Raw genomic sequence first — 43,594 nt, 5'->3', positions numbered from 1 at the left:
CACCCCTTATTTTTGCAAAAAACATACTAAAATTCAATATCTTAGTTTTTAGACAGTCTCTAAGGCCATTAGCAAGCTGATCCTGTCGCCTGAATCGGCTATCAATGAAGAGAAATCTATCAGCTTTCTTCACGGTATTTTGGCGCTGTAGCATTGTAGGTTAACAGTTCACGCTGTCTTGATTTATAAGGATTTTTCGTCTAATCAGGGCTGCATTTCGAAAAAATATCCTTAAAAATCATGGTAACAAAAATAAGAGAGCGGGAACCGCTGCTAGACCGGCCTGTCGTGAAATCCAGAAAGCCAGCGAGCAACTTCGCTGGCGTCTTCAACAGCAATTCCCGCTCCGGTCGCTTAGCCCAACATACTCCGCAGCATCCACGCCGTTTTCTCATGAATCTGCATCCGCTGAGTCAGCAGGTCGGCAGTCGGTTCATCGCTGGCCTTTTCCACCGCCGGGAAGATCGAGCGAGCGGTGCGCACCACCGCTTCCTGATCCTTGACCAGTTGCCGAAGCATTTCTTCAGCCGCTGGAACCCGGGTTTCCTCCTGAAGGCTGGTCAGCTTGGCAAACTGGGCATAGCTACCCGGCGCTGGCAAACCCAATGCCCGGATGCGTTCGGCGATTAAATCCACTGCCAGCGCCAATTCGGTGTACTGGGCCTCGAACATCAGGTGCAGGGTGTTGAACATCGGTCCAGTGACGTTCCAGTGGAAGTTGTGGGTCTTTAGGTACAGGGTATAAGTATCGGCCAGCAACCGGGACAAGCCTTCGCCGATCTCATGGCGTAACTCATCGCTGATGCCGATATCAATTTGCATACTCATGGGCGTTCTCCCGCAGGTTTGAGTGGAGTGAATGAATGAGATGGCCTCAAGATTAGCGGTGAATTTTTAATAGCGCCAATTGATTATTGAAAACCAATTCATAGCTCTTGGCTATTTGACGCGGATTCGGCGGCGAAGAAGGGCGCCAGCAACCGAGCGCACGGTTCGGGATCTTCCAAATGCGGATGATGCCCGCCGGGCAGAATGTTCACGCTCAGATTGGCAATGCGGGCGTAGCGTTCCTGCATATAGGCCCGTTTCACCAGATAACCGTCCGCGCCGCAAATCAGCAACGCGGGCGCTGCAATCCGCTCCATGTAGGCCAGGATTTGCGGCTCGTTCAGATACAACGGCGAGGCGAACCGTAAACGCGGATCGGTGCGCCAGCCATAGCCCTCGCCAATGGGTTGGACGCCCCGACTCACTAAAGTTGCCGCAGCCCGCCATGACAAGTCGCTGGCCTCGCAACGCGCCTGAATCGCCGCGTCCATACTCGGATAAACCGGCGGGCGCTTGTCCGGCAACCCGTTCATCTGCTCGATGGTTTTACGCAGGTGAATCGGACCGTCAGCGGGATGGCTGGTCGGCGGACCCAGACCTTCAATCATCGCCACTCGAGTGACCCGCTCCGGCAGAATGGCCGCGACAAAACTGGCGATGCCGCCGCCCAGGGAATGACCGAGCAGAGCAAAGTATTCCCAGCCCAGCACATCGGCGGCGGCGACCACATCGGGAATGAAATCCACGAAGTGGTAATGCATCCCCGGCGGTCGCTGTTCGGATTGCCCGTGCCCCGGCAAATCCAGGGCGACCAGCCGTATATCGGGCAACAGCGGCGCCAAAGCGTCGAAACTGGCGGCGTTATCCAGCCAGCCGTGCAGCGCCAGCACCGGAATGCCCTTCGGCGGCCCCCAGGCTCGCGCCGCCAGCCGCAGATAAGGGGTGCGCAGTTCCAGTTCTTCGACCATCGGCGTGGTATCTCAAATCTCTGGCGGATAATCCCAGCCCGGATCGGTCGGAAACAGATTGGCATATTTCACGCTACTGCGCGGTTCCGCCATCAGGTCGGCTACGGCATCGCGCCATTCCGCATAGTGCGCCGTTTCCTTGTGACGAGCGGCATCCTCGACCGCACGGTAGACCTCAACCAGCACAAAGCGGGTGGGATCATCGGCCTGCTGGATTACGTCAAAACGGGCGATACCCGGTTCCTGGATGCTGTGACGCGCATTATCCAGCGAAGCGCTCTTAAAGACCTCGACGCAATCAGGTTTGACGTGAACGAAAACATGGACAATCAGCATCGGTTTTCCTCCCTTGACAAAAACTCCCTCGCCTGCTGGCAGAACAAGGGAGTGCAAACATTCAGGGCGAACCCGCCGGTAGATAATCCAGCAGCAACCCGCAGAAGATGACCAGGCCGAAGCCGTTGTTATTGAGAAACGCTTTGAAGCATTCATCCGGCTTGCGGTCGCGAATCAGGTACTGCTGGTACAGCGCAAAGCACGCCGCCACGACCAGGCCAAGGTAATAAATCCAGCCTCGCCCGGTGAGCAACCCGACCAGAATCAGCAGTCCCAGCAGCGTTAGTTGCAAATAGCCGACTATGCGCTTGTCCCGTTCACCGAACAGGATCGCGGTGGATTTTACGCCGATCTTCCGGTCGTCTTCCCGGTCCACCATCGCGTACTGAGTATCGTAAATCACCGACCACAGCACATTGCCCAAGAACAGCAGCCAAGCGATTGGCGGCACTGCATTAGTCACTGCGGCGTAAGCCATCGGAATCGTCCAGCCAAAGGCGGCCCCCAAATTGACCTGAGGCAATGAGTGAAACCGCTTCATGAACGGATAGCTGATAGCCAGCGCCAAACCGATAAAAGACAGCTCAAGGGTCAGGGTGTTCTGGGTCAACACTAAGGCGAATGCCAGTAGACAGAGCGCCGCAGTAAGCGCCACCGCTTCGCCCAGACTGACACGGCCCGCAGCCAGCGGTCGGTCGCGAGTACGGGCGACCTGTGGATCAAACTTACGGTCGGCAATATCGTTGATGACACAGCCGGCTGAGCGCATCAGCACCACGCCCAGTACGAAAACCAGTGCCACACCGCGTGGCGGCTGGCCGTTCCCCGCCCACCACAACGCCCACAAGGTCGGCCACAGCAACAGGTAAATTCCAATCGGGCGATGCAGACGCATCAAGTGCGCGTATTCGCGCAGACGATCTTCAAAGTGTTTGATAGTCATAGTGAACATCAGTCCGGTCGGTAACAGGCAGGTGCTACCGGCAAGTCAGGTAGGAAAATCTCGCAGACCAGCAGCGGGCGCTTCGCGATCCAGAACATCGAGCGGCGCCCCCAGATGGCGTCTGGCGGTTCGGTACAGCCGGCGAGCGCTCGCTGGTGCAAGCACTGGCCGGCCACAATGCGGGCGATTTCGACCGGACCGCGCCGGACGCCGGGATCGGTAAACAACACTTCACCCAAGGGTCGGGTTCCGAGCCGGGTCAACCGGCAGCCCCGCCCCCGCAAAGTCCGTGCCGGGATCAGGGTTCGAGCGAAGACCCAAGGCTGATCATCACATAGCAATTGCACCTCGCGGGTCCACACCCAAGCATCCAGGCGCAACCCCAGAACGCGGGCTTCGTCGACGCTGGGGCGGTTCCAACCCTGCCAGAGTACCCGCACCCGGAATTGGCTTGGGCAGAGTTGGCGCAATCGCCGGGTCAGCGACCCGCTGTCCAGCAGCCAGTCGGTCAGGGTTACGGGCAAATCGCGCCGGGATAGACGCGGGTAGGAGTGCCAACGCGGCGGGACAGGGCGAGGCACAAAACGATGGGTGTGCAAGGTGATTATTTCGTGAGATGAGCGATTTGAAACAGTGGGTAATTATGCCACGGTTACTGACTATCGGGTGAATAGGGCCAGCGCGATCCAAATCTTGCTCGCCGGGGGGTGGCGCTGAATCCTGATATAGTGTCTTTCCTATCATCAGCGGATATTGAAAAATGCCGCTGTGATGATGCGGCCCGGAATAAATCCACGATGCACGACGCCCAAAACACTCTCGTCTTTTCCCTGTTTCTGATCTTTAGCGGCGCAGCGGTATTCGCCACGCTGGCGCTGTACGCCCGCCAGGCGCTCCCGATTGCCTATATCGCGCTGGGTATTTTCATCGGCCCCTACGGCTTCAAGTGGATTGATAATGCCTCGGCCATCGAGCAGATGGCCCAAATTGGCATCATGTTCCTGCTGTTTCTATTGGGGCTGGATTTGTCGCCGCAGCGGCTGTTGCAGATGCTGCGCAAGGCGACCCTTATTACCTTCGGCACTTCGCTGGTGTTCGCGGGGCTGGGCGGAGGGGTCGCATGGCTGTTTGGCTACACTTTCAGCGAGTGCCTGCTGGTCGGCGCGGCGATGACCTTTTCCAGCACGATCATCGGGTTGAAGCTGCTGCCAACCCGCACTCTGCATCACCAGCACACTGGCGAGATCATCATTAGTATCCTGTTGTTGCAGGACATGCTGGCCATCGCGGTGCTGCTGTTGCTGGAGGGACTGAGCGGACGGGGATCCTCGCTACAGGGATTGGGTCTGGTGATCATCACCCTGCCGCTGCTGCTGGGTTTTGCCTATCTGAGTTCGCGCTATGTACTGATCCCACTGATCCGCCGGTTCGATAAAATTCGCGAGTACATCTTTCTGATTGCTATCGGCTGGTGTCTGTGCATTTCGCAGGTGGCAGCGCTGCTCGGCCTGTCCTACGCCATCGGCGCGTTCATCGGTGGAGTAGCGCTGGCGACCAGTCCGATCTCGCTGTATATCGCCGATAGCCTCAAACCGTTACGCGATTTTTTCCTGGTGCTGTTTTTCTTTTCACTGGGGGCCGGCTTCGATCTGGGGATGCTGGGCGCGGTGTTTCTGCCCACCCTGCTGCTCGGTTCCCTGCTGATGGTGGTCAAGCCGTGGGTATTTCGTGGTTTCCTGCAATGGACCGGAGAGCGACCGCGCATTGCCATGGAAGTCGGGGTGCGGCTGGGACAAGTCAGCGAGTTCGCTCTGCTGATTGCGGTGTTTGCCGAACAGAGCCAGTTGATCGGTCGAGAGGCGTCTTACCTCATACAGGCGACCACCCTGCTGACGTTCATCGCCTCGACCTACTACCTGGTGCTCACCTATCCAACCCCGGTCGCTATTTCTGATAGCCTGCGCCGGGATTGAATAACGCCAAAGATATAAATTGGCGCTTACCGCTATTTTTCCTATAATCGCCGCCATTTTTCGGCCAAGCCGATCCCCAAAGGGGCTTTTGGCGCGACTGGATATCCCTTGTGATCTTTCCGGTAAAACGTCCCAGCAAGAGCGACGTGCGCAGCCAGGGCGCGGCGCGCCTCACCATTGAGGTGCGCTTTTCCCGGTATTTCCCCGTTTTTGTACTGTAGGAGAGAAACTGAATGCCCTCGCGTAGCGAACTGGCCGCCCGTCGGGTGGACGAAACCCTCGATCAAGCGGTCGTTTCCGACCCCACCAGCCGGGAATCCCTAACCCTCTCGCGCCGGGAACTGGCGAATGCCATCCGCGCCCTCAGCATGGACGCCGTACAACGGGCGGAATCCGGCCATCCTGGCGCGCCGATGGGCATGGCGGACTTTGGCGAAGTCCTGTGGAATGACTTTCTGCGCCACAATCCCGCTAATCCCAAATGGTTCAACCGCGACCGCGTAATTTTATCCAACGGTCACGGTTCGATGTTGCAGTACTCGTTGCTGCACTTGAGCGGCTACGATCTGAGCATTGAAGATCTGCGCAACTTCCGGCGGTTGGGTTCCAGAACTCCGGGGCATCCCGAATATGGACGTACTCCAGGAGTAGAAACCAGTACCGGCCCGCTAGGCCAAGGGCTGGCGAACGGCGTCGGTATGGCGCTCGCCGAGCGTGCGCTGGCGACCCGGTTCAACCGTCCCGGTTTTCCTATCGTCGATCATTACACCTACGTCATTCTCGGTGATGGTTGCCTGATGGAAGGCGTTTCCTACGAAGCCTGTTCCCTGGCTGGCACCTGGGGACTGGGCAAGTTGATCTGCCTGTATGATGACAATGGCATTTCCATCGATGGACCGGTGCGGGGCTGGTTCAGCGACAACGTGGCCCAACGCTTCGAGGCCAGCGGCTGGCACGTCATTCCCGGCGTGGACGGCCACGACGCAGCAGCGATCCACCAAGCCATCGCCCAAGCACGAGCTTTTACCGACCGCCCAACCCTGATCTGCTGTAAGACGACTATCGCCTGGGGTTCGCCCGGCAAGGGTGGCAGCGAGAAATCGCATGGCGCCCCGCTTGGAGCCGCTGAAGTCGCAGCCACCCGCGAGGCCATCGGCTGGCGCCATGAACCGTTCGTGATTCCGCCAGAGATTTATCGCGCCTTTGATGCCCGCGCCAAGGGTGCTGACTGGGAAGAGGAGTGGAGCGATTTATTCACCCGCTATCGGGCGGAGTACCCGGAACCGGCAGCAGAATTCGAGCGGCGGCTGGCTTGCGGCTTTCCCCCCGACTGGGAAAACCTGGCCTGGAGCTTCATTCACGCGACTCAGGAGCGGCGCGAGGATATTGCGACCCGCGTTGCATCGCAACGTGCGCTGCAAGCGTATGGCCCCCACTTCCCCAGCCTGGTCGGGGGCTCGGCGGATCTCACCGAATCCACCGGCATTCCGTGGAGCGGCTGTCGGCCGGTTGACTTCGAGCATCCCGACGGCAACCTGATTTTCTACGGCGCCCGCGAATTTTCAATGTACGCCATTATGAACGGGCTGGCGCTGCACGGCGGTTACGTTCCCTTCGGCGGCACCTTCCTGATGTTCGCTGACTATGGCCGCAACGCCATTCGCATGGCGGCGCTGATTAAACTGCGTTGCATGTTTGTTCTCACCCATGACTCCATCGGGGTGGGTGGCGATGGCCCAACCCACCAGCCGGTCGAACATGTCGCCAGCCTGCGGCTGATTCCCGACTTGTCGGTCTGGCGCACCTGTGATACGGCGGAAACCGCTGTGGCCTGGAAAGTGGCGCTGGAGCGGACCAACGGTCCGACCGCCCTGATTTTCACCCGCCAACCACTGCCACATCAGGATCGTACTCCTGAACAGGTGCGAGCCATTGCCCGAGGCGGCTATGTGTTGCTGGATGGGGGGAACGAGCCGGAAGCGATCATTATTGCCACCGGTTCCGAGGTGCAACTGGCGGTAGCGGCGGCCCGGCAACTGAACAGCCAGGGTCGGCGGATTCGGGTCGTGTCCATGCCCTCGGTGGATGTGTTCGACGCCCAGGACGCTGCCTGGCGCGAGTCGGTACTGCCGGCGGCAGTGACCCGGCGAGTGGTAGTGGAGGCCGGGGTAACCGCGCCTTGGTATAAATATGCCGGTCCGCAGGGTATGGTGATCGGGATCGACTGCTTTGGCGAGTGCGGCCCGCCAGAGATCATTTTCCAGCATTTCGGCTTCACCGCTGAACGGGTGGCCGCCACCGTAGCAGCGCTGCTCTAAGTGTTCTAAGCTTTGAATGTTCTATGCTGATCGTTGGACTTAACGGTTTTGGGGTTCGGCGGTAAGCCGCTAGATTTTAATGGGCGGGTGCCCGCATCCGTCTTTCTTTCAGTGACACTACACCAGTTGGAGATGAAGTATGACCATCAAAGTGGGCATCAATGGGTTTGGCCGTATTGGGCGGATGGTATTTCGCGCCGCAGTGAAGGATTTTTCTGACATCGAAATCGTGGGCATCAATGATCTGCTTGAGCCTGACTACCTGGCCTATATGCTGAGCTACGACTCGGTGCATGGCCGCTTCAAGGGCACGGTCTCTGTCGACGGCAGCACCTTGATTGTCAATGGCAAGAAAATCCGCCTGACCGCCGTTAAGGATCCCGCCGAGCTGAAGTGGAACGAAGTGGGCGCCGACATCGTCGTCGAATCTACCGGACTGTTCCTGACCAAGGAAACCTGCCAGAAGCACATCACCGCCGGCGCTAAAAAAGTCATCCAGAGCGCCCCCAGCAAGGATGACACCCCGATGTTCGTCTACGGCGTGAACGACAAGACCTACGCCGGTCAGACCATCATTTCCAATGCGTCCTGCACCACCAACTGCCTGGCTCCCATTGCCAAGGTGCTGAATGACACCTGGGGGATCAAGCGTGGTCTGATGACTACGGTTCACGCCGCCACCGCGACCCAAAAGACCGTGGATGGTCCCTCCAACAAGGACTGGCGCGGTGGTCGCGGCATCCTGGAAAACATCATTCCGTCGTCGACCGGCGCGGCCAAAGCCGTGGGCGTCGTGATCCCTGAGCTTAACAAGAAGATCACCGGCATGGCGTTCCGCGTCCCCACCTCCGACGTGTCGGTGGTCGACCTGACCGTAGAGCTGAGCAAGGAAGCCAGCTACAAGGACATCTGCGCGGCCATGAAGGCGGCTTCTGAAGGCCCGATGAAAGGCGTGCTGGGCTATACCGATGAAAAAGTGGTCGCCACTGATTTCCGTGGGGAGAGCTGCACTTCCACCTTCGATGCCGACGCCGGTATCGCTCTGGATAGCACCTTCGTCAAGGTCGTGGCCTGGTACGACAATGAGTGGGGCTACTCCTGCAAGGTGCTGGAAATGGTCCGCGTGATGGCCAAGTAAGGCGAGATCCGCCATCCAACCGCTGCCAGCATTGAGCCGGTAGCGGTTTAGTGGCTATTTTCAGCCGGAATTCCAACCACCCCATTCATCGCGATTTCAAGGGAGAACTGTATGGCTGCTGTCAAACGCATGGTCGATCTCGATCTCAAAGGCAAGCGCGTCTTCATTCGCGCTGACCTTAATGTTCCGGTTAAGGATGGCAAGGTCACTTCCGACGCCCGCATTACCGCTTCAATGCCTACTATCGAGTATGCGATGAAGGCCGGTGCCAAGGTGATGGTCACTTCCCATCTGGGCCGCCCTACTGAAGGCGAATTCTCCGAGGAAAACTCGCTCCAGCCGGTGGCCGACGTGATGTCGGTCAAGCTCGGCCAGCCGGTGCGCGTGATTCGCGATTGGGTTGATGGTGGCTTTGGTGTGGCCGAAGGCGAGGTGGTGCTGCTCGAAAACTGCCGCATCAATAAGGGTGAAAAGAAAAATGTCGAGGCGACTGCGAAGAAATACGCCGCTCTGTGCGACATCTTCGTCATGGACGCTTTCGGCACCGCCCATCGCGCTGAAGCTTCAACTCATGGCGTCGCTAAATACGCGCCGGTGGCCTGCGCCGGCATTCTGCTGACCGAAGAGCTCGACGCCCTGACCAAGGCTCTGGCCACGCCGGCCCGTCCCATGGTTGCCATCGTCGGCGGATCCAAGGTCTCAACCAAGTTGACCGTCCTCGAAAGTCTGTCGGATAAGGTGGACCAGATGGTGGTCGGCGGCGGTATCGCCAACACCTTTCTCAAAGCGACAGGTAAGAACGTCGGCAAGTCGCTGTGCGAAAATGATCTGGTGCCCACCGCCCAGGCGCTGATCGCGAAGATGACTGCACGCGGCGCGACCATTCCGATTGCAGTTGATGTCGTCTGCGGCAAGAAATTCGATGCCGCCGAACCGGCGGTGCTGAAAGACGCTGGCGCGGTGAGCGATGACGACATGATCTTCGACATCGGTCCGAAAAGCGCCCAAGAGATCGCCGACATCATTATGAAAGCCGGTACGGTGGTGTGGAACGGCCCGGTCGGTGTGTTCGAGTTTGATCAGTTCGGTGAAGGTACCAAGACGGTCGCCATGGCGATTGCGAATACCAAGGCGTTCACCCTGGCGGGCGGCGGCGACACCATCGCCGCCATTCAGAAGTACGACATCTACGATAAGGTGTCCTACATCTCCACCGCCGGCGGCGCCTTCCTGGAGTTCCTTGAGGGCAAGGTGCTGCCCGCCGTTGAAATTCTGGAGTCGCGGGCGAACGGTTAACCACTGTAAGCTGCGGTAAAGATTAGACGGGCGACCCTTGGGTCGCCCGCTTTTATTAGTGAACCTTTAGCGCGCAGCAACTCATCCAATACATCCTCGTAGCTGCAGTGGGATACGGCACCTCCCACGAATACATCGCTGATTATCCCGTCGGCAACGTCGGTACAATAGGGTGGAATAATTCCATCGGAGGTTTACCCGGTATGCAACAACTCTCGGTCATGATTCTTGCCGCTGGCAAGGGCAAACGGATGGTTTCGGATCTACCCAAGGTCTTACATCCGGTGGGCGGCAAACCCCTGCTGGCGCATGTGCTGACGACGGCCAGCGGCCTCGAAGCAGCCACCCGGCTGGTGGTGTATGGTCACGGTGGCGAGGTGGTTAAAACGGCCTTTTCCGGTGAGGAAGGCGTGCTCTGGGTCGAGCAGGCCGAACAACTGGGTACCGGACATGCGGTGGCGCAAGCATTACCGTTGATCGATGATACCGGCGTGGTGCTGGTACTCTACGGCGATGTGCCGCTCACTCGCGTCGAGACCCTGCAACCATTGGTAGATACTGCCTCCCAAGGCAAGCTGGCGCTGCTCACGGTCCAACTGGCCAACCCGTCCGGTTATGGTCGCATCGTTCGCGATGGGCAGGATCGGGTCTGCCGCATCGTTGAGGAGAAGGACGCCACAGCGGCGGAGCGGCAACTATGCGAGGTTAATACCGGGATTCTGGCGACGACAACCGCGAGGCTACGCGGCTGGGTCGCTGAACTCAGGAACGATAATGCCCAGGGTGAATATTACTTGACCGACATCGTAGCGCTGGCGGTACGTGACAGCGTTCCAGTTGAGGCGTTCACGGTGACGCAACCGGAGGAAGTGCGGGGCGTCAACGACCGTTTGCAACTGGCGGAACTGGAGCGTTTTTATCAATTGCGGCAAGCCGAGCAGTTGATGCGCAACGGGGCAACCTTGCTCGATCCCGCACGGTTAGAGGTGCGCGGCGCGGTGACAACCGGCAAGGATGTGGTGATCGATGTCAACGTGGTCTTTGAGGGCGTGGTGCGATTGGGCGACCGGGTGCGGATCGGCCCCTTCTGCGTACTGCGCGATGCCGTCATTGGCGATGATGTCGAAATTTTCTCGCACTCGCGGATCGAAAACGCGGAAGTCGGGGTTGGCGCGCAGATTGGCCCCTATGCCCGGTTGCGGCCAGGCGCTCAACTGGCGGCGGGCGTCCATATTGGTAACTTCGTCGAAATCAAGAAGACGAGCATTGGGCCGGGTTCCAAGGTCAATCATTTGACCTACATTGGCGATGCCGAGATCGGGGCCGGCGTCAACGTCGGTGCTGGCACCATCACCTGCAACTACGATGGCGTCAACAAGCACCTGACCGTGATTGACGACGGCGCATTTATCGGCTCCAACAGCTCGCTGGTGGCTCCAGTGCGAATCGGCAAAGGTGCTACCGTGGGCGCCGGTTCATCGGTCAGCCGCGACGTGCCAGACGGCGGCCTGTGCCTGACTCGTGCGCCACGCAAGGATGTGTTCAATTGGCAGCGGCCTATCAAGCCAAAAAAAGACTAACATCGCGCCCTTCCCTCTATCGCACCCTGAACGAGTTCACATGGCCAAGACCCGCTTTGCCCCCAGCCCCACCGGTTATCTGCACATTGGCGGTGCTCGCACCGCGCTATTTTCCTGGCTGTACGCCCGGCGGCACGGTGGCCCCTTCGTGCTGCGGATCGAAGACACCGATCTGGAGCGTTCCACCCCGGAATCGGTGAACGCCATTCTGGAGGGCATGAACTGGCTGGGCCTGGATTACGACGAAGGCCCGTTCTACCAGACCCAGCGTTTTGATCGCTATAACGAGGTGCTGCGCCAGTTGGTGCAAGAGGGCAAAGCCTATTATTGCTATTGCACCAAGGAAGAATTGGAGGCGTTGCGCACCGAGCAGATGGCGCGCAAGGACAAGCCGCGCTATGACGGTCGCTACCGTGATTATCAGGGTCCGCCGCGCCCGGATGTCGAGCCGGTGGTGCGCTTCAAGAATCCGCAGGAGGGCGAGGTGGTGGTGGATGATCTGATTCGTGGCCGGATTGTGATCCGCAACAGCGAACTGGATGATCTGATCATCGCCCGTGCCGACGGCAGCCCCACTTATAACTTCTGCGTGGTAGTGGATGATCTGGATATGGGCATCACTCATGTCATTCGCGGTGATGACCACATTAATAATACCCCGCGCCAGATCAATATCTTCCAGGCATTGGGCGCGACCCCGCCGCAGTTTGCCCATGTGCCGATGATCCTGGGCGCGGACGGCAAGCGGCTCTCCAAACGGCACGGCGCAGTCAGCGTGATGCAGTACCGCGATGACGGTTTTCTGCCGGAGGCGGTGCTGAATTATCTGGTACGGCTGGGCTGGTCGCACGGTGATCAGGAAATCTTCAGTCTGGAGGAGTTGATCCAGTTATTCGATCTGACGGCGGTCAATAAGGCACCGTCGGCCTTCAATCCCGACAAACTGCTGTGGTTGAATCAACACTATTTTAAGACCAGCGATCCGGCGCATGTGGCCCGGCATCTGAGCTGGCACATCGGCCAGTTGGGCATCGATCCCAGCGAAGGCCCGGAATTGACCGAAGTGGTCAAAGCGTTCCGGGAACGAGCCAAGACGCTCAAGGAGATGGCCGAGAACAGCGCTTTCCTGTACTGCGAATTCGAGGCTTACGAGGAAAAGGCGGCCAGCAAGAATCTGACCGTCGCTGCCGAAGCGCCGCTGCAACAATTGCACGAGGCACTGGCTGCCGTATCGGAATGGCAGGGGGAGTCGATCCATGCGGCGGTGAGTCGGGTAGCTGAGCAAAGTGGACTGGCGCTGGGCAAGGTGGCGCAGCCATTGCGGGTAGCAGTGTCCGGTACAGCGGTGTCACCGCCGATTGATACGACACTGGAATTACTGGGCCGGTGCAAGACGCTGGCACGGATCAAACGAGCGCTGGACTATATCCAACAGCGGGATAGCGAATCATTGGTTTTGAAATAAAGTTGACAGCGATGCGCGAGTTCATTAAATTGCGCGTCTCCGAATTAACGGGGCCATAGCTCAGCTGGGAGAGCACCTGCATGGCATGCAGGGGGTCGGCGGTTCGATCCCGCCTGGCTCCACCATTGTTAACCGTCATTCCGCTTGGCGGTTTATTTTTTCCCGCTTCATTGTCCCCATCGTCTAGAGGCCAAGGACACCGCCCTTTCACGGCGGTAACAGGGGTTCGAATCCCCTTGGGGACGCCAGATTATCCCGTACTGTGGACAGGTCGATCTTTTGTTCGATTTCACAGTGCAGGGTTTCCGGATCGAGACTGACTCGCTCGACCAATGCCTGTAGAACATCCTTGATCTGCTCGCGGTCTTTGGCTCCGGCTTGTTCGATGCCATCCGCCATCCCCGCCGGTGCTGAATCTGCCAGCTTGCCGGCGATTGATCACTTAAATGGCTTGGCCTCTCCCATCAGCAACCGTCAGCACCCCGGTAATTTTTCTGCGAATATCGATCCAGCGTCAAAAGCGCGGTTGACCCCGCTGATTGATTGGCTGAAGGAATCGGTGAGCTACATCAGCAGTATTCCGCAATTGTGGTAAGGGACTTTTCCCGCTCATTGCCAAATCGCGCCCTGTTTCTGGAAAAAACAGCAGGAGCGCGGGTTGGCGATCTGTTTAAGCGGGTTGGCTCAATCGAGCGAAAATTCTGCGCGGCAGCCGCGATCCACCCAGACGCCGCGCCGGTCATAACCCCAGCTCTCATTTTGCCGGCAACTGGCTCTACTTAACTGGCGACTGAGGCGAACGCCATTGCGGATCTCGGCGCGGCAGTGACGGTAATCGCCATCAGATTCACACCGCACCGTCCGGCGCGGGCGATCTGAGTTGTTATTGTTGCCGTTGTTATTATTGCCGTTGTCATTTTCCGACAACACCGCTCCCAACACCCCCAGCGCGACTGCGCCACCGACAATCGCGGCGGTATTGTCCCTGCCCTGCTGCTGGCCATTGCCGCCGCTGCGACCGGTATGAAGCTGGAAATCGCCCCGGCAACCCTGTTTTACCCAGACACCCCGACGGTCATACCCCCAGCTATCGTTAAAGCGACAGGCGTTCCTGCTCAACTGACGGTACAATTGCACCCCGTCGCTGGTGTCTGCCCGGCAATGTTGGTAATCCTGACCAGTGGATTCGCAGCGCACTATGGCGCCGCCACCGCCCCGACGGCTGCCAGAATCGCGATCATTGCGACCACGCCCCTCATCAGAACGCGGCTGGTCGGCATCGCGGTTATTGTCGTAGCGCTGGGCATTGCCTGGAGATGACCCCACCAGTACCAGCAATACCACTGCGGCCAGCCGCCAGCAATAGGAAGGCGCGGCTTTACTGACAGGATCGTTCACTGGGTCACATCGTGCGATAGTCATGAGAAGTTCCGATTTGGTGATGAAGCAGGGGATTATAGTACCGTCCAAGAGTAGGTAGCGGGCCGACCATCTTTAACAGAACGAGGCTAGGGTCGTGCCAGGAGTGGGCGGCTTTGAAACGTGAGTATGCGGGGAGATTGGAGCCATGACCAGAATTGTCATCGTAAACGCCATCGGGTTGCCGGAAAAAGACTGTCGAATGATTCGCAACATTTTGTCGTTGGCCGGCAGCAAGGATCAAAGCTATCGGCTGGCAGTGAATAGCGTTGAACAAGCCGATATTGTGATCATCAATGCGGATGATTCAATGGCGATGGTGTGCTGGAACGAGTACCGGCAAATGGTTCCCGATGCCAATGTGGTATTGGCCTCCGCTACGCCGCTGGTCGAATCGGATTACGTCAGCATCAAGCGACCGCTGATTGCCAGCCAGTTGCACGGAATCCTGGCGCTGGGAGGGCAGCCAAAGACCCAGGCACCTCAGCAGCACAAATACGAAGCGCTCAAAAAAAGCTTTCTGTTTCGTAGCTTATCTCCAATTCATCTGCAAAAGATCATCGGTTTGGCGCGGGTGTTGACCCTGCCTATCCACCATGTCGTGTTCGAACTGGCTGACGCCGGCGAAGAGATGCTGGTGGTGCTGAGCGGGCGATTGAAGATCAGCGTCGCCAACCGGGACGGGCGGGAAATCGTACTCGGCGTACTGGGGCCGGGCGAGATTTTCGGTGAAATCGCCATGCTCGATGGACAGGGGCGTTCGGCCACTGCAACCACGCTGACCCCCTGCGAATTGCTGGGGATTCACCGTAAGGACTTCATGCCGTTCCTGGAGCAGAACCCCAAAGCAGCGGTTGATTTGGTTACGGTACTGGCTTTGCGGTTGCGGCTCAATACTGAACAGTTGGTTGAACTGATTAGCGAACACGAAGCACCACGCTGAACGCGATGACCGGATCAGTCGCCGGTATGGTAGCTATTGCGGTCATGGCGGCAAACCGGTTAGCGTTACCCTCTGCTCTCACCCATTCACTTTTTTCGACCGCACCGACTCCATCACGGCGGTGCGGATGACAGCCAACAGGGGCACTCTCATGGAACTCGCTTGTCTGGACCTGGAAGGGGTACTGGTTCCGGAAATCTGGATCAACGTCGCCGAACGCACCGGCATCGAAGCGCTGCGGCTGACCACCCGCGACATTCCCGATTACGATCAACTGATGCGACGGCGGCTGGCGTTGCTGGATCAGCATGGACTGAAGCTGTCGGACATCCAGCGGGTAATTGCCAGTATGGGGCCACTGGACGGGGCGCACCAGTTTCTGGACTGGCTGCGCGAGCGGTTCCAGGTGGTGATCCTGTCGGATACCTATTATGAGTTTGCCATGCCGCTGATGCGGCAACTCGGCTGGCCGGCGCTGTTCTGTCACCGGCTGGAGGTCGTAGCGGATCGGGTCGTCAACTACACCTTGCGGCAGTCCGATTCCAAGCGCCAGGCAGTGCGGGCGTTTCACGGTCTCAATTTTCGAGTGATCGCCGCTGGGGATTCCTACAACGATACCGCGATGCTGGCCGAGGCCGAGGCCGGTATTTTGTTCCGGCCACCGCAGAATGTGATTGACGAATTCCCGCAATTCCCGGTCACCCGGACTTTTGCAGAGATGGGCGAGGCGTTCCGCAAAGCCAGCATCCGTGCACTTTAGGACACGCCTTTTTCCCCCGCCCGATCACTCACGCTGCCGACGTTCGCTGGCGCCTAAGTTTCAGTGATGCGCACATCGCTGATAAACCACCAGCGAGAGCATCTGAATTCAGTTGGCAATTGCTACGGGCCTTAATTTGGGTAGAGATGGAGGAAGCCATGCCTGAACAACAACCTCGATTCGCGCTAAAAATTTTCCACAAGACCTTATTGGCTATGGTGTTAGTGGCGTTGATTCCGATTGCTGGCCTGGTTTACACCAGCGGCTACCAGCTCGAAAAAGATTGGCGTCAACACGCCAACCTGAATTTGGCTTTGATCGCCAGCGGACTGGCCGGCAAAGTGGATGGCTGGGTCAATATGAACTTGCGAGTTCTGCGCGAACATGCGGCGCTGCCGGACATAATCTCGATGGATGCTGCCCGCCAGCAGCCGATCCTCAAGGCGATCCAGGGCGCTTACGAATGGGTGTACTTGGCGTTTACCGTTAACCGCGATGGACAGAGTGTTGGGCGTAGCGACAATAATCCCTCCCAGTACTACGGCGACCGCAACTATTTCAAACAGGTGATGGAGGGCAAACCGGTCGGACAGGAGGTCGTAATCGGCAAGACCAGCCAAAAACCGGCGCTGATTCTGGCGGGGCCGATCCGAACCGCCAATCAATCAGGTGCCGACGTTATAGCGATGGCCATGCAGTTGGTGGATGTGTCGCAAGTGGTGGCGGGAGTGAAAATCGGCGCCACCGGCTTTGCGATTCTGGTGGACGATAAGAATAAGGTGATCGCTCATGGCAAGCCGGAAAAAATCGCCGAAACCTTGCAGGATTTGAGCGCCCATCCGGCCCTGCATCGGGCGGAGGCAATGCAGGATCTGACTGTTTACGAGGAAGAGGGCCGGCGCATTGTGGCCTACGCTCAGAAAATCAGCCTGGGTTGGACCCTGATCGTTCAACAGGACTATGACGACGCCTTCGCGCCGTTGCTGGAAGCGCGGCGCAACGCGCTGATTTTGATTGTGCTTACGCTGATATTAGTGGTGGCGGTGGCTTATGGATTATCCCGGCAGTTAGCGAGGCCGATTTGTGAACTGACCGCCATCGCCGAAAACATCAGCCGAGGGCATGTCGAGTTGAAGATCGCCGGAATCGAGCGGCGTGACGAGATTGGCGCTTTGGCACGCGCCATCGAGCGTATGGCGGTCAGTATCAAAATGGCTTTCGAGCGGTTGCGCAAAAAGCCGTGACCTGTTGTGATCGGAGGCATCGTCCACACCAGGGTTGACGCAACCCGGAGACATGGGACATGGCCCAGCCACAAATTTCCCCCTTTGCGAAATTTTTAAGTGACAAACTACTGAATCTGTGTCGGGAAAAGCGCACCGGCGCCTTTTCTGTTGTCACCTCCACCAGCGTTCTGGCTCAGTTTGGCCTGAACGATGGCGAAATTGTGTTTTTGTCGGTTCAGAACAAGCAAGGTATGGAAGGGTTGGAAGCGCTGGAAGCGCTGGGGAAACAGGAGATCAAGGTCAGCACCGCCCGTTTCGTAGATGGACGCTTGATGATATCCCGGCTGGCTTTGCCGCCCACCCACCACATCCTGGAACGGCTTGGGGGTCAATCGGCGCACCCACCCACCGCCACTGATCCGAAAAGCGTGCGGTTGACGGATCAAATCCGGGTGGTTGTAGAGCAGGAGTTGATGGAGTTCGTTGGACCCATGGCGGTGATTCTGTGCGAGGAAGTCTGGGATTCGGTCGCCAGCCTGGATATGGCGTTGGACGCGCTGAGTCGGGAATTGCCCGATCCCGGACAGATGACGCGCTTCCGCCAGAATGTGCTCAAACGAATCGGATAGGGTGGGTCAATCTTGATCATGAACGATAGCGCTACCCATTCACTCGCAGCGACCTTGCTCGGTCACGCCGATCCGCCGCCTTTCACCCTGTTCAATCCGAACGGCCGGACTCCCGTGGTGCTGGTCTGCGACCACGCCAGCAACACGATTCCCGCCCAGTTGCAGCAGCTTGGGCTGGGTCCGGTGGAACTGGCCCAACACATCGCCTGGGATATTGGCGCCGCTGCGGTGGCCCGCCGGCTGGCGGTGCGGCTGGATGCTCCGGCGGTGCTGGCGGGCTATTCGCGGCTGGTGATTGATGGCAACCGTCCCCCCGGCGATCCCACTTCCATTGCTGAGATCAGCGATGGCATCGTCATTCCCGGCAATCGCGATCTCGACGACGCCCATGCCGACGCCCGACTCAACGAAGTGTTCTGGCCTTACCATCACGCCATTACCCAAACGCTGGCGCATCACTGGCGACACGATCAAGGCCATGCGCCGGCACTGATCGCTATTCACAGCTTTACGCCGGTGATGAACGGTTTTCAGCGACCTTGGCATCTTGGGGTGCTATGGAACCGCGATCCCCGTTTGGCCGCACCGTTGCTGGCGCACTTGCGGGCCGATCTCAAATTATGCGTCGGCGACAATGAGCCGTATTCCGGGCGAGAAGTTGGTTTCACCATGGATACCCACGGCGCGGCGGCTGGTTTGCCGCATGTGGAACTCGAAATTCGGCAGGATTTGATCGCCGATGAAGCCGGCGGCGAACGCTGGGCGGGCGTGGTCGGCGATGCGTTGGAGGCGGTGCTGCGGGATGAATCGCTGTTCCAGATGCGGCATTACTGAATCAGGATTTATTGCGTAGACCCTAGGCGCTCATGTTCGAACAAGCCTTCAAAAACATCGACGACGTTCTCTGGAAAGAGGCCGGTTGCACCACGGAACTTGACTACACCGAGCAGACCTCCTGGCTGTTGTTCCTGAAATATCTGGACGGTCTGGAGCAGGACAAGGCGGTTGAGGCCGAGCTGGAAGGAAGGACGTACCGCTATATCCTCGACTCGCCCTATCGCTGGGAACGCTGGGCCGCGCCCAAAGACCGGTACGGCAAGCTCGACCATAACCAGGCGCTAACTGGCGATGATCTGCGCGATTTCGTTGACCGCAAGCTCTTCCCCTATCTGCACGGCTTTAAGCAGAAGGCCAGCGGCCCGAATACCCTCGAATACAAGATCGGGGAGATTTTCGGCGAGATCAAAAACAGGATTCACAGCGGCTACAACTTGCGTGGGATCATCGATCACATCGACGAACTGCGTTTCCGCTCGCAGACCGAAAAGCATGAGTTGTCGCATCTGTACGAAGCCAAGATCAGGAACATGGGCAACGCCGGGCGCAACGGCGGCGAGTATTACACCCCACGCCCGCTGATTCGCGCCCTGGTGCGGGTGGTCAAGCCCCGGATCGGCGAGAGTATCTACGACGGCGCTTGCGGCTCGGCGGGCTTTTTGTGCGAAGCGTTCGACTATCTCAAGGCCCAGCCGAATCTGACCACCGCCGACCTGAAGACCTTGCAGGAGCACACGTTCTACGGCAAGGAGAAGAAGTCGCTGGCCTATGTCATCGCGATCATGAACCTGATCCTGCATGGCATCGAAGCGCCCAACATCCTTCACACCAACACCCTCGCCGAAAACCTCGCCGACATTCAGGACAAGGATCGCTTTGACATTGTGCTGGCTAATCCGCCTTTCGGCGGTAAGGAGCGTAAAGAAGTCCAGCAGAATTTTCCCATTCGCACCGGTGAAACGGCCTTTCTATTCCTCCAACATTTTATCAAGATACTCAAGGCGGGTGGCCGGGCCGGTGTAGTCATTAAGAATACCTTCCTCTCCAATACCGATAACGCTTCAGTGAGTTTGCGGAAACTGCTATTGGAAAGCTGCAACCTGCACACGGTTCTCGATTGCCCCGGCGGCACCTTTCAGGGCGCGGGGGTCAAAACAGTGGTGCTGTTTTTCGAGAAGGGTGCGCCGACTCACAAGGTCTGGTATTACTCACTTGATCTGGGTCGCAATCTGGGTAAGACCAACCCGCTGAATGATGCCGATCTCGCTGAGTTTATCGAACTGCAACCGACTTTTACTGATTCGCCCAAGAGTTGGAGCGTGGATGCCAAAAGCATTGACCCGGCGACTTTTGACTTGTCAGTGAAGAACCCCAACGGCGGCGAGACCGTCATTCATCGCAGCCCACAGGACATCATGGACGAGATTGCGGCGCTGGATGGGGAGAGCGCGGAGGTGTTGGGAACTATTCAAAAGCTGCTTTCTGGAGCCGCCGATGACTGAAGATATTCGTTGGAAACAACGATTCGATAATTTTAACCGTGCGCTCCATCAGCTTACTCTTGCCGTAGAGTTGTCACGGCAGCGTCCACTTTCCGACCTGGAAAAGCAGGGGGTGATTCAGGCTTTTGAATTTGTCCATGAATTGGCATGGAATGTATTGAAGGATTTTTTGGAGTACGAGGGGATACAAGGCATCGTCGGTTCGCGAAGCACGGTGCGCGAAGCCTTCAAACGAGGTTTGGTCGAGGATGGAGCGATTTGGATGGATATGATCGAAAAACGTAATCTTTCCAGTCATACCTATAATCTGGAGATTGCAGTGGCTTTGGTCAGCGCCATCATTGAAATCTATCACCCCGCTTTTCTGGTGCTGCAAGAAGACATGCGGCGAAGAAATTGACTATGCCTGCCTTCGGGCTTTCCGACAAAACACTCACGACTATTCGTCAGATTTTGGCGGATTACCCTGCGGTCAAAAAAGCGATCCTGTATGGTTCGCGGGCTAAAGGAAATTATAAAAAAGGCTCCGACATTGATCTGGCCCTGATTGGCGATGCGCTGGATCAACGCATTTTGGGCGAAATCGCTGGCCGACTGGAAGAATCGCCCATCCCTTATCAGGTAGATTTGTCGCTATGGAAACAAATTGATAACCAAAACTTGCTCGAACATATCGAGTGCGTGGGGGTGGTATTTTATGAGCGGGCGGATCGGGGTAGTGCCATTAAAAGTAGGTGGAAAACAAAGACGCTGGGCGATATTTTCCAAACTGGTTCTGGTGGAACACCTCTAAAATCAAGGAAAGAGTATTACGAAAATGGATCGATTCCGTGGCTTATGAGCGGTGAAGTAAGCCAAGGAGAAGTTCTAAAAGCAACAAACTTTATTACTCAGAAGGGATTAGAAAATTCCTCAGCAAAGATATTTCCAAAAAACACCGTCTTGGTCGCGATGTATGGGGCAACTGCTGGTCAGGTAGGTATTTTACGGTTCGAGGCTGCTACCAATCAGGCAGTCTGCGGAATTTTTCCGAACGAGTATTTCGTTCCGGAATTCCTCTTTTATTTCTTATTATCGCGAAAGGACGAGTTGATAGCGCAAGCAGCCGGAAACGCCCAGCCCAACATCTCACAACTAAAAGTTCGGAACACTGAGATTCCAATCGTGCTACTCCCCGAACAGCAGCGCATCGTCGGCATCCTTGATGAAGCATTTGATGGCATCGCCACCGCCAAAGCAAACGCCGGAAAGAACCTTAAAAACGCCCGCACCCTCTTTGAAAGTTATCTGCAATCTGTTTTTACTCAGCGCGGGGAGAGATGGGTGGACGCAACCATCGGTCAGCATATTCGGTTCATCGATTATCGTGGAAAGACGCCAGAGAAGACAGAGGACGGGTTGCGGTTGATTACGGCAAAAAACGTAAAGATGGGTTACCTTCAAGAAACACCCAAAGAATTTGTCACACCTGAGTCCTATGATGGATGGATGACTCGGGGTATTCCTAAACTCGGTGATGTACTGTTCACAACGGAGGCACCGCTTGCTAATGTTGCGCAGCTTGATACTGGTGAAAAAGTTGTCTTCGCGCAACGCATTATCATCATGCAGCCAGTCGCCACAAAGCTCGACAGCACCTTCCTGAAATACCTTCTGCTCTCTCAGCCCATCCAGCAACGCATTCATGATAAAGGAACTGGTGCAACTGTAAAAGGAATTAAAGCAAGTCTACTAAAGAAGATTGAAATTTCTTTTCCGAAGTCAGTTGCTGAACAACAAAGGATTGTTGCCAAGCTCGACATCCTTCAGGAACAAACCCAACGCCTTGAATCCATTTACCGGCGCAAGCTCGCCGCATTGGACGAGTTAAAAAAGTCGTTGCTGCATCAGGCTTTTGCGGGTGAATTGTGAGATTGCCTGGCATCCTTCATCGCACTAGACTAAACTCTGACTAACCTTGGAGGGCCGCGATGCAAACCGTCAACATTCACGAAGCTAAAACCCACCTTTCGCGTCTGCTGGAAGCCGTTGAGCGCGGCGAGGAGGTCGTCATCGCCCGCGCTGGTCAGCCGATTGCCACCCTCACCGCCTACAAACCGCCGCGCCGCCGGATCGCGCCGCCGGGCAGCATGGAAGGGCAGGGGTGGTGGATGGCCGACGACTTCAACGAACCGCTGGATGATCTGTTCGACTGCCTCAAGGACGATGCCCCTGATCCGTTAACCGACAACTCAACGGATAGCACCCCTGATCCAGCCGACAACTCAACGGATAGCGCCTCACGCCGATGAGATTCCTGATCGATACGCAATTGGCATTCTGGTGGCAAACGGGCGACCGCAAGATTCCCATCGAAGCCCGAACCCTGGTTAAACAAAGCGTTGAACCTGTCCTTGTTAGCCGGGTTTCGCTATGGGAACTCGCTATCAAGGCCAATGTAGGAAAGCTAAAGATTGACTTGGCCCTATTCGCGGAACAAGTGAGCGTCATCGGTTTTTCATGGCTGCCCATTGAAAACGAGCATGTGCTGCAAGTTGCCACCCTCCCTCTGTTCGATGACCACAAAGACCCTTTTGACCGCCTGCTGGTGGCACAATCGCTCAGTGAACCGCTGATCCTGTTGACCACTGACGCCAAACTGGCCCGCTACGGCAGCACGATACGGGTGGTGTGATAAAAATCACTGCTGCATTTAAATTTCCACGACCGGAATAATGCCCATGCCCACCCAAGTCCAAGACAACAGAGAAACTATGTGGCAACAACGGATCATGAGTGAGTTACGGAATATCCCGGAACCCAAACTGGCCGAACTCTATGATCTGATCCACTACTTCCGGCTGGGGCTGACACAGCCATCGGCCCAACCGCGCCAACCGGGTCTACTTCACGGACAGTTGGGCGCGGCCTTTTTTGAGCCATTGCCCGACGAGGAGCTGAGGGCTTGGGAGTGAGCTACCTGATCGACACCCACATTCTGTTGTGGTGGCTGTTTGATGATCCAAAGCTGGACGAGTCGGTACGCGCCCTCCTTCGGGAGCCTACCTACAACATTTTGGTCAGCGCGGCCTCGGCATGGGAAATTGCAACCAAGTACCGGATCGGCAAACTTCCTGAGGCACGGCAACTTGTCGAACGCTATCCGACGATCTTGGCCGAAGCGCGCTTTATCGAACTCCCCATCACCGTAGCCCATGCGCTCAAGGCCGGAAGCCTGCCTATCATCCACCGCGATCCCTTTGACCGGATGTTGTTGGCGCAAGCGACACTGGAATCTCTGCCTCTGATCAGCTACGACAGCGTGTTTCAAGGGCAGGGCATTCCAGTTATCCCCATTCGGACTTGAGCCAGATAGACTAAGCCCTGACTAACCTGGGAGGGCCGCGATGCAAACCGTCAGCATTCACGAAGCCAAAACCCACCTTTCCCGTCTGCTGGAAGCCGTTGAACGCGGCGAGGAAGTCGTCATTGCCCGCGCCGGTCAGCCGATTGCCACCCTCACCGCCTACAAGCCGCGCCGCAAAATTGCTCCGCCGGGCAGCATGGAAGGGCAGGGCTGGTGGATGGCCGACGACTTCAACGAACCACTGGATGATCTGTTCGACTGCCTCAAGGACGATGCCCCTGATCCGTTAACCGACAACTCAACGGATAGCACCCCTGATCCAGCCGACAACTCAACGGATAGCGCCTCACGCCGATGAGATTCCTGATCGATACGCAATTGGCATTCTGGTGGCAAACGGGCGACCGCAAGATTCCCATCGAAGCCCGAACCCTGGTTAAACAAAGCGTTGAACCTGTCCTTGTTAGCCGAGTTTCGTTATGGGAACTCGCTATCAAGGCCAATGTAGGAAAGCTAAAGATTGACTTGGCCCTATTCGCGGAACAAGTGAGCGTCATCGGTTTTTCATGGCTGCCCATTGAAAACGAGCATGTGCTGCAAGTTGCCACCCTTCCTCTGTTCGATGACCACAAAGACCCTTTCGACCGCCTGCTGGTGGCGCAATCCCTGAGCGAACCGCTGATCCTGTTGACCACCGACGCCAAACTGGCCTGCTACGGCAGCACGATACGGGTGGTGTGACCAATGAACGAAGCCGAAACCCGCGCCGAACACATTGACCCTGCCCTGAAAGCCGCAGGCTGGGGTGTAGCGGAAGGCAGTCGTATCCGGCGCGAGTATCCGATCACGTTGGGCCGCATCGAGAGACACGGCAAGCGGGGCAAGGCGCTGACGGCAGACTATGTGCTGGAATACCGCAACACCAAGCTGGCAGTAGTCGAGGCCAAGGCGTGGGACAAAGCGTTGACCGAGGGCGTGGCTCAGGCCAAGAATTACGCGGGCCGGCTCGCTGTTCGTTTCACCTACGCCAGCAACGGGCAGGGCATCTACGGCATCGACATGCAAACCGGCGTCGAGGCTGAACTGGGGCAGTTCCCGACCCCGGAACAACTCTGGAGCCGCACCTTCTCGGCGCAGAACGCTTGGCGCGACCGCTTCGCCGCCGTGCCGTTCGAGGACAAGGGCGGCTATTTTCAGGGGCGCTACTATCAGGACATCGCCGTCGAACGGGCGCTGGCCGCCATCGCCGATCAGCAACCGCGTATCCTGCTGACGCTGGCAACCGGCACCGGCAAGACCTTCATTGCTTTCCAGATTGCGTGGAAGCTGTTTCACAGCCGCTGGAATCTTTCAGACTGGAAGAGCGGGGGCGAACCAACCCGGCGCCCGCGCATCCTGTTCCTGGCAGATCGCAACATTCTGGCGAATCAGGCGTACAGCGCATTTATGGCGTTCCCGGAAGATGCGCTGGTACGCATTGAACCTGACGAAATCCGCAAAAAAGGCAAGGTGCCGAAGAACGGCAGCCTGTTCTTCACCATCTTCCAGACCTTCATGAGCGGGCCAGCCAAAGACGGCCAGCCTTCACCCTGTTTCGGCGAGTATCCGCCGGATTTCTTCGATTTCATCGTCATTGACGAATGCCACCGGGGCGGCGCCAACGATGAAAGCAACTGGCGCGGCATCCTTGATTACTTCGCCCCTGCGGTGCAGCTTGGCCTGACCGCCACCCCCAAACGCAAGGACAATGTGGACACCTACGCCTACTTTGGCGATCCGGTGTTCACCTACTCGCTCAAGGACGGCATCAACGACGGCTTCCTGACCCCGTTCCGGGTGAAGCAGATTGCCACGACGCTCGATGACTATGTCTACACGCCCGATGACACGGTGGTCGAAGGCGAGATCGAAGCGGGCAAGCGTTATGAAGAAGCCGACTTCAACCGGATCATCGAGATCAAGGAACGGGAAAAGAAGCGGGTCGAAATCTTCATGTCGCAGATCGACCCGCAGGAGAAAACACTGGTGTTCTGCGCCACTCAGGAGCACGCACTGGCGGTGCGCGACCTGATCAATCAAATGAAGATCAGCACCGACCCGAATTACTGCCAGCGGGTCACCGCCAACGACGGCGCGTTGGGCGAGCAACACCTGCGCGATTTTCAGGACAACGAAAAGACCATCCCCACCATCCTGACCACCTCGCAGAAGCTCTCCACCGGTATAGATGCCCGCAACATCCGCAACATCGTCCTGCTGCGGCCCATCCATTCAATGATCGAGTTCAAGCAGATCATTGGGCGCGGCACCCGGCTTTATGACGGCAAGGACTACTTCACCATCTACGACTTCGTCAAGGCGCACCATCATTTCAGCGACCCGGAGTGGGATGGCGAGCCGATTGAGCCAAAACCGAAGGAGGCCCGGCCCAAGCCACCGCCGCTGCCGGAGTCCGCTGACGTGCGCGATCCACCGGCGGAGTACGACAAGCGCCAGAAGATCAAGGTCAAGCTGGCGGACGGTAAGGCGCGCACGATCCAGCACATGATGATGACCCGCTTCTGGCATCCCGATGGTAACCCGATGTCGGCGCAGCAGTTTATGGAAGCGCTGTTTGGCAAACTGCCTGAGTTCTTCAACGACGAAGAGGAACTTCGCACGTTGTGGAGCGCACCGGATACGCGCAAAAAGCTGCTGGAAGGACTCGCTGAAAAAGGCTTCGGCAAGGATCAACTGGCCGAAATGCAGAAAATCATCGACGCGGAAAAGAGCGACTTGTTCGACGTGCTGGCTCATGTCGCTTATGCGCTGGAACCGCTGACTCGTGAAGAACGCGCGGCGCGGGCAATGGCGATCATCAGCACAATCTTCAATAGCCGGCAGCAGGTCTTCCTCGACTTCGTGCTTTCCCACTACGTCTGTGTCGGGGTGGAAGAACTCGACTCGGCAAAACTGACGCCGCTGTTGCGCCTGAAATATCACGACTCGATTGCCGATGCCGTGGCCGACCTGGGCAAACCGGAGGAGATTGGCAAAGTGTTCGCGGGTTTTCAGCAATACTTGTATCAGCAACCGGCCGTGGCATGACCCGCATCAACACAAATGCTCAAACCGCCGGTTCCAGATGCGCAACCATCAACTGTAACCGCCGCTCGCCGCGCCACTCGTTAACGTCCAGTTTGTAGGCGACGCGCAACCGCGCCGTACCGGGAGTGAAATCGCCGACCTGGTTGAAGGCCACCGCTTCCAGCGCTGGTTTTGCTCCCGGCGAACGCAACGATAGTTTTAGATGCTGCTCCTTCATGACTCGGTGCGAAATCACCTCGAACACGCCATCGAACAACGGCTCGAGGAAACCCTGACCCCAAGGACCGGCCTCCCGCAGTTCATCCGCAGTCTCCAATGAGATCTCCGCTGATTCCAACGCGCCATCGCTCCACAGATTACCGTTGAGGTCTTCCGCTCGTAGTTGACTGCGCACCTCGGCATCGAAGGCGGCCTGGAAGGCCGGCAAGTGGGCGGGCAGCAGGCTCAGACCAGCGGCGGCGGCGTGACCGCCGAAGCGTGCAATCAAGTCCGGCTGACGAACGTCCATCGCCGCCAGCACATCGCGGATATGCAAACCCGGCACCGAGCGCGCCGAACCGCGTAACAGTCCATCGCTGTTATCAGGCGCGAACGCGATCACCGGACGATGCACCCGCTCCCGAATCCGCCCCGCCAAAATCCCGACCACGCCTTGATGCCAGCCCGGATCGAACAGGCACAGTCCAAACGGCAATTCGTGGTCATCCAATGGCAACCGATCCAGAGACTCCAAGGCTTGCACCTTCATATCGGTTTCGATGACTCGCCGCTCGCCGTTCAGCCGGTTCAACTCCTGAGCCAGTTGCAGCGCCCGCGCCGGATCGTCGCACAGCAGGCACTCAATGCTCAGGCTCATATCGGCCAGCCGACCAGCGGCGTTCAGCCGCGGTCCCAACTGGAAACCGACATCGCCCGCCGTGGCCCGCGCCATTGAACGACCGGCAACGGTGAACAGAGCAGCAATGCCGGGTACGCAACGGCCTTCGCGAATCCGCCGCAACCCTTGATCGACCAGAACGCGGTTGATCTGCGCCAGCGGCACCACATCGGCCACCGTCCCTACCGCCACCAAATCAAGGAATTGCGCCATGTTGGGATCGGGAAGGCCGCGCTCCGCAAACCAGCCGCTTTCTCGTAACCGACTCCGCAACGCCGACAGCACATAGAAGATGACCCCGACTCCCGCCAATTGCTTGCCGGGGAAGGTGTCGCCCGGCTGATTGGGATTCACCAGGGCATCGGCCTCCGGCAAGGTAGCACCGGGCAGATGATGGTCAGTAATCAGCACCCGGATGCCCAGCGCGTGGGCGGTTTTAACGCCTTCGGTGCTGGACATGCCATTGTCCACGGTAATCAATAGATTCGGCTGCTCACCGGCGGCCACCGCAACAATCTCCGGGGTCAGACCGTAGCCGTGAACAAAACGGTTGGGTACGACATAGTTCACCTCCGCCGCGCCCAGCGCCCGTAATGCCCGCGTCGCCAGCGCGCAACTAGTGGCGCCGTCGGCATCGAGATCGGCCACAATCGTGATTCGCCACCGCTGCCGCAGCGCGGTTTCCAGCAGGCTAACCGCTTCGGTGATGCCCTTCAGCGTCGCCGGCGACGGTAACAGCGCCAGCCGCAAATCCAATTCTTCGGCAGAACGAATGCCGCGACCGGCATAAATCCGCTGGAGCAGTGGCGAACCGGGCAAATCGGCGAAATCAGGAAGGGAACGGCGAACGATGACGGTAGAGGTGGACATGGTGAACAGTGAGCCGTTGGCGTTAGCGCAAGTAGTGGGAGAGTGGCCGAGGCCGTTGCCAGAAGCGCCAGCGGGCCGCGCTAACCACTGTGTAACTGCTCCCGTTAGCGGGATGCAGGTGTAGCGCCGCCAGTTTTCCCGCCCGCAACAGTCGCTGACAGGGTGCGAACCAGGCGCGTTCCAAGGTGGCGATGTGTTCCAGCCAATCGCCCGGTTCACTATCGGCGGGGTCGTAGCGGGTGGTTTCCAATACCACCAGGCTGTCCGGTTCGCCATCGGCAGCGTCCAGCCAGTCATCCACCTGTTCAGGAACTGGCCCGACCGCCGCGTTCGCCAATCGCGCCAGACCACGAGTGAGCGGATCGCTGGCGTACAGCCCGGCTACTGGAGAACGGGCACCCGACGGGCAGCAACCACCACCCCAGAACCAGACGCTATTGATCGGTGGCAGATTGCGCTCCTCGCGTACCCGGTTAACCGGATGGTGGTGAAACAGCATCTGAATTTCGGTCAACAGCCCATTCCAGCGCCGTGCGGCGGAACCGTAGGGCATCGAGGTATTGAGGTTGCGCCCGATAACCTGGGTCAGCGGGTGAGTGCGCAAACCGGGATCGGCAGGCAGTCGTAAATACCAGCGGTTGGAACGCAGGGCTTCCAGGTGCAGCCCGTCCTCGGCGAAGGTCTGGTTGAACACCGCTACCAGCGCTTCAACCTCGGCAGGTTCGAGCGCCAGCACCCGCGCATCCGCCAGCAGGACGCCGTGCAAATCAGGGCGTAAATGCACCGGATCGGCTCGTAGCCACCAGCCGTCGTCTCCGATCTCGCCACCGTCAGCCAGCCGGGTGAGCGCCGCGACCGGCAGATCAGCATCATTGGGGATCGGCAGGCCGAAGCGTTGAAACAGGACTTCATCGGCGGAGAGCGGGGCGGGATGGACGCTGGCACGGGCCAGCAGCCATTGCAACGCCGGCACAGCGGGTTGGAGGTACTCAATTTGAGCCATCTGGCTGGCCGGCCACGGACCCAACAGACCGGGAATGACGAGATGCAAAGTCGGTGACATGATAGTTTCGGTTTTACGAATTAAGCGCATGGATAAATTCGTTGCTCGAAACACCACCCTGCTTGAGTAAGCCGGCTAGAGTACCGACTTTAAGTTCACGGTGATTGGGAACAACGCAACCTTGAGAGCCTCTGCGGAGAACAATGTGACTGCCCTGTTGACGCACGACAACAAAGCCCAATCGCTGTAAGGCGCGAATGGCCTCGGCGCCAGAAACAACAGGCAAGCTAGGCATGGGCGGCAACTTGGAATGTCGTAAGTAATGCGCGACCAGCAACAGTCAGTGGAAATTCTTCCAAATAAAGTTCAGTGGCTTCCCGTAGATTTGCAAGAGCCTCTTCAATCGTTTCACCCTGGGTAGTTGTGCCGGTTTCAGGGTTCAAGGCGATGTATCCCCCTTCAATAGCGGGAATCAATACAGCGGAAAGTTCCATGATTTTTCCTCTTGATAAAAAAAGCCTAATTTTTTCGTTCACCTGTCACGCACAGCACGGTCAGGCGCAATACTCAGTCAGATATGGCTTAAAGCCGATTTTGTCTTACCGGCTTGATATTCTGCTAATGCTTCATCGGCAAGTTGGCTCAGTAAATCTTGAGAATCATTAAATGCTTTTTCCCAACGCTGTTCAGATACGAGTTCTTCAAGCAACCAGTGTGCGAATGAATCCTGCTATGATTCATCTAGTTTGGAAACTTCACTAAATGCTTTTTCAAGGAGTTCTGTCATCTTGGGTTCCTCATGTTTATCTGGTTACTTTAGCCTACTCTATGCAGTATGGTCAGGTATAATGCCTAGTTGGGTTGGTTGTTAATGTTAGGTTGCCAAAAGGACGGCAAGCTAAATTTACGCGACTGGATACAGCTAGGGTTAAGCGCTTTTCTTCCATTGCACAAAGGAATGGGTGACACCCAGCAAACCATCAATAGAGATATCTTCATCAATCAGTGGCCAGTAAATTCCATATCCTGAAGGAGAAATTTTGTAGCAGCTTATTTCTTTTTCACTGGCTTTGGCTAAAGTAGCGGATATTTCAATCAGATTTTTTCTGATCAATTCACCATCTATTCTCAATGATAGAACTCCGCTTTCTATCCTGATTTCATCGATCTTGTGATAGACATTCATGGTTGTCGCCTCTTTTGGAATTCCTGCCACTGATCTACGATGTACTCAAAATGTTGGAATATAATCTTTCGTATCTGTCTCTTATCTTTCGGGGATAGGTTGAATGCAAAAGCTTCTTGAATGTCAAAATTTTCAATATCTATCCAGAAGTTGCATTCCATACCTCCATTTTTGCAATGGATGTGTATGGGTTCATTTCCTTCATTTGCGTAGAAAAACAACCTCCATCCGAGAAGAACCAGTACGGTTGGCATGTGCTGAATTTCTCCATTTGTAAACATTCCACATGAGCGGGTGGCAATCATTATGTCTCTCCGCTCCGGTGCAATGCTCAGCCAGGCTATGAATTCAATCCCAATTTTTAAGCCACTTCCTGCATGGGACGAGTGCGAGGATTCGGTAATGAACGTCCTTCAACTTCAAAATGTCGAACGACATTCTCAACGACTTCGCACAACTCACCGTATCAATGAAGGGTTTAGGCTGCTGCAACTTCCAGATAGTTAACGATGCTTTCTGGTTGTGGGATGGGCAGCCCGTCCTCAATCATCCCCTGAATATGAAATGCGATTGCCTCGCTCATTTCATGTTGAGTTTCTTCAATGGTATCTCCAGTAGCAACGCAACCTGGTAGATCGGGCACATAAGCGGAATAATTGTTTTCAGCTTTTTCGACAACTATTGCGTAACGCATGGATTTACTCCTTTAGACCTGCCTGTTTGATTATGCTGTTCAAGGTACCCGGGGCAAGATCATTGCTCGGTTTCCCAGCCACCGTGACGCGGCCACTTTTGATTGGGTGTTTGAACTGACGATGACTACCACGGGTTTCAACGAGACACCAGCCATCCGTTTTTAGTAAGGCCAAAATTTCATTTACTTTCATGTGTCTAAAATAACAGATTGAAGTGAATTGCCAAAACAGGCTCAACGACTTTGTTCACCTGTCATGCACAGTATGGTACTGCTTGCACTATTTACACCATTGTTTCTCGCAAGGGATGCCATCATTGTTTCCATCCATTTTGACACCGGGGCAATTTCTCAAAAAGAAAGTGGCTTCCTCACAGGATGTCATCTGGGAACAATGTGTTCTACCATCACATTTGAAACTTGAAACTCTGCTATTTTCTTTGCTAGAACTATTTCCACTTTCTCTTTGAGTAAGTTTTTCAGTAGAAACTACTGTTAATGAACCTTCAATCAGTTCCAGTTTTTCGCATATAATTCCATGTGGTACAGTTCCATATATAACGCTGCCTGTTTTAGTAATGCACTTTACCTTTTTCTCGTTCGCTAAATCAATTGACGAATTTTGCATAAAATTCGTGTTATACCCACGCTGTTTATATAGATAGTTTCCATACCAACCAATAGCTACAACAATGGAAATTACGATAATTTTTTTCATAGTTGAGATGATTCTTTCTTTAGCGTTGTGCCCAACATTCAGTAGCCTCCTATCAAGTGCAATTGATCACACCCGATAGGGGCGCAAACCCCGGCTATTACAGATCGCGCCACTCGATCTCAATCCGAATCCAGCGGCTCCAGCCGAATCCGCATCACCGGCGCACGGATGCTATCCAGCGCCTCAATCGTCGCAATCGCTTCATTCATCCGCTGCTCTCGCACCGGGTGAGTCAACAGGATAATCGGCACGTCGCTGGCGCTGGCATTGGGTTTAGGCCGCTTTTGCAGGATAGCCTCAATGCTGATGTCGCGGTCGGCAAGGATGCGGGTCACATCGGCTAATACCCCAGGTCGGTCGTTCGCCTGCAACCGCAGGTAACAGGCGGTTTCAACCGACTCCATCGGTAACACCGGCAGATCCGACAACGCATCCGGCTGAAACGCCAGATGCGGCACCCGGTTTTCCGGGTCAGCGGTCAGGGTGCGCACCACATCCACCAGGTCAGCCACCACCGCTGAGGCGGTCGGTTCAGCGCCGGCCCCGGCTCCGTAGAACAGGCTCTGGCCGACCGCATCGCCCTTCACTAACACGGCGTTCATCACCCCGTTGACGCTGGCTAACAGGTGTTGCTGCGGGATCAACGTGGGATGGACCCGCAACTGCGCGCCCTGCTCATCGCAACGGGCGATGCCCAGATGCTTGATCCGATAGCCGAACTGTCTGGCGTAGGCCACGTCTTCGCGGGTGATGCGGCTGATGCCCTCGATATAAACCTTGTCGAATTGCAGCGGAATCCCGAAAGCGATAGAAGCCAAAATGGTCAGCTTGTGGGCGGCGTCAATGCCCTCAATATCGAAAGTTGGATCGGCCTCGGCGTAACCCAGCGCCTGGGCCTCGGCCAGCGCTTTGGCGAAATCGCGGCCCTTGTCGCGCATCTCGCTCAGGATGAAATTAGCCGTGCCGTTGATGATGCCCGCGACCCATTCGATCCGGTTGCCGGCCAGTCCTTCCCGAATGGCCTTGATGATCGGGATGCCGCCGGCCACTGCCGCCTCGAAACCAACCATCCTCCCGGCAGCCTGGGCAGCGGCAAAAATTTCATTGCCATGCCGCGCAATCATCGCCTTGTTCGCAGTCACGACGTGCTTGCCATTCGCCAACGCCCGCAGCACCAGCCCACGCGCTGGTTCGTAGCCGCCCATCAGTTCGACAATGACCGCCACTTCAGGATCGTCCACCACCTCCAGCGCCTCGCCGGTCAATTTCATCCCGGCAGTATTCGCAGTGGTGGTGTCCAGATTGCGGGCCGCAGCATGGGTAATGATGATCTCGCGGCCCGCCCGGCGGCTGATTTCCCCGGCGTTTCGGGCCAAGACGCGAGTCACGCCGCCGCCAACCGTGCCCAGGCCGATCAAACCGACTTTGACTGGGGGATAGTCATTCCGGCTCATAGGTTGACCGCCTGCGCCAGCGGCGCCGCGTAGCTGTCCCGATGGTCCTTGCGGAACATCTCGCGGATGCCGCGCAACGCCTGCCGAGTGCGATGCTCGTTTTCGATCAGGCCGAAGCGGATGTGATCGTCACCGTAGTCGCCAAAGCCGATGCCGGGCGAAACCGCCACTTTGGCCTCGGCCAGCAGCTTCTTGCAGAACTCCAGCGAGCCGAGATGGCGATACGGTTCCGGGATCGGCACCCAAACGAACATGGTGGCTTTGGGCTTTTCAACCGGCCAGCCGATGGCGTTTAGCCCGTCGCACAGCACATCACGGCGTTTGCGGTACATGTCGCGGATTTCACCAACGCATTCCTGCGGCCCTTCCAAGGCAGCAATAGCGGCAACCTGAATCGGGGTGAACATCCCGTAATCGAGATAGGACTTCATCCGCGCCAACGCCCCGATCAGCGTGGGGTTGCCGCACATGAAACCCACCCGCCAGCCCGGCATGTTGTAGCTCTTGGACAGGGTGAAGGATTCGACCGCAATCTCCTTGGCTCCCGGCACTTGCAGGATCGACGGCGCGGTGTAGCCGTCAAACACCAGATCGGCATAAGCCAAATCCTGAATCACCCAGATCTCATACTCACGGGCCATCGCCACCACTTTCTCAAAAAAATCCAGCTCGACGCACTGCGTGGTCGGATTAGCCGGGAAATTCAGCACCAGCATTTTGGGGCGCGGCCAGGAATCCTTGATCGCCTTTTCCAGTTCGGCGAAGAAATCCACCCCCGGCACCAGCGGGACATGGCGGATGTCGGCGCCGGCAATGACGAAGCCGTAGGGATGAATCGGATAAGCCGGACTGGGCACCAGCACCGCGTCGCCTGGCCCCACCGTCGCCAGCGCCAAGTGCGCCAGCCCTTCCTTGGAGCCGATGGTGACAATCGCTTCAGCATCGTAATCGAGGTCTACCGCGTAGCGGGTTTGATACCAGTTGCAGATCGCCCGGCGCAGGCGCGGGATGCCGCGTGACACCGAATAGCGATGGGTGTCTTCCCGCTGGGCAGCTTCAACCAGCTTATTGACGATATGTTTCGGAGTCGGCTGGTCGGGGTTACCCATGCCGAAATCAATAATGTCCTCGCCACGGGCACGAGCCTTGGCCTTCAGGTCATTGACAATATTGAAGACGTAGGGCGGCAGGCGTTTGATGCGTTGGAAGTCGGCGTTCAAGGTGGCGTTCCCAAAGGCTAAGTCACGGGGGGATACCATCGGGCGATCCGTGCCAAATTCGGGGACCGATGGGCACGACGGGGGTTGTCGGGCGAATGGTCAAGTCTACCGGCGGGGGCGGAGCGGTTCAACCGCCAGCCGGCGGGGTTTGGCAAGTGGCACTGGCCGATCCATCACATCCCGCTCATTTCAACAACTTAATCTCGCTGTATTGCCCAATATGTTCCTTTTCCCAAGTGATCAGCTCCTGGAGCGACAGTTCAACAGTGGTGGTTTGGAGGCGGTTCCACCGTACCACGCCATCATCGCAGCCACTCGCCAGCCAGCGTCCATCCGGGCTGAACGTCACCGCATTCACGCTTTCAGTGTGCCCCGGCAGGATCGCGACACACTGCCGGTTCTCCAACCGCCACAGCCGCACGCTGCGATCTCCGCTGCCACTGGCCAACAGCCGCCCGTCCGGGCTGAACGCGACGGCATTCACACTCTCGCTATGCCCCGGCAGGGTCGCGATGCATTGCCGGTTCTCCAACCGCCACAGCCGCACTGCGTCATCCTCTTTATGGCGGTCGGAAAAGCGGCCGCTGCCACTGGCCAGCCAGCGCCCATCTGGACTAAAGGCCACTGCATTCACCCGTCCAGTACGCCCTAAAATTGCGACGCATTGACCCAGATCCACCCGCCACAACCGCACCGTTCGATCTACCCCCGCGCTGGCCAGCCAGTGCCCGTCCGGGCTGAAGGCCACCGCGTTAATGATTCCGGTGTGTCCAGTCCAAGTCGCCATGCACTGTCCAGTGGCGACCCGCCACAACCGCACCGTTCGATCGGCCCCCGCGCTGGCCAGCCAGTGCCCGTCCGGGCTGAACGCCACCGCGTTGACGTTGCCGACGTGCCCCGACCAGATCGCCGCGCACTGTCCAGAGTCTACCCGCCACATCCTGATGCTGCGATCCAGCCCCGCGCTGGCCAGCCAGCGCCCGTCTGGACTAAAGGCCAAGGCGTTGATGCTTCCGCCATGTCCGGTCCAGGTTGCCGCGCACTGTCCAGAATCCACCCGCCATAACCGCACGATTCGCTGGCCGCCACCGCTGGCCAACCAGCACCCATCCGGACTGAACGCCACCGCATTCTTTCCTCGAGGCGTTCCTGATAACAAGGTTGTGTTTTGGTGATTCCAGCTTAGTGCAGAGGTAACGGGCCTCTCCCAACTGTCAACGCCGATCTGCCAACGCAAAGGTTGGGTCAAGTCTTTTTGGAAGGACTGCGCGTCAGCATAGCGTGGCGCGGCAACGCGAGGTTGCCATTGCCGTAATACCGGGCACGCGGCGCTATTGATAGCGGTCTGTTCCCACAGCGCCAAGTAGTACCGCAAAGCATCCACCAGGGCTTGCGCCCCGCGTTGTAGTATGCTTAATGCCTGTTCCACTTCCTGAAGACTGCCATAACCACCCTCCCTTATATTCTGGTCTAATTGATCGAGGGCATGATGAAAATCAGGGCTGCGATGCAAAATAGCGAATTCTCTTAATACAGTCTTCAACCGTGGCGTAACGTATTGTTCGATGGCAATGGAGACCGGCAACCACTGTAGGAGGGTCCGCAATACCAGTGCGCCGCCGTTATGCAAGGGAGACTTTAATAATCCGTCCAGCCATGCCGGGCGATCCGTCAGGCGTGGCGCCAGCGTTTTTATTTCCTTACGGAGTTCATTCTGAAAGGTAGGCGATATCGCCGCCAGCAACAAGTCGGGTAATGCGACGGCCCAATCCGGTCGCAATTTTGCCGGGATGCCATACGTCAGTACGGTTTGCCATGTCTTCTCGTATTCAGCCACCGCTACCCACCAAGTGGTTTTCACCTGCTGGCATTGTGTATTACCGGCAGATGCATAAATACCCAGAATATCCAATGGACCGTGATGCAGTTCAACTAAGAATGCCTGATTCTCAGCATCATTTTCTTTTTTTGCCATCCATGCTGCTGCAATCAAGCTCTCTATTGACAAGCTCCATTGTTTCCATACCGGCGAAACATTCGGCGCCAGCCGTGCGATCAATCGCAATAGTCGTTCATCAGCACCCATATCATCAACATTTAGCACTTCCAATACCGGCTGCGTCCAATCCTCTTGATCACTCAGTATCTGACGCAACCAGTCGCTAATCGAACCCTGCGTTAACTCTTTGATGGCAATGTGCCAATGCTTGGCCATTTGCACCGCCAGTTGTGAAGCCGTCTGGCATTCAACTCCGCCGAGACGATAAAATGGGCGAGGGCGAAAGGTCATTGCTTCCGGGGCAATGACTTCCACCGGCACCCGCAAATGAGTATCTCCCGCCAACCAGCGCTGCACTTCGCCCTGCCCCCAGCGCTGTTTTGGATCGCGCAGTAACAATCCTCGACACAGCATCAGCCACGGTTCCTCGACTCCTACCACTGGCACCGCCCGCGCCATCAACTGATACAAAATGACCATTCCTGACAATCCCGCAAAGGGATGCTTCCCGGTCAGCGCTTCCAGCAGAATCATGCCCAGCGCCCAATAATCCGCCGCCGCACTGATCACTCCAGTCGCTATTTCCGGCGCCCGGTATTGCGCCGCCCGGTCGGCGGTTGTAAAGCGCAGGGTTGCTGCGGTCGCTGTGTCCATCCCAAAATCGGTCAGAGCAATCTGTAGCGGTTGCCATTGCCTAATCAGCACGTTATCCGGCCTGATGTCGCCGTGCAGAATGTCGCGCTGATGCAAAAAGGTCAGTGCGGCATTGATTTCTTCCACCAGCGCCCGCACCTGTCCCGCCGTCAGATGCCCCCGCACCAACCGCTGCTGCAACGAGCCTTCCGGCAGGTATTCCAGCAGTTCGTAGCACTGTCCGTTCACCTCTCCCTGTTCCAGCAACCGCACGACATAGCAGGGCGCCGCCGCGCTCATCTGCTGCACCACCTCATCCCTGGGCCGAATTCCATAGGGGTAGACTCTGGCGACCGCGCGTTGTCCGTCCGCTGTTTCCACCAGCAGCACATCCACGCCCTCGCCTGCGGTCGGCAATGGCTGCACGATGTGATAGCGTCCGGCCAATGCGGCGGGCAACAGCGCCGGGGTCTGCGACGGTACGGTAGAATCGCTGAAAATGGAGAGTGGCGACATTGGGATAAACTCCAAAAATCAGAAGGATGGCTTCTGACTTTGTGCTAATAGACAGGATGCCCGGTACAGGTTCAATGGCCCTTCAACAAGCCTAGGGCGAACGGATGGAGCGAACATCCTGATCTTCCTGCATGGTCAATCCAGGGTCTTGCGAAACCGCTTTAATCCGACCGCCATCACCACTGCCGTAAACAGCAGCAACGGCCAGAAACTGACCCACAATTCAGCCGCACCATTTCCTTTCAGCATCACCCCGCGAATCAGCCGCAGAAAGTGGGTCAGCGGCAGCAATTCGCCAAGCACCTGCGCCCAGCCTGGCATCCCTCGAAACGGGAACATGAAGCCAGACAGCAACATGGACGGCAAAAAAAAGAAGAAGGTCATTTGCATCGCCTGGGTTTGATTGCGCGCCGCGCTGGAAATGGTGATACCGACGGTGAGATTGGCTGCAATGAAGGCCATGACGCACACCAGCAGCAGCGCCAGGCTGCCTGCAAACGGCACGCTGAATACATAGCGCGCTGCGAGCAGAATGATCGCGACCTGGACATAGCCGATCAGGATATAAGGCGTGATCTTGCCCACCATCACTTCCAACGGCAGCGCTGGCGTGGCGAGCAGGTTTTCCATCGTGCCGCGCTCGACTTCGCGAGTGACTCCCAGCGCCGTCATCATGATCAGGGTCATGGTCAGAATCACGCCCATCAAGCCGGGAACAATGTTGTATTGGGTAACGCCTTCCGGGTTGTAGCGGCGGTGGATGCGGATCTCGAACGGCGCGGGAGAGGATTGCAGCGACGCCAATACCCCAGTCAGATCCTGTTGCAAGGCCAGCGGCGCCAATTGCTGAACGGCGGCGATGGCATTGCCAGTCGCTGAGGGGTCGGTGGCGTCGGCTTCCAGCAGCAACGCCGGACGTTCGCCGCGGATCAGGCGATGCGAGAAATCCGCCGGAATCGTGATTGCAAACTGGGCCTCGCCTTGCGCCAGCATCCGGTCAGCCTCGCGCTCACTGGCGTCGGCGTTCACCACTGCGAAATAACCGGAGTTGGTGAACGCGGCGACCAAGCTGCGGGTGAACAGCCCTTGCTCGTGCGCTACCACCACGGTAGGTAGCCGCTTCGGATCGCCGTTGATCGCAAATCCGAACAGCGTCATCTGAATGATCGGGATGCCGATCATCATCGCGAACGTCAGCCGATCCCGGCGGAGTTGGATGAACTCCTTGATGATGATCGCCAGCAGGCGGCCAAAGTTGAAACGGGTGCCGGCCATCGCTAACGCATCGATCCGGAAGCCAGCAGATCGACCGTATGGCCGCGCGCACGCTGGGTTTGGCCGATAGCGATGAAGGGGTGGACATTGCCAGCGCTGCCAACTGCGGAAATCAGAATGGGCATGGCGTGTTGGGCCTCACGGGTAATTGTCGGCGGCCTGCCGCATCAGGGAGATAAAGATGTCTTCCAGTGCCGGACGGGTTTTCTCCCAGGCAACACCGCTCACGGCACGATACGGTGCCAGCGCGTTATCGAGGGCAGTGGCGTCCTGGCCACTCACATGCAGCGCGTTGCCAAACCGGGTTACCAGCGCCACGGCGCTCAATGCTTCCAGTTCGGCGGCCAGCGCGCTGGCTCCGGATCCGGAAGCGGTCCAGGTAGTGAATCCACTCCGCGCAGTCAATTCCTCCGGCGTACCGCAGGCCAGCAACCGCCCATAGGCGATATAACCCAGCCGGTGGCAACGCTCCGCTTCATCCATGTAATGAGTCGAGACCAGGACGGTAATGCCCTCATGGGCGAGGGCGTGAATTTCATCCCAGAAATCGCGCCGCGCCGACGGATCGACGCCCGCCGTCGGTTCGTCGAGCAAGAGCAGTTGCGGTTGGTGCAGCAGGCAGCCGGCCAGCGCCAATCGCTGTTTCCAGCCCCCGGACAGGCTGCCGGCGAGTTGCTTCTGACGCGCGGTCAGACCAAGCCGATCCAGCGCAGCGTCCACTCGCTCCCGGCGCTGGATCATGCCGTAGATGCGGGCGATGAAATCCAGGTTTTCGCGAATCGTCAGGTCGTCATAGAGGCCGAAGCGCTGGGTCATGTAGCCCACTTCGCGCTTGATGGCGGCGGCTTCCTTCACCACATCGAAGCCGAGGGTATGACCGGAGCCGGCGTCGGGCGTGAGCAGGCCGCACATCATGCGGATCGATGTGGTCTTGCCCGAACCGTTGGGACCGAGAAAACCGTAGATTTCACCGCGCTGCACCTGCATATCGAGCTGATTCACGACCGTTTTGTCGCCGTAGCGCTTGGTCAGGCCGACGACATCGATCACGAATGCGCTCACTTGGGATCTCCCAGCAGCACATCGACTGGCTGGCCGGGCCGCAGTCGCGCCGCATCGGCGGCTGATGGCCACGCTTCAACCCGATAAACCAGTCGAGCGCGATTTTCCTTGCTGTAGATGACGGGCGGAGTGAATTCGGCTTCCTGCGCCACGAACCGCACCGTCGCTGCAACCGGAGGGCCGCACTGATCGCAAGCCAGAGTCACCGTACTGCCCAAGCGCACCTGCGACAAGCGAGGTTCGGGCACATAGAAGCGGGCCTTGATCGCCTGGTCAGAGAGCAGGCTCAACACGGGGCTGCCGGCGGGCACCCATTCCCCCACTTGGTAATAGCGGTCTTCCACCCGCGCCGCCACCGTCGCGGAAATGGTTTTCTGGGCCAGCGCCCATTGTTTCTGCGCCAGCTGGGCCTCTGCCGCTTCGGTTCCGGCCCGGGCCGCGATCCGGCTGTCGTCCCGCGCCGCTCCGGCTGTCGTCCCGCGCCGCCAGTTTCGCCGCACGCAATTGCGCAGCCATTTCTGCCACCTTGGCCGCGTCGGCATCGCGCTTGGCTTTCAGGGCATCCAGATTAGCACCAGAGACGAAGCCCGACCGGGCCAGAGCCGTCTGGCGGGAGAGATCGCTTCCCGACTGGTTAAGAACGGCTTCAGCGGCCCGCAGGCTGGCATCGATCACCGCCAGTTCTTCGGGGCGCTTGCCGCTGTCCAGATCGGACGCCTGAGCGCGGGCCTGGGCAACCTTGGCGGCGGCTTCGTTGACGGCGGCGCGCTCGTTATCCTGCTCCAGATTAAAGAGGGGTTGACCCACTTGCACCGCATCGCCGCGATCTACCATCAGCGTGGTCAGGCGACCGGCTATCGGCGCGGCGACGCGCACCGGCTCCGCTTCCAGGTAGCCGTTAAGCGCCGGCGGTGCGGTATCGCCGCAACCCGCGAGCAGCAGCACGGGCAGCAGCCCGGCCCAGCGGCTAGGATTCATGCCGGCTCGCTTCCACCTGCAACAGTGCGTACAGCCCAGCCCAAGAAAAGATCGCGACCTGTTCGGCCAATTCATCCAAGCCATCGGTACGTGTGTAAAAGTCGGGCCGCAGCTTCAACACCAGGGGTTTCAGAGCGACGTACACCATAATCTGTCCTACGACGCTGAGCGACGCCCGCGCCAGCAGATCATAACTGGCATCGGGGCCGAAGTGTTCCCGCATCAGTCCAAACAGGGCCTCGGACTGCGGGCGGCTGAATCGCTCGAACATGACCTCAAGGGCCGGGGTGGGATTGATCGCCTCACGCACCATCAAACTGCCAATCCGGGATGGATTGGCCGGGTCAACCATCCTGAACACCATCGTCCGAACGAACGCCCGGAAACGGGTCTCCAACGGCTGGCCGGCGTCGAATTCCGGCAGCGGGGTGCGAGTAACGGCGATTTCGGCGTGGTGTTGCAGCACAGCGAGATACAGACCCTCCTTGCCGCCGAAGTGGTAGTTGATCGCCGACAGCCGGGCACCCGCCCGATCAGTGATGTCTTTCACCCGCGCCGCCCGGAACCCTTGAGCCAGAAACACCTCGGTCGCAGCCGCAATCAGGGCTTGGCGGGTTTCGATGCCGACCGAATGCGGGTGGGGTGCCGGGCGCACTGGAAACATGGTTTCTGCCTGAAGAAGCAATGAATGAAAAAATTATATGGAAAAATTTTTCCATCTGCAATCGAAGGGACAGGGTAGACCGCTTTCCAGGCGACGATCAACGCAGTGATGCGGGATTTTAGCGGCGTGCAGGGTCATGCTCACCCTACCAGACTTCAACATACTCATTTTAATTGATTTTTCAATCTTCATTTCCAAAGCAAAGCCCCGCATCCACTGCTGGACGCGGGGCTTTTTTCAGCCGCTTACCACTTCCTGGCGACCGGCAAATCTCCTTTCTGGCCGAAACTACCAAAGTAGCAGCGATCCACGCCGCAGCCGTCCCATTTTCCGTTGCCGTTGTAGTCCAGATACCAGGTCCCGTTGCGGAACACACCAACCTTGGCTTTACCATCGCCGTTCCAGTCGCCCGCCGCTGGTAAATCACCGGCTTGACCGAAGCTGCCGTAGAGGCAGAGATCCTGCCCGCCGTCCTGCTGGCAACCGTCCCATCTTCCGTTGCCGTTGTAGTCGAGATACCAGGTGCCGGCGCGGAACACGCCCACCCCGGCTTTACTTCCCCCATTCCAGTTGCCCGCCACCGGCAGATCGCCGGTCTGGCCGAAGCTTAGGCAGAGTTCCGTGCCGCAGCCGTCCCATTTGCCATTGCCATTGGCGTCCAAAAACCACTGCCCGTTGCGGAACACCCCGATTTTGGCGAAGCCGGTGCCGCTCCAGTCGCCGGCCACCGGCAGATCGCCCGGTGCGCCAAAACCGCTGTAGCAGCCATCGACCGCGCAGCCGTCCCATTGCCGATTGCCGTTGCGGTCGATGAACCATTGACCGGTGCCGGAGCGCAATACCCCGATGTAGCTCTTGCTGCCGCCGTCCCAGTTGCCGGACGCGGGCATGTCGCCGGCCTGACCAAAGCCGGTGAAGCAGAACTCGGTACCGCAACCATCCCACGCGCCGTTGCCGTTGGCGTCGAGGAACCACTGACCGTTGCGGAAGACACCAACAGAGGAACCGCCGGTGACAGGCGCAGTATCATCAAACAACACAGTACTAATAATTGCCGTGAGAACACTTGGTGAAATAGAAATAGAATGACGAGAACCTGTACGAATCACTTTTGAACTTGGCAGAGATTCATTAAAGTATATTATAGTCTTGCCAATAAATATCTATACATTGTGAATAAACTAACTTCTGAATTAAGTGTCTATATACTCCAAAGTATGCATATAGAGTATATCCTGCTTAGGAGAGTGCCCCCATGAAAGCGAACGGGCTGTCCGATGCGCGTAAAATCCCGGATGAAGTCATGAATTATCTCCTCCTGTAAATTTTCCTGTGATGGCGATGATTTGTGGCTTGGGCTAGAACATCGGCTTCATCTAACTCTTTATCTTGCTGAGAGGTGTGCGTTGTACTCACCCAACCCGTCGTGCGAATCACAGGAAAATTTCTCTGTACATGACAAAAATTAACTTGAAGAGTTAAAATGATTAAAATCAAGGAAGTGAAATAAAGCAGCGAGATTAAATAAGGAGGTAGGATTAAATATAGCATTACGAATAAAATCCAAACCAGTTTTAAAGATACTTTTAGAAAAACGTAGATGTTTTTTTACTTTAATCGGTTTAACTGAATCATGCTGCCACTCACCGATGCGATGCGCCCAACAAAAAGTAATCACCGGAATGATTAAAAGTCGTTTAATCCGCTCAGGGTCCGTCACATGAGTCTCTTCCAGATTAAACCCTCGACTTTTTAAGCAACTAAATAACGTTTCTATCTGCCATCTTTCTTTATATAGCAATCATTTACAGGTTGTGGAATTTTTCAACACACCCTTCTGAAAAATTTATA

47 protein-coding genes, 2 tRNA genes and 2 pseudogenes are annotated in these 43,594 nt (G+C 57.2%); 24 read left to right on the top strand and 27 right to left on the bottom strand.

Annotated elements, in window-relative coordinates; genetic code table 11:
* Window positions 1-354: 354 nt before the first annotated feature.
* The 5 genes from BN874_RS02820 to BN874_RS02800 form a co-directional block, all read right to left on the bottom strand.
* Complete coding sequence (locus tag BN874_RS02820) at window positions 355-822, bottom strand: Dps family protein (RefSeq protein ID WP_034430718.1); 468 nt, start codon at window positions 820-822, stop codon at window positions 355-357.
* Between the two features lie 104 nt (window positions 823-926).
* A complete protein-coding gene (locus BN874_RS02815; protein WP_034430703.1) occupies window positions 927-1,796 on the bottom strand; it encodes an alpha/beta fold hydrolase in 870 nt (289 codons plus the stop codon).
* Between the two features lie 12 nt (window positions 1,797-1,808).
* Window positions 1,809-2,132, bottom strand: coding sequence for a putative quinol monooxygenase (locus BN874_RS02810; protein WP_034430702.1), 324 nt, complete (start codon window positions 2,130-2,132; stop codon window positions 1,809-1,811).
* Window positions 2,133-2,193: 61 nt separating this feature from the next.
* A complete protein-coding gene (ubiA, locus tag BN874_RS02805) occupies window positions 2,194-3,075 on the bottom strand; it encodes a 4-hydroxybenzoate octaprenyltransferase (protein ID WP_034430701.1) in 882 nt (293 codons plus the stop codon).
* An 8-nt stretch (window positions 3,076-3,083) separates the two neighbouring features.
* Window positions 3,084-3,674: a chorismate--pyruvate lyase family protein gene (locus tag BN874_RS02800; RefSeq protein WP_051497339.1), complete on the bottom strand. Its 591-nt coding sequence runs from the start codon at window positions 3,672-3,674 to the stop codon at window positions 3,084-3,086.
* 198 nt (window positions 3,675-3,872) lie between these two features.
* Here BN874_RS02800 and BN874_RS02795 point away from each other — a divergent pair, with 198 nt between their 5' ends.
* The 9 genes from BN874_RS02795 (at window position 3,873) to BN874_RS02755 (ending at window position 13,440) form a co-directional block, all read left to right on the top strand.
* A complete protein-coding gene (locus BN874_RS02795; RefSeq protein WP_034430700.1) occupies window positions 3,873-5,048 on the top strand; it encodes a cation:proton antiporter domain-containing protein in 1,176 nt (391 codons plus the stop codon).
* 233 nt (window positions 5,049-5,281) lie between these two features.
* The gene (tkt, locus tag BN874_RS02790) at window positions 5,282-7,366 is read left to right on the top strand and encodes a transketolase (RefSeq protein ID WP_081756096.1); all 2,085 of its coding nucleotides are present in this window, start codon (window positions 5,282-5,284) and stop codon (window positions 7,364-7,366) included.
* 139 nt (window positions 7,367-7,505) lie between these two features.
* Window positions 7,506-8,504, top strand: coding sequence for a type I glyceraldehyde-3-phosphate dehydrogenase (gene gap / locus BN874_RS02785; protein ID WP_034430699.1), 999 nt, complete (start codon window positions 7,506-7,508; stop codon window positions 8,502-8,504).
* Between the two features lie 111 nt (window positions 8,505-8,615).
* Window positions 8,616-9,800 (top strand): phosphoglycerate kinase, encoded by a 1,185-nt coding sequence (locus tag BN874_RS02780; RefSeq protein WP_034430698.1) that lies wholly within the window; start codon window positions 8,616-8,618, stop codon window positions 9,798-9,800.
* 203 nt (window positions 9,801-10,003) lie between these two features.
* Window positions 10,004-11,380 (top strand): bifunctional UDP-N-acetylglucosamine diphosphorylase/glucosamine-1-phosphate N-acetyltransferase GlmU, encoded by a 1,377-nt coding sequence (gene glmU / locus BN874_RS02775; RefSeq protein ID WP_034430697.1) that lies wholly within the window; start codon window positions 10,004-10,006, stop codon window positions 11,378-11,380.
* Between the two features lie 40 nt (window positions 11,381-11,420).
* On the top strand, window positions 11,421-12,845 hold the full coding sequence (gene gltX / locus BN874_RS02770) for a glutamate--tRNA ligase (RefSeq protein ID WP_034430696.1): 1,425 nt from the start codon (window positions 11,421-11,423) through the stop codon (window positions 12,843-12,845).
* A gap of 49 nt (window positions 12,846-12,894) precedes the next feature.
* Window positions 12,895-12,970, top strand: a tRNA-Ala gene (locus BN874_RS02765).
* A gap of 47 nt (window positions 12,971-13,017) precedes the next feature.
* Window positions 13,018-13,093: transfer RNA gene (locus tag BN874_RS02760), tRNA-Glu, on the top strand.
* Between the two features lie 137 nt (window positions 13,094-13,230).
* Window positions 13,231-13,440, top strand: coding sequence for a hypothetical protein (locus tag BN874_RS02755; RefSeq protein ID WP_034430695.1), 210 nt, complete (start codon window positions 13,231-13,233; stop codon window positions 13,438-13,440).
* Between the two features lie 89 nt (window positions 13,441-13,529).
* On the opposite strand, the gene BN874_RS02750 is transcribed toward BN874_RS02755, so the two are convergent.
* Entirely contained in the window at window positions 13,530-14,267 is a 738-nt protein-coding gene (locus tag BN874_RS02750) for a DUF3011 domain-containing protein (protein WP_081756095.1), read from the bottom strand.
* A 145-nt stretch (window positions 14,268-14,412) separates the two neighbouring features.
* Between BN874_RS02750 and BN874_RS02745 the strand changes: the two genes are divergently transcribed.
* The 15 genes from BN874_RS02745 (at window position 14,413) to hsdR (ending at window position 26,594) form a co-directional block, all read left to right on the top strand.
* On the top strand, window positions 14,413-15,207 hold the full coding sequence (locus BN874_RS02745) for a Crp/Fnr family transcriptional regulator (protein ID WP_034430694.1): 795 nt from the start codon (window positions 14,413-14,415) through the stop codon (window positions 15,205-15,207).
* A 151-nt stretch (window positions 15,208-15,358) separates the two neighbouring features.
* On the top strand, window positions 15,359-15,967 hold the full coding sequence (gene thrH, locus BN874_RS02740) for a bifunctional phosphoserine phosphatase/homoserine phosphotransferase ThrH (protein ID WP_034430693.1): 609 nt from the start codon (window positions 15,359-15,361) through the stop codon (window positions 15,965-15,967).
* A gap of 158 nt (window positions 15,968-16,125) precedes the next feature.
* A complete protein-coding gene (locus tag BN874_RS22065; protein WP_051497337.1) occupies window positions 16,126-17,211 on the top strand; it encodes a HAMP domain-containing protein in 1,086 nt (361 codons plus the stop codon).
* A 59-nt stretch (window positions 17,212-17,270) separates the two neighbouring features.
* Entirely contained in the window at window positions 17,271-17,822 is a 552-nt protein-coding gene (locus BN874_RS02720; RefSeq protein ID WP_034430689.1) for a DUF8082 domain-containing protein, read from the top strand.
* An 18-nt stretch (window positions 17,823-17,840) separates the two neighbouring features.
* Window positions 17,841-18,656 carry an N-formylglutamate amidohydrolase gene (locus tag BN874_RS02715; protein ID WP_034430688.1) on the top strand — a complete coding sequence of 272 codons (816 nt, stop codon included), beginning with the start codon at window positions 17,841-17,843 and terminating at the stop codon, window positions 18,654-18,656.
* A 32-nt stretch (window positions 18,657-18,688) separates the two neighbouring features.
* A complete protein-coding gene (locus tag BN874_RS02710; protein WP_034430687.1) occupies window positions 18,689-20,161 on the top strand; it encodes a class I SAM-dependent DNA methyltransferase in 1,473 nt (490 codons plus the stop codon).
* Window positions 20,154-20,561 (top strand): nucleotidyltransferase substrate binding protein, encoded by a 408-nt coding sequence (locus BN874_RS02705; protein WP_034430686.1) that lies wholly within the window; start codon window positions 20,154-20,156, stop codon window positions 20,559-20,561. Before BN874_RS02710 ends, BN874_RS02705 begins: the two co-directional genes overlap by 8 nt.
* Before the next feature lie 2 nt (window positions 20,562-20,563).
* Window positions 20,564-22,072, top strand: coding sequence for a restriction endonuclease subunit S (locus BN874_RS22060; protein WP_051497336.1), 1,509 nt, complete (start codon window positions 20,564-20,566; stop codon window positions 22,070-22,072).
* 59 nt (window positions 22,073-22,131) lie between these two features.
* The gene (locus tag BN874_RS02695; protein WP_081756093.1) at window positions 22,132-22,452 is read left to right on the top strand and encodes a type II toxin-antitoxin system Phd/YefM family antitoxin; all 321 of its coding nucleotides are present in this window, start codon (window positions 22,132-22,134) and stop codon (window positions 22,450-22,452) included.
* Window positions 22,449-22,835, top strand: coding sequence for a type II toxin-antitoxin system VapC family toxin (locus BN874_RS02690; RefSeq protein WP_034430684.1), 387 nt, complete (start codon window positions 22,449-22,451; stop codon window positions 22,833-22,835). The genes BN874_RS02695 and BN874_RS02690 overlap by 4 nt, the downstream gene beginning before the upstream one ends.
* 46 nt (window positions 22,836-22,881) lie before the next feature.
* The gene (locus BN874_RS02685) at window positions 22,882-23,115 is read left to right on the top strand and encodes a hypothetical protein (protein WP_420886098.1); all 234 of its coding nucleotides are present in this window, start codon (window positions 22,882-22,884) and stop codon (window positions 23,113-23,115) included.
* Window positions 23,106-23,507, top strand: coding sequence for a type II toxin-antitoxin system VapC family toxin (locus BN874_RS02680; RefSeq protein ID WP_034430683.1), 402 nt, complete (start codon window positions 23,106-23,108; stop codon window positions 23,505-23,507). Before BN874_RS02685 ends, BN874_RS02680 begins: the two co-directional genes overlap by 10 nt.
* A gap of 40 nt (window positions 23,508-23,547) precedes the next feature.
* The gene (locus BN874_RS02675; RefSeq protein WP_081756092.1) at window positions 23,548-23,865 is read left to right on the top strand and encodes a type II toxin-antitoxin system Phd/YefM family antitoxin; all 318 of its coding nucleotides are present in this window, start codon (window positions 23,548-23,550) and stop codon (window positions 23,863-23,865) included.
* A complete protein-coding gene (locus tag BN874_RS02670; RefSeq protein WP_034430682.1) occupies window positions 23,862-24,248 on the top strand; it encodes a type II toxin-antitoxin system VapC family toxin in 387 nt (128 codons plus the stop codon). The genes BN874_RS02675 and BN874_RS02670 overlap by 4 nt, the downstream gene beginning before the upstream one ends.
* Window positions 24,249-24,251: 3 nt before the next feature.
* On the top strand, window positions 24,252-26,594 hold the full coding sequence (gene hsdR / locus BN874_RS02665; RefSeq protein ID WP_034430681.1) for an EcoAI/FtnUII family type I restriction enzme subunit R: 2,343 nt from the start codon (window positions 24,252-24,254) through the stop codon (window positions 26,592-26,594).
* Between the two features lie 19 nt (window positions 26,595-26,613).
* Here the strand turns inward: hsdR and recJ are convergent, their stop codons facing one another.
* The 21 genes and pseudogenes from recJ to BN874_RS24155 form a co-directional block, all read right to left on the bottom strand.
* Window positions 26,614-28,341: a single-stranded-DNA-specific exonuclease RecJ gene (gene recJ, locus BN874_RS02660; protein ID WP_034430680.1), complete on the bottom strand. Its 1,728-nt coding sequence runs from the start codon at window positions 28,339-28,341 to the stop codon at window positions 26,614-26,616.
* A gap of 22 nt (window positions 28,342-28,363) precedes the next feature.
* On the bottom strand, window positions 28,364-29,404 hold the full coding sequence (locus BN874_RS02655; RefSeq protein ID WP_034430709.1) for a hypothetical protein: 1,041 nt from the start codon (window positions 29,402-29,404) through the stop codon (window positions 28,364-28,366).
* Between the two features lie 13 nt (window positions 29,405-29,417).
* Window positions 29,418-29,639, bottom strand: a complete 222-nt coding sequence (locus BN874_RS23255) for a type II toxin-antitoxin system HicA family toxin (protein WP_081756091.1) — start codon at window positions 29,637-29,639, stop codon at window positions 29,418-29,420.
* The gene (locus tag BN874_RS02650) at window positions 29,632-29,838 is read right to left on the bottom strand and encodes a hypothetical protein (protein ID WP_034430679.1); all 207 of its coding nucleotides are present in this window, start codon (window positions 29,836-29,838) and stop codon (window positions 29,632-29,634) included. Before BN874_RS02650 ends, BN874_RS23255 begins: the two co-directional genes overlap by 8 nt.
* A gap of 77 nt (window positions 29,839-29,915) precedes the next feature.
* On the bottom strand, window positions 29,916-30,053 hold the full coding sequence (locus BN874_RS26135) for a hypothetical protein (RefSeq protein ID WP_320411444.1): 138 nt from the start codon (window positions 30,051-30,053) through the stop codon (window positions 29,916-29,918).
* A gap of 219 nt (window positions 30,054-30,272) precedes the next feature.
* Window positions 30,273-30,530 carry a DUF2442 domain-containing protein gene (locus tag BN874_RS02645; RefSeq protein ID WP_034430678.1) on the bottom strand — a complete coding sequence of 86 codons (258 nt, stop codon included), beginning with the start codon at window positions 30,528-30,530 and terminating at the stop codon, window positions 30,273-30,275.
* Window positions 30,527-30,835, bottom strand: a complete 309-nt coding sequence (locus BN874_RS02640) for a DUF4160 domain-containing protein (protein ID WP_320411443.1) — start codon at window positions 30,833-30,835, stop codon at window positions 30,527-30,529. Before BN874_RS02640 ends, BN874_RS02645 begins: the two co-directional genes overlap by 4 nt.
* Before the next feature lie 173 nt (window positions 30,836-31,008).
* The gene (locus BN874_RS02635; RefSeq protein ID WP_034430676.1) at window positions 31,009-31,224 is read right to left on the bottom strand and encodes a type II toxin-antitoxin system HicB family antitoxin; all 216 of its coding nucleotides are present in this window, start codon (window positions 31,222-31,224) and stop codon (window positions 31,009-31,011) included.
* A 4-nt stretch (window positions 31,225-31,228) separates the two neighbouring features.
* Window positions 31,229-31,417, bottom strand: coding sequence for a type II toxin-antitoxin system HicA family toxin (locus tag BN874_RS23240; RefSeq protein WP_081756090.1), 189 nt, complete (start codon window positions 31,415-31,417; stop codon window positions 31,229-31,231).
* An 87-nt stretch (window positions 31,418-31,504) separates the two neighbouring features.
* A pseudogene (locus tag BN874_RS26325) lies at window positions 31,505-31,642 on the bottom strand (excalibur calcium-binding domain-containing protein); the annotation flags it as partial.
* Window positions 31,643-32,061: 419 nt separating this feature from the next.
* The gene (locus BN874_RS02630) at window positions 32,062-33,396 is read right to left on the bottom strand and encodes a homoserine dehydrogenase (RefSeq protein ID WP_034430675.1); all 1,335 of its coding nucleotides are present in this window, start codon (window positions 33,394-33,396) and stop codon (window positions 32,062-32,064) included.
* Window positions 33,393-34,655 (bottom strand): alanine transaminase, encoded by a 1,263-nt coding sequence (gene alaC / locus BN874_RS02625; RefSeq protein WP_051497334.1) that lies wholly within the window; start codon window positions 34,653-34,655, stop codon window positions 33,393-33,395. Before alaC ends, BN874_RS02630 begins: the two co-directional genes overlap by 4 nt.
* Window positions 34,656-34,800: 145 nt before the next feature.
* Window positions 34,801-37,764: a protein kinase family protein gene (locus tag BN874_RS22055; protein WP_051497333.1), complete on the bottom strand. Its 2,964-nt coding sequence runs from the start codon at window positions 37,762-37,764 to the stop codon at window positions 34,801-34,803.
* Window positions 37,765-37,899: 135 nt separating this feature from the next.
* Window positions 37,900-39,039 carry an ABC transporter permease gene (locus tag BN874_RS02615; RefSeq protein ID WP_034430674.1) on the bottom strand — a complete coding sequence of 380 codons (1,140 nt, stop codon included), beginning with the start codon at window positions 39,037-39,039 and terminating at the stop codon, window positions 37,900-37,902.
* Between the two features lie 2 nt (window positions 39,040-39,041).
* Entirely contained in the window at window positions 39,042-39,164 is a 123-nt protein-coding gene (locus tag BN874_RS24945) for a glycosyltransferase (protein ID WP_195912085.1), read from the bottom strand.
* Window positions 39,165-39,177: 13 nt separating this feature from the next.
* A complete protein-coding gene (locus tag BN874_RS02610) occupies window positions 39,178-40,101 on the bottom strand; it encodes an ABC transporter ATP-binding protein (protein ID WP_034430673.1) in 924 nt (307 codons plus the stop codon).
* Window positions 40,098-40,412, bottom strand: a complete 315-nt coding sequence (locus BN874_RS25320; protein WP_230314308.1) for an HlyD family secretion protein — start codon at window positions 40,410-40,412, stop codon at window positions 40,098-40,100. The genes BN874_RS02610 and BN874_RS25320 overlap by 4 nt, the downstream gene beginning before the upstream one ends.
* Entirely contained in the window at window positions 40,375-41,079 is a 705-nt protein-coding gene (locus tag BN874_RS02605) for an HlyD family secretion protein (protein WP_230314307.1), read from the bottom strand. The genes BN874_RS25320 and BN874_RS02605 overlap by 38 nt, the downstream gene beginning before the upstream one ends.
* Window positions 41,069-41,743 carry a CerR family C-terminal domain-containing protein gene (locus tag BN874_RS02600; protein ID WP_051497332.1) on the bottom strand — a complete coding sequence of 225 codons (675 nt, stop codon included), beginning with the start codon at window positions 41,741-41,743 and terminating at the stop codon, window positions 41,069-41,071. Before BN874_RS02600 ends, BN874_RS02605 begins: the two co-directional genes overlap by 11 nt.
* Before the next feature lie 245 nt (window positions 41,744-41,988).
* Window positions 41,989-42,783 carry a hypothetical protein gene (locus BN874_RS02595; protein WP_034430672.1) on the bottom strand — a complete coding sequence of 265 codons (795 nt, stop codon included), beginning with the start codon at window positions 42,781-42,783 and terminating at the stop codon, window positions 41,989-41,991.
* Between the two features lie 425 nt (window positions 42,784-43,208).
* Window positions 43,209-43,541, bottom strand: a pseudogene (locus BN874_RS24155) (transposase); the annotation flags it as partial.
* Between the last annotated feature and the right edge of the window lie 53 nt (window positions 43,542-43,594).

The sequence above is a fragment of the Candidatus Contendobacter odensis Run_B_J11 genome (assembly GCF_000531125.1).
Taxonomy (GTDB): Bacteria; Pseudomonadota; Gammaproteobacteria; order Competibacterales; family Competibacteraceae; genus Contendibacter; species Contendibacter odensensis.
Note: the sequence above shows the minus strand (reverse complement) of the source record. Positions and strands in the feature narration are given on the sequence as shown.

What these genes read in the sequence shown, in the direction of transcription:
- BN874_RS02820 (WP_034430718.1), bottom strand. Translation starts at nt 822, where the DNA reads ATGCAAATTGATATCGGCATCAGCGATGAGTTACGCCATGAGATCGGC.
- BN874_RS02815 (WP_034430703.1), bottom strand. Translation starts at nt 1,796, where the DNA reads ATGGTCGAAGAACTGGAACTGCGCACCCCTTATCTGCGGCTGGCGGCG.
- BN874_RS02810 (WP_034430702.1), bottom strand. Translation starts at nt 2,132, where the DNA reads ATGCTGATTGTCCATGTTTTCGTTCACGTCAAACCTGATTGCGTCGAG.
- ubiA (WP_034430701.1), bottom strand. Translation starts at nt 3,075, where the DNA reads ATGACTATCAAACACTTTGAAGATCGTCTGCGCGAATACGCGCACTTG.
- BN874_RS02795 (WP_034430700.1), top strand. Translation starts at nt 3,873, where the DNA reads ATGCACGACGCCCAAAACACTCTCGTCTTTTCCCTGTTTCTGATCTTT.
- tkt (WP_081756096.1), top strand. Translation starts at nt 5,282, where the DNA reads ATGCCCTCGCGTAGCGAACTGGCCGCCCGTCGGGTGGACGAAACCCTC.
- gap (WP_034430699.1), top strand. Translation starts at nt 7,506, where the DNA reads ATGACCATCAAAGTGGGCATCAATGGGTTTGGCCGTATTGGGCGGATG.
- BN874_RS02780 (WP_034430698.1), top strand. Translation starts at nt 8,616, where the DNA reads ATGGCTGCTGTCAAACGCATGGTCGATCTCGATCTCAAAGGCAAGCGC.
- glmU (WP_034430697.1), top strand. Translation starts at nt 10,004, where the DNA reads ATGCAACAACTCTCGGTCATGATTCTTGCCGCTGGCAAGGGCAAACGG.
- gltX (WP_034430696.1), top strand. Translation starts at nt 11,421, where the DNA reads ATGGCCAAGACCCGCTTTGCCCCCAGCCCCACCGGTTATCTGCACATT.
- BN874_RS02755 (WP_034430695.1), top strand. Translation starts at nt 13,231, where the DNA reads ATGCCATCCGCCATCCCCGCCGGTGCTGAATCTGCCAGCTTGCCGGCG.
- BN874_RS02750 (WP_081756095.1), bottom strand. Translation starts at nt 14,267, where the DNA reads ATGACTATCGCACGATGTGACCCAGTGAACGATCCTGTCAGTAAAGCC.
- BN874_RS02745 (WP_034430694.1), top strand. Translation starts at nt 14,413, where the DNA reads ATGACCAGAATTGTCATCGTAAACGCCATCGGGTTGCCGGAAAAAGAC.
- thrH (WP_034430693.1), top strand. Translation starts at nt 15,359, where the DNA reads ATGGAACTCGCTTGTCTGGACCTGGAAGGGGTACTGGTTCCGGAAATC.
- BN874_RS22065 (WP_051497337.1), top strand. Translation starts at nt 16,126, where the DNA reads ATGCCTGAACAACAACCTCGATTCGCGCTAAAAATTTTCCACAAGACC.
- BN874_RS02720 (WP_034430689.1), top strand. Translation starts at nt 17,271, where the DNA reads ATGGCCCAGCCACAAATTTCCCCCTTTGCGAAATTTTTAAGTGACAAA.
- BN874_RS02715 (WP_034430688.1), top strand. Translation starts at nt 17,841, where the DNA reads ATGAACGATAGCGCTACCCATTCACTCGCAGCGACCTTGCTCGGTCAC.
- BN874_RS02710 (WP_034430687.1), top strand. Translation starts at nt 18,689, where the DNA reads ATGTTCGAACAAGCCTTCAAAAACATCGACGACGTTCTCTGGAAAGAG.
- BN874_RS02705 (WP_034430686.1), top strand. Translation starts at nt 20,154, where the DNA reads ATGACTGAAGATATTCGTTGGAAACAACGATTCGATAATTTTAACCGT.
- BN874_RS22060 (WP_051497336.1), top strand. Translation starts at nt 20,564, where the DNA reads ATGCCTGCCTTCGGGCTTTCCGACAAAACACTCACGACTATTCGTCAG.
- BN874_RS02695 (WP_081756093.1), top strand. Translation starts at nt 22,132, where the DNA reads ATGCAAACCGTCAACATTCACGAAGCTAAAACCCACCTTTCGCGTCTG.
- BN874_RS02690 (WP_034430684.1), top strand. Translation starts at nt 22,449, where the DNA reads ATGAGATTCCTGATCGATACGCAATTGGCATTCTGGTGGCAAACGGGC.
- BN874_RS02685 (WP_420886098.1), top strand. Translation starts at nt 22,882, where the DNA reads ATGCCCACCCAAGTCCAAGACAACAGAGAAACTATGTGGCAACAACGG.
- BN874_RS02675 (WP_081756092.1), top strand. Translation starts at nt 23,548, where the DNA reads ATGCAAACCGTCAGCATTCACGAAGCCAAAACCCACCTTTCCCGTCTG.
- BN874_RS02670 (WP_034430682.1), top strand. Translation starts at nt 23,862, where the DNA reads ATGAGATTCCTGATCGATACGCAATTGGCATTCTGGTGGCAAACGGGC.
- hsdR (WP_034430681.1), top strand. Translation starts at nt 24,252, where the DNA reads ATGAACGAAGCCGAAACCCGCGCCGAACACATTGACCCTGCCCTGAAA.
- recJ (WP_034430680.1), bottom strand. Translation starts at nt 28,341, where the DNA reads ATGTCCACCTCTACCGTCATCGTTCGCCGTTCCCTTCCTGATTTCGCC.
- BN874_RS02655 (WP_034430709.1), bottom strand. Translation starts at nt 29,404, where the DNA reads ATGTCACCGACTTTGCATCTCGTCATTCCCGGTCTGTTGGGTCCGTGG.
- BN874_RS23255 (WP_081756091.1), bottom strand. Translation starts at nt 29,639, where the DNA reads ATGCCTAGCTTGCCTGTTGTTTCTGGCGCCGAGGCCATTCGCGCCTTA.
- BN874_RS02650 (WP_034430679.1), bottom strand. Translation starts at nt 29,838, where the DNA reads ATGGAACTTTCCGCTGTATTGATTCCCGCTATTGAAGGGGGATACATC.
- BN874_RS02645 (WP_034430678.1), bottom strand. Translation starts at nt 30,530, where the DNA reads ATGAATGTCTATCACAAGATCGATGAAATCAGGATAGAAAGCGGAGTT.
- BN874_RS02640 (WP_320411443.1), bottom strand. Translation starts at nt 30,835, where the DNA reads ATGATTGCCACCCGCTCATGTGGAATGTTTACAAATGGAGAAATTCAG.
- BN874_RS02635 (WP_034430676.1), bottom strand. Translation starts at nt 31,224, where the DNA reads ATGCGTTACGCAATAGTTGTCGAAAAAGCTGAAAACAATTATTCCGCT.
- BN874_RS23240 (WP_081756090.1), bottom strand. Translation starts at nt 31,417, where the DNA reads ATGAAAGTAAATGAAATTTTGGCCTTACTAAAAACGGATGGCTGGTGT.
- BN874_RS02630 (WP_034430675.1), bottom strand. Translation starts at nt 33,396, where the DNA reads ATGAGCCGGAATGACTATCCCCCAGTCAAAGTCGGTTTGATCGGCCTG.
- alaC (WP_051497334.1), bottom strand. Translation starts at nt 34,655, where the DNA reads ATGGTATCCCCCCGTGACTTAGCCTTTGGGAACGCCACCTTGAACGCC.
- BN874_RS22055 (WP_051497333.1), bottom strand. Translation starts at nt 37,764, where the DNA reads ATGTCGCCACTCTCCATTTTCAGCGATTCTACCGTACCGTCGCAGACC.
- BN874_RS02615 (WP_034430674.1), bottom strand. Translation starts at nt 39,039, where the DNA reads ATGGCCGGCACCCGTTTCAACTTTGGCCGCCTGCTGGCGATCATCATC.
- BN874_RS24945 (WP_195912085.1), bottom strand. Translation starts at nt 39,164, where the DNA reads ATGCCCATTCTGATTTCCGCAGTTGGCAGCGCTGGCAATGTCCACCCC.
- BN874_RS02605 (WP_230314307.1), bottom strand. Translation starts at nt 41,079, where the DNA reads ATGAATCCTAGCCGCTGGGCCGGGCTGCTGCCCGTGCTGCTGCTCGCG.
- BN874_RS02600 (WP_051497332.1), bottom strand. Translation starts at nt 41,743, where the DNA reads ATGTTTCCAGTGCGCCCGGCACCCCACCCGCATTCGGTCGGCATCGAA.